This window comes from Halobaculum sp. EA56, from assembly GCF_051195075.1.
In the GTDB taxonomy this organism is placed as follows: domain Archaea; phylum Halobacteriota; class Halobacteria; order Halobacteriales; family Haloferacaceae; genus Halobaculum.
The window spans coordinates 1-54,941 of record NZ_JBNTJX010000001.1; the positions used below are offsets into that span (position 1 = coordinate 1).

Below are 54,941 nucleotides of genomic sequence, written 5' to 3' on the forward strand. Positions count from 1 at the left end.
CGGCGGGGTCGTCGCCGCCGGCGGACGCCGGCGGCACCTCGGCGTCGGGGGCGGTTCCCGCGCGGGGAGTGGTCACGCCGGTGGCTCGTGCGCGACCGACTTAGCGGACGCGGTCGCGGCGGATCCGTGGCGGCGGGACCGCCGCGGCGGGACGGCGGCTCCGGAGTGCCCCCGCGCCCCTCACCCGTGCCGCTCGATCACGCGCTTGGCCGCCTGCGCCTTCTCCTTCCAGCCGTAGCCGGCCTCGTACACGTGGCGCTTCTTGTCGACCAGCTCCTCGGGGCTGGACTCCTCGAAGCCGCCGCGGTCCCACGTCCCCGACGTGTGGAGCCACTCGACGACGTTCTGCCGGGTCTCCTCCCACGAGAGGCCCACCATCTCGTACCAGGCCACGAGCGCGAACACCGCGTTGTCGTGACAGCCCGGGTAGCTCCCCTCGCGGTAGATGGTCGCCATCGGCTCGCGCGTGGGCTCGGACACCTCCTCGCGGTAGCGCTCGGCCGTCAGCAGCCGGAGCGTCCCGTCGGCCTCCTCGACGCGCCCCTCCCGTTTCAGCAGGTCGAGCGCCGCGCGGTGGAGCCCCGACCACTCGTCGTGGACGGCGTGCTGGAGGGCGGACTCGGTGACGGCGCCGTCGACGAGCACGGCCAGCACGTCCGTATACGCCCGCTCGACGTGGTGCCACTCGGTCCCCTCGAAGTCGCAGTCGGCGTCGTGCAGGCTGTTCGTGGTGCGACAGCCCGGGCAGGGGTACGCGAACCGGGGCACGGTTGTGGTGTGTTGGGAGCGTCCCCGGCTTAGGTGTCGTGGTTCGACGCCGCCGCACCGTCCTCCCCCTCGCGGTCGACGAACGTCACGCCGGTCACCTCGAAGCGGGCGCCGCCCTCCTCGCTCTCGGTCGCCCGGACGTCCCACCCGTGGGACTCGGCCACCTGCCTGACGATCCGGAGCCCGAAGCCGGTCCCCCGGTCCCCCGTCGAGTAGCCCGCCTCGAACACCGCCTCGCGCTCGTCCGGCGGGATGCCGACGCCGTCGTCCTCGACGAAGAAGCCCTCGCGCTCGCCGTCGGCCAGTTCCCCGACCGTCACCGTCACGTCCTCGCCCCCGTGTTCGACCGCGTTGCCGACGAGGTTCTCGAACAGCTGTTTCAGGCGGCGCTCGTCGGCCAGGATCGGCCGGCCGACGTCGACGACCAGGGAGGCGTCGGCCGTGTCGACGTTCCCCCAGCAGGCGTCGACCGTCCCCGCGACGTCGACCGGTTCGAGGTCGGTGTCGGCCTCCCCCTCGCGGGCCAGCGTGAGGAGGTCCTCGATGAGCGTCTCCATTCGATCGAGCGCGCGCTCGACGGCCCCGAGGTGTTCGCTGTCGCACTCCCGCCGGGCCAGCTCCAGGTGTCCGTCGGCCACGTTCAGCGGGTTGCGGAGGTCGTGGGAGACGACGCTGGCGAACTCCTCCAGCCGGTCGTTCTGTCGCCTCAGCTCGTTCCGGCTCTCGCGGAGCGTCCGCTCGCCCGCCAGCTCGTCGAGGGCCGTCTCGGCCGCCGTCGCCAGGATCCGGGCGAGGAACTCGTCGGTCGCGTCGAACGCGCCGGCCTCGGTCTCGCCGACCGAGAGGGTCCCGTGGTCGCCCATCGGGAGCAGCATGAGGCTCCGGAGCCCGCTCCCGCCGTCGACCGACTCGGGGACCGTCTCGATGTCGTCGTACACGCGGACCTCGTCCGCCTCGAAGCTGTCCCAGTTGAGGCTCCCGGACTCGGGGGTGAACGGCTCGCGCGACGGGAGCACGTCCGAGACCGTGTCCGATTCGGCGACCGGGACGAGCCCGTTCACGTCCGGGTCGTAGAACCGGACTACGGTGGCGCTGAACCCGAGTATCTCCTCGGCGGCCTCGACGATCCGCTCGGCGATCGCGCCCGTCGAGTCGGCCCGGACCAGCTCCCTCGTCGCGTCGTGGAGCTGTTCGAGCCGGTGTTGTCGCTCCCGGAGCGTCTCCTCGCGGACCACCCGGTCGAGGGCCGCCTCGAGGTAGTTCGCCAGGATCTCCACCAGGAGCACGTCCGTCTCGGCGAACGCGTCGGGCTCCGGCGAGGAGATGACGAACAGCCCGTGCTCGCCCAGCGGCTGGAGGAGCACGCTCTCGGTCGGCGACGCCTCGGTCAGCCGGTCCGAGCCGGAGACGGACGGGATGTGGGTCGGCTCGCCCTCCCGGAACACCTCCCACGCGAGGTGGGCGCGGGTTCCCGGCGGCGCCGACCGGTCGTACGCCGGGAGGTCCTCGAAGAGGTCCGAGACGGCGTCCGCCACCGCGACCGGCTCCAGCCTGTCCCCGTCGTCGCTCACGAGGTGGACGCCGCTCAGCTCGGCGCCGATGATCTCGTCGGCGGCGTCGGTCGCCAGCTGCGCCGTCTCGGCGACCGTCTGCGTGTAGTTGAGGGCCCGCGAGCGCTCCCGGAGCTGCTCCAGCTTCCGGTCGCGCCGCCGCCGCTCGGAGACGTCCCGGCTGCTCGCGACGAACCGCTCGCCCTCGGCGAGGTCGAGGCGCCTGACGTGGATCTCGACCGGGAACGTCGACCCGTCTCGACGGCGGTACTCGCCCTCCAGCTCCCGGCGCTCGCCCGGACCCATCCCCGCCCACATCGCGCGCGCCTCGGCGGGATCGACCGTCCGGTCGACCTCCCACACCTTCATCGAGGTGAGCTCCTCCTCGGTGTACCCCGTCTCCTCACAGAGCCGGGGGTTCGCGTCGACGATGTTCCCCTCGGCGTCGTGGACGTCGATCATGTCCGGGGAGCGCTCGAACAGCGCCTCCAGACGGGCGGTCGTCCGTTCGAGCCGGGTCTCGTGCTCCTTGCGGTCGGTGACGTCCGTGATGAACCCCTCGAGCGCCTCCAACTCGCCGCCGTCCCCGGCCTCCGGGTCGCCGTCGTCGGCGTACACGCCGCGTCCGCGCTCCCACACCCACTTCGTCGTCCCGTCGCGTGCGACGATCCGGTAGGTGACCTCGAAGGTGCCGTCGTCCGCGAGCGCCTCCTGGACGGCCGCCCACGTTCGCTCCCGGTCGTCGGGGTGGATGACGTCCTCGCCCCACTCGACCTCGCCGTCCTCCAGGGCCGCCGCGGTGTAGCCCGTCAGCGCCTCGATCTCCCCGTCGACGGTCTCCATCGGCCAGGCCGGCTCGTTGCGGCACCGGTAGACGACGCCCGGGAGGTTGCCGATGAGCGTCTCCAGGCGCCGCGTCCGCTCGGTCAGCGTCCGACGGGACCGGTACGCCTCGACGGCGTTCGCGATCCGGTTGGCGAGCAGTTCGTACTGGTCGGACCCGACCTCCTTCTGGAGGTAGTCGGTGACGCCCGCGGAGATGGCCTCGCTCGCGACCTCCTCGCTCCCCTTCCCGGTGAACAGCACGAACGGGAGGTCCGGGTACTCCTCGCGGACCGCCCGCAGGAACTCGATCCCGTCCCGGCCGGGCATGTCGTGGTCGGAGACGACACAGTCCACGTCGCCGTCGGAGAGGGCGTCCAGCCCCTCCTCGGCGTTCGTCGCGGTGCGAACGCGGATCCGGTCGCGTTCGCGTTCGAGCACCGTCGCGACGAGGTCGCCGAACTCCGGGTCGTCGTCGACGTGGAGCACCCGTATCGTGTCGTCGGTGGCGGTCATGGGGTCCGGTCGTCCCGGCATTGCCGTGCGGGAACTTAAGCGATGGCCGCCCTCCGGCCCGTCCCGCGGCGGGAGACGGCGCCGACTTTTAAGCACGCGCCCGTCGAAGCCCCGCGCGATGCCCGACATCGACACCATCGTCGTCGCAACCGACGGCTCCGAGAGCGTGCGCCGGGCCGTAGACGCCGCGCTCGACCTGGCCGAGCGGTTCGACGCGGCGGTCCACGCGCTGTACGTCGTCGACAGCGGCGAGGTGGACTCCTCCCCCGAGACGGTCCGCGACCAGATGCGCCACGCGCTCCAGGAGCGCGGGGGCGAGGCCATCGTCCAGGTGCAGAAGCGCGCCGACCGCGACGTGACCGCCGTCGTCCGCGAGGGGCGCCCCGCCAACGAGATCGCCGACTACGCCCGCGAGATCGACGCGGACCTCGTCGCCACGGGCACCCGCGGCCGCCACGGCGAGAACCGCTTCCTCATCGGCTCGGTCGCGGAGCGGGTCGTCCGCACCTGCCCGGTCCCGGTGCTCACGGTCCGCCAGCTCGAGGGCGAGAACGGGGGCGGCCCGGGCGGCGCGCCGGCCTGACTGGCGTCGGGGACCACCGCTCGCTCCCCGCTCGCGTCCCCGTGGCCTCGCTACGCTCGGCCACGCACTGCTCGCGGGTCGCGTTGCTCACGGCGCCCTCCGGTCGCCGTTCGCCGTCGCGGTCTCGCTGGGCTCGACCGCGCTCGCTCCCCGCTCGCGTCCCCGTGGCCTCGCTACGCTCGGCCACGCACACCACCGCCGTTTTCACCGCGCGCCCCGAGCCGGGAGTATGGACGACGAACTCATCGAGACGGACGCCCTCCCTCTGGACCGGAAGTCGCGGCTCCCCGGGACGGGCTTCTTCTATCCGGACTCGCTGGACGAGGACCGCGCCGAGGAGCGCGCGCGGGAGGCCGTCGAGGGCGCGGAGGCAGTCGTGATCACCGACTCCGACGCCGACGGCCTCGGCTGCGTCGCGCTGATCCGCGAGGCGTACGGCGCCGCCCTCGACGTGGCGCCGTTCGAGGAGCGCCGCCGCGCGAAGCTCGACGGCACCGACGAGGAGGGCGAGGCGCGAAGCGCCTCGGGGAGTCGGACGCAGTCCGACGAACCGTTCGGCGGAGAGGAGGAGGACGACGGCCACGCGGAGTCGTCGGTCGCGCTGCTCCCCTCCGGCCCGCACTCCTTCGAGGAGGACCTGGAGTACGCCGCCGAGTTCCTGGAGGAGGGCACGGACGTGTTCGTCTGTGACATCTGCCCGGACGCGTTCGAGTACATCGCCGAGGACCTCCGCGCGGTCGTCCGGCGGGCCGAGTCCGTCCGCTGGTTCGACCACCACCAGTGGGACGAGGAGCTGGCGGCGTCGGTGCGCGAGCTGGGTATCGACCTGGTCGTCGGCGCCAGCGACGAGGAGTGCTCCACCGACGTGACGCTGCGCTCGCTGGACCACGACTTCGACGAGCGCTTCACGGAGCTTGCGGCGGTCACCCGCGACCACGACCTCTGGCTGAAGGAGGACCCTCGCTCGGACGACCTCGCCGACTTCGCCTACTGGACCGGCGCCGAGGAGTACGCCGCCGTCGTCGGCGCCTACGGCGTCGACCTCCCCGAGGTCGCCCGCGAGTACGTCGAGGAGCGCCGGGTGGAGAAGCGGCGACTGATCGACAAGGCGGTCGACCGCGCGGTCGAACACGAGATCGGGGACTGGCGCGTCGGCGTCACCTACGGCCGCTGCTCGCAGAACGAGGTCGCCGAGGCGCTGCGCGAGCAGGGGATGGACGCCGCCGTGATCGTCAAGCCGTCCGGCTCGGCGTCGATCCGCGGCTCCGAGGGGTTCGAGCGCTGCCACGAGGTCGCCGGGCAGGTCAACGGCGGCGGCCACCCGAAGGCCGCCGGCTGCATGCCCGACGTGTACGACGACATGCTCGACTACGCCCACCACTGGAGCACGGAGGGCGCGACCGCGAAGCGCGTGATCCTCCGGGCGTTCGAGACGCTTGCGGACGAAGAGGACGCCGAGAACGCCGCCGACGCGGCGGAGTAGCGGTCGCCGTCGGCGTTACCCCTCGACGGCCGGCTCCTCGGCGTACTCGCCCATGACCCACTTGTGCGAGTAGTCGGTGCCGCACGAGCAGTGGGCGTACGCGTGCATCACGTCGCCCTCGGCGTACAGCCCGCCGACCTCGGCGTTCCGTTCCTCGCCGAAGGCGAAGACGAACTCCGCGCGGTGCTCGTCCCCGGGCTTCTCCGCGGCGTCGGGGCACTCGCCGCCGCCCAGGTCCGGGTAGATCACGCCGTCGCGGGCCATCGCCTCCTTCGCGAACTGCATCGGGTCCATGCCCGTCCCGGAGGCGAACGCCTTGCGCCCGTCGTCGCCGGGGACGACGAGCACGACGCCGTCCTCGACGGCCTCGCCCATGTTCGCGATCCGGCCCTGCTCGTCGAGGAACTCGTGGGTGAGGAAGATGGCCACGTCGTCGAGCCGCTCGCCCGCGAGGAACTCCGCGAGCTTGCCGTCGTCGGGGGTGTCCGCGTCCGCGGCGTCGTCGGTCATGCCCACGGGTCGGCGCGCGAGTCGTAAAAGGTCGTCCGTCGCGGGGCGAACCGGGCCCGACCCGGGAGGCCGGCCGGGGCAACGGTGACAACGATCGACGCCGTAGATCGGACCGATGTACCGAGCACTCATCCAGAGCGGCAGCATCGAGTGCGACGCCTACGAGCGGGGCGATCACGGCGTCGACCTGTACGAGGACGACGAGTTCGTCGCGTTCGTCCCGTACGAGAACCTCCTGGCGGTCGTCGACGAGTCCGCGGAGGGGGACGAGGAGCGGTCGATCCTCTGACCCGAACGCGGCCGCGCTCCGGCGGCGGCCCGTCGGCCGCGCCGTCAGGACGCGTCCGTCCCGTCGCCGACGTCGGACCGGTCCGGCGGGTCGCGGGCGCGGTCGGTCACGCGCACGTCGAGGCCGTCCGCCTGCCCGACGTCGACCTCGACGCCGTCCACGCCGTGGCGGTACAGCGACGCGTTCCGGCCGCCCGTCGACACCTTCGTCCCCTCGGCGACGAGGCCGCTGGCGACGAGATCGTCCAGCTTCCGGTACAGCGTCGTCGACGGGATCTCACACCCCTCCGCGAGCTCCTCGGCGGTCTGGGGCCCGTCCGCGAGCTGTCGGAGGACCGCCCGGCAGTCGCCGTCGCCGAGCGTCGCGAGCAGGCGGTCGGCCTCCCGCTCGGACAGCGCGCGGGCGGTCCGGCGGTCGCTCGGCTCGTCCCGAACGCCCGTTCGGGGATCCATGCTCACCAAAAGTTACCTACTCTACTATAAATATCTATCGCCACTCCGGGGAACGGGTCGTCGCCGCTACGGGCGCTCTTCGGGGCCCAGCGCCGGCGTCGCGTCCGCGTCCGCGTCCGCGTCGCCGCCGGGGCTCTCCTCCGGGTCGACCTCCTCGAGCGCCCGCTCGAAGTGGTCCGCGTCGAGGACGATGTCCTCGACCGGCCCGTCGCCGTCGGCCGCGACGTACTCGCGGACGGCGAGCTGCGCGGCCTCCCGACACGCCGCCTCGATGTCGGCGCCGACGTAGCCGTCGGTCCGCGCCGCGAGGTCCGCCAGGTCGACGTCGTCGGCGAGCGGGCGGTCGCGGGTGTGGACGTCGAAGATCTCCCGGCGGGCGTCCTCGTCGGGCTCCTCGACGGCGACGTGGCGGTCGAGCCGTCCGGGGCGCAACAGCGCGTCGTCGATGAGGTCGGGCCGGTTCGTCGCCGCCACCACGACCACGTCCTCCAGTTCCTCCATGCCGTCGAGTTCCGTCAGGAGCTGGGAGACGACGCGCTCGCCGACGTTGGAGTCGCCGACGCCGCGACCCCGCTCGGCGGCGATGGCGTCGATCTCGTCGAAGAAGACGACGGTCGGGGCGTTCTCGCGGGCCTTGCTGAACACCTCGCGGACGCCCTTCTCGGACTCGCCGACGTACTTGTCGAACAGCTCCGGGCCCTTCACCGAGACGAAGTTGGAGTCGGCCTCGTTGGCGACCGCCTTCGCCAGCAGGGTCTTCCCGGTGCCGGGCGGGCCGTGCAGGAGCACGCCCTTCGCGGGGTCGAGCCCGACCCGCTCGTAGGCGGCCGCGTGGTCGAGCGGCCACTCGACGGTCTCGCGGAGGCGCTCCTTCGCCTCGTCGAGGCCGCCGACGTCGTCCCACGTCACGTCCGGCGTCTCGACGAAGACCTCGCGGAGCGCGGAGGGCTCGATGCCCTTCAGCGCCTCCCGGACGTCGCGGTCGGCCACCTCGACGGCGTCGAGCACCTCCGCGTCGATCTCGTCGGCCTCGAGGTCGAGCTCCGGCCGGATCCGCCTGAGCGCGGTCATCGCCGCCTCGCGCGCGAGGTTCTCCAGGTCGGCGCCGACGAAGCCGTGGGTGTTCTCGGCGTACCGCTCCAGGTCGACGTCGTCCCCGAGCGGCATCCCGCGGGTGTGGATCCGGAGGATCTCCTCGCGCCCGTCGCGGTCGGGGACGCCGATCTCGATCTCGCGGTCGAACCGGCCGGGCCGTCGGAGGGCGGGGTCGACGGCGTCGACGCGGTTCGTCGTCCCGATGACGGTGATCTCGCCGCGCTCCTCCAGGCCGTCCATCAGCGAGAGCAGCTGGGCCACGACGCGGCGCTCGACGTCGCCGGAGACCTCCTCGCGCTTGGGGGCGATGGAGTCCAGCTCGTCGATGAAGACGATCGCGGGCTCGTTCTCCTCGGCCTCCTCGAACACCTCGCGGAGCTGCTCCTCGCTCTCGCCGTAGTACTTCGACATGATCTCCGGCCCCGAGATGGTCTGGAAGTGGGCGTCGATCTCGGTTGCGACGGCCTTCGCGATGAGCGTCTTCCCGGTGCCGGGCGGGCCGTGCAGGAGCACGCCCTTCGGCGGGTCGATGCCGAGCGCGCCGAACAGCTCCGGGTGCCGCATCGGCAGCTCGATCATCTCGCGGACCCGGTCGAGCTCGTCGTCGAGGCCGCCGACGTCCTCGTAGGTGACGGTCGGTTCGGCCGTCCGGTCGGACGCGCCCGTCGCGGCGTCGGCGCTCTCGGCCGCCGAGCGGGCCGCCTCGCTCCCGCGGTCGACGACTTCGATCTCCGTCGAGTTCCGGATGACGACCGTGCCCGACGGCTCTGTGTCGACGACCTCCAGCGGGACGCGGCGGTCCGAGCGCCCGGAGAACAGGCCGAGCCCGACGGACAGGGGGATCTCCTGCCCGCCCGTGACCGGCGTGTCGACGAGCTTGTCGCGGAGGTACGAGCCGATGTCGCCCCGGATCCGGACGTTCCCCGGGAGGGCGACCGTGACCCGCTCTGCGGGGTCGACCTCGACCGGCTCGACCTCGACGGCGTCGTCGATCCGCGCGCCGACCGCCTGCCGGAGCTGTCCGTCGATCCGGACGATCCCCCGGCCGCTGTCCTCCGAGCGGCCGGGCCACACGCGGGCGATCGCGCGCCCCTCCGGCCCCTCGACGGCGACGAACTCGCCGCTCGTGACGCCAAGCTCTTCCATCGAGGTCCTGTCTATCGACGCCAGCCCGCTCCCCGTGTCCTTCCGCTTGCGTTGTTTGACTCGAAGTCGCATGGGAATCACCCCGGCGCGGCCGCGCCCCCCGCGACGGCGCCGCGGGGGCCGGCACGCCGGCGTCACCCGGGAGAAGTCGGTCGGGGCGTCTAAGGGCGCGGGGCAGACCCACGCGCCGGGCCTAGGCCCGCGGGCCGGGAAGAACGGGGGTCCGAGTCGGTCGCGGACGCGGGCCCGAGCGGCCCGCCGTCGCTACTCGTCGTACAGCGACTCCGCGATGTCCCGGAGCCCCTCGTCGGGCCGCCTCGTCACGGCGTAGGCGGCGCGCTCGCCGGGGACGCGCAGGCCGTAGAGGTAGCCGGGGTCGACCTCGTCGAGCTCCACCGCGTCGCCGGGACCGCGGCCGTGCCCGCGCGCCCACTCGACCAGCCGGTTCTCGGCGTCTGCGGCGCCCTCGGCGGCCTCGCGCATCCGCCGGCGGTCGTCGTAGGCGCCCCGGACGAGCAGGCCGCGCGAGTCGCCCGTCACCCGGGCGTGACGCTGGTCGCCGTCGAGGACGAGCCGGATCTCGTCGCCCGCCGAGAGGTCGGCCTCCTCGGGGATCCGCAGGCAGGGGAGCCGCGTCCCGCCCGAGCGGGCGAGGTGCGCGCGCAGGCTGGTCACGTCGTCGGCGTCGCTGGCGAGTCTATCGGTCATGTCATGTCCTGTGGCGGGGTGAACGAAGCGGGAGCGGGGCGTCCGGAGGTTACTCCTCGTCGTCCGCCTCGGCGTCGGCCTCCTCGTCCTCCTCCTCGCCGAGCGCCTCGGCGATGGAGCCCTCGACGCGGGCGTTGATCTGGACGGTCTCCTCGGAGACCTGCCGGCCGCGGACGGTGACGCGCTTGCGCTCGCCGTCGCGCGAGGGCTCGTAGCCGACGCCGCCCTCCAGCAGGAGCTCCTTCAGTTCGCTGCCGGGGACGTCCTCGCGCATCGGGCGCCCGGCCTTGTCGGAGCCGCCCGTCAGCGTCAGGTCGACGCCGTCGAGGCCGACGGCCGCGCCGTCGACCTCCTCGCCGAGTTCCCGGCCGAGGAATCGGTTCGCGTCCTGTCCGTCCACGTCGAACTGCCGCGTGTCGCCGGCGTCGTCGCCCACGACGATCTTGAATTCGGCCATTACGGGGTGATGCTCGGCGGTGAGAGAAAAGACCGTCGAAAGCGTGGCCGAGGAGTGCGAGGACGAGCGTAGCGAGTCCTCGAAGCGAACGGGGAGCGAAGCGACCCGTGAGCGAGCGTAGCGACCGAGGCCACGGCGGTGTGCGGCGAGGTCCTGTCGCCGAGCCGCAGATGAATAGAAAGCGTGGCCGAGGAAGCGTAGCGACCGAGGCCACGGCGGTGTGCGGCGAGGTCCTGTCGCCGAGCCGCCCAGGAATGGAAGCGTGGTCCGAGGCCGTGAGACCGAGGACCACGGGAAACGGCGGCACGCTCGCGGGTGCGCCGCCCGAAAGAACGGCGAGGTCGAACGAGCGAACCGGGGCACGACCCCCGGTCGGCCGATCCGCTACCGGGCGACCGCCACCGCGCCGGCGTCGACGACGGCGTTCGGGGCTCCCCGGTACGTCCCGACGCCGGTCGTCTCCTCGCCCTCAACGGCGACCCAGCCGGGGCCGTCGCCAGTCGCGACGACCCGGGTCGACTGCCGGAAGCTGTTGCCCGTCCAGCCGCCGGCGAACCACTCGTTGTACCCCTCGTAGGTGACGAGCACGTCGACGGTCGCGTTCTCGGGCGCCTCGTACGAGAGGTACATGCGGGTGCCGAACCGCCGACAGACGGCGTCCTCGCCGCTCAGCTCGTCGCACCGGACGTCGGTCGCGTTCAGCCGGGGCCGGAGCACCGGCTCCGAGTCGGCGGGCGTTCGCGTGTCGATCGGTTCCGCGAACGCCAGTCGGACGCCCACGAGGTAGTAGTCGAGCGTCCGGATCGGCGTCCGTCCCGGCGCCAGCGTCGGCGTTCCGGTCCCCGGGGCGGCGGTCGTGCCGCCGGGGGCGGGGTCGACCGTCCGCGGCGGCGGACGCTCGCGGTAGTTCGGCTCCAGCGTCGGGAACGACAGCGCGAGCATCGGGCCGTACGCGGTGTCCTCGACCGCGAACGACCACCCGGGCGGCGCGTCGACGACGCCCGGCGACCCGGCGACGAGCGCGTCGCCCGCGGGACTGCTCCCGTTCTCGACGGGAAGCGGGAGGTACAGCGTGACGTTCGTCAGCGTCGCGTCCGGCTGGACGTACGCCCGGTACTCCGCGGTGTGGGTGTACGACTCGGGGACCGGACGCGTGAACTGGTAGAGGGCGAAGCCGACGGCGCCGGCGGCGACCAGGAGGATGACGGCGACCACGACGAGCGCGACTCGGAGGCGACGGTCCATCACGAGAAGGTGTGTTCGAGCCAACACAAAACGACACCGACGAATCCCGCCCGCCCCTCCGATCGCGAGGTCGAGGTGCGGACCGGCGGTCCTCAGCCGAGCCGCACGGGATCGTCGCTCTCGACGATCCGCACCTCGACCCAGTCGCCGACGGCGAACGTCGGGTCGCCCGCCTCCGGCCGCGTCACCAACTTCGCGCCCGCGGCGGCGTCGGCGTCGGCGCGGGCGGCGAACAGCGACAGCCCCGTGATCCGCTCGCCGTTCGCGAGCACGTCCACGTCGGCCCAGTCGACGTGGCGGCCGGCGCGGGTCCCGACCTCGGTTCCGAGCAGGCGAACCGGGTCGCGGGCGGGTCCGCCGTCGTCGTCGCCTGTGCCGGTACCGCCGTGGGGGACGCGACCGCCGGCGTCGCCCCCCGTCCCGGGAATCCCGCCCCCGGAGTAGTGCGCCAGACCGCCGTCGAGCGGGCGGCCGTCGTCGTCGGCGACCGCCGAGAAGGCGGCGGCGTCCGCCCCCGCCACCGACCCTGTCGGCGCGTCCAGCACCGCGTGGCTCGGGCCCGTCTCAACGACCGTCCCGGTTCCGTCCCACGCGAGCGGCCGCACCCGGGCGTCGGCGACGAGCGGGAGCGACCCGGACGCGCGGTAGGGGTTCCTCCCGCGTTCGCGGAACTCTAGGTGGACGTGGTTGTCGACCCAGCGGCCGAAGAAGCCCGAGCGAACCATCTCCCCGAGGGAGTCGCCGACGGCGACCTCGTCGCCGGCCTCGACCGCGGGGTCGACGTGGAGCACGCGGGCGACGTACTCGCCGGCGTCGATCACGATCAGGTGGTCGCGCTCGACGGCGTACTCGCGGTCGGGACACCCCACGGTCCGGGTGTCGAGCACCTCGCCGGCGACGGGCGAGACGCCGGCGTTCGACTCGGGGTACAGGTCCACCGCGCACGCGCGGTCGTGGGCGGGATACGGCGAGTTGTACAGCGAGAACTTCCGGTACCGCGCGAGCAGCGACTCGGGGAGGACGACGGGGTCCCGTTCCGCCCCGGCGCTCCCGTCGTCGCCCGCCGACTCCTCCATACCCGCCGCAGGCGGCGCAAGCGCTTAGGCGCCCCGACTCCGAGCGACCGGCGTGACCTTCGACGACGGGGGCGGGCGACGCGTTCGCGTCTATCGGGGCTGCCGCGGCGACCACGAGGGCGAGGGGATCGAGTCCTCGGACGGCGAGCGGGGAGGAACGACCCGCGAGTCCCGCGAGACCGACCGCGCCGCGACGGCCGCGATGCTCGCCGAGGCGGGCGACGCGGGCGTCCCCGCCCTGCGGGTGTGGGCGCCGGGCCGCTCGCTGGCGTTCGGCCGCCGGGACGCCCACGCCGACGGCTACGACCGGGCGCGGGCGGCCGCCCGCGAGCACGGCTTCCCGCCGGTCGAGCGCTCCGTCGGCGGCCGGGCGGTCGCGTACGCCGAGTCGACGCTGGCGTTCGCGCACGCGGTCCCCCTCGACGACGCCCGGACCCGCCTGAACGACCGCTACGGGGCCGCCGTCGACACCCTCCTCGACGCGCTCGGCGGCGTCGGCGCGGACGTGACACGGGGAGAGCCGCCACGCTCGTACTGCCCGGGCGATTACTCGGTCCGCGTCGCCGGCGGCGGCAAGGTCGCCGGTGTCGCCCAGCGCGTCCGCGACGACGCCGCGCTCGTCTCGGGGTGCGTCACCGTCGCCGAGCGCGGGCCGATCCGTGCCGTCCTCTCGGCGGTGTACGACGCCCTCGGCGTCCCGTTCGACCCCGAGTCGGTCGGGTCGGTCGCACAGGCGGGCGGCCCCGACGACCCGGACGCCGTCCGCGACGCGATCGAGACGGCCCTCGTCGACGACCGCGAGGCCGAGGTCCGCGACGTGGCGGACCTGCCGGTCGACGGCGCGGGCGAGGGCTGATCCGTCGAACTTACCCCCCGCGCTCGCGCATCGCCGACGATGAACGCGCTCTTCGTGAACGCGACGCTCGCGGACGGCCGGGTCCGCGACGTGCTCGTCGAGGGTGAGCGGGTCGCCGCGGTCGAGCCTGCGGGGTCGGTGCCGACCGCGACCGCCGACGAGGTGATCGACTGCGAGGGGAAGCACCTCCTCCCGGGCGCCATCGACGCCCACGTCCACTTCCGACAGCCCGGCTTCGAGCACAAGGAGGACTGGCACACCGGGTCGCGCTCGGCGGCCGCCGGCGGCGTCACGACCGTCGTCGACCAGCCGAACACCGACCCGCCGACGGTCACGGGCGGGGCGTTCGACGCGAAGGCCGAGTTCGCCGGGCGCTCGCTCGTCGACTTCGGCGTCAACGGCGGCGTCACCGCCGACTGGGACCCCGACTCGCTGTTCGCGCGCCCGCTGTTCGCGCTCGGGGAGGTGTTCCTCGCCGACTCCACCGGCGACATGGGCATCGAGGCGGACCTGTTCGCCGACGCCGTCGCCCGCGCGGCCGACGAGGACGTGGTGGTCACCGTCCACGCGGAGGACGCCGAGCTGTTCGATCGGTCGGCCCGGGACCGCCCCGGCGACGACGCGGACGCCTGGAGCGCATACCGGACCGCCGAGGCCGAGGCCGCCGCCGTCGAGCGCGCGCTGGACGTGGGCGCCGACTCCGACGCGGACATCCACATCGCCCACACCTCCACCCCGGAGGGGATCGACGCCGCGAGCGACGCGGGCGCGACCTGCGAGGTGACGCCCCACCACCTGTTCCTCTCGCGCGAGGACCTCCCGGAACTGGGCACGTTCGGCCGGATGAACCCCCCGCTGCGGAGCGAGGCGCGCCGCGAGGCGGTGTTCGAGCGCGTCGCCGACGGCACCGTCGACGTCGTCGCCACCGATCACGCGCCACACACCCGCGCGGAGAAGGACGCGAGCATCTGGGAGGCCCCATCGGGCGTGCCCGGCGTCGAGACGATGCTCCCCCTGCTGTTGAACGAGGTGCGCGAGGGCACGCTCGCGCTGGAGCGCGTGCGCGACCTCGTCGCCGCCAACCCCGCCGCGGTGTTCGACGTGCCGGGGAAAGGACGGGTCGTCGAGGGCGCCGACGCGGACCTCGTGCTCGTCGACCTCGACTCGGCCCGGCCGATCAGCGGCGACGACCTCCACTCGAAGTGCGGGTGGACCCCCTTCGAGGGGCGGCCGGGCGTCTTCCCCGAGCTGACGCTCGTGCGCGGCCACGTCGCCTACGACGCCAGCGGCGACGGCGAACGCTTCGGCGACGCCGTCGGCGAGAACGTGCGGGCGTAGGCGCCGCCGTCGCCGGACCGGCGCCGGCCCCCGATCCGTCGGACCGGCGGTCTCGCCCGCCCCGGGCGCCGTCCCGGACCGCCGCGACACGACAACCGTTTTCACCCTCCCCCGCCCCGCGTGAGACATGGCCGGAAGCCACCCGCTCGCCGGGTACACCGAGTTCTGGGACGACGTGATGGCCGACATGGAGGCCACCGCCGAGGAGTACCGCGAGGCGGGGTGGGAGGTGACGGAACTCCACCCCGGCGACGTGACGCCGCTCCCGAACGTCGGCACCGTCGGCGCCGGCGTCGAGGTGGACCGCCTCGGCTTCGACGTGCTCCTCCCGGGCGACGAGTTCGAGACGGTCCGCGCGCTCGTCGAGGAGTCGGAGGCGGCCTTCGACGGGTACGACGCCTACCGCGCCCAGGAGTCCGACGTGGTGTTCCTCGTGGTCGCGATGAAGGCCGAGTCGGCCGGGCGGGCGGTCGTCTTCCCGCTGTACTACGCCGAGGGACAGGCGGACCCGATGCTGGAGGGCGCGGCCGAGGCGGGCGAACTCCGCACCTACCTCCGCCCGCTCGACGACTCCGAGCGCGTCGTCTTCACCCAGCGCGACCCGGACGCCCTCTTCCCGGAGGGGTGGGACGCGGAGGGCGGCGACGGGGTCGACGACGCGGACCCGGGCGACGACGCCACCGGCTCCGACGGCGACGACGCGGCCGAGTGAGGCGCCCGGCCGGGGACGCGGCCCCCGTCGCTACGCGAACGCCACGTTCTCCAGCGTCGTCGTCTCGCCGAACAGCCAGTCGGCGTGCTCGACGGCGTACTCGCGGTGCCCCTCGTCGATGAACCCCAGAGCGTCCTCCACGACCACCGGGCGGTAGTCACGCAGGCCGGCCGATCCGGCGGTGTGGAGCACGCAGACGTTCGCGAGCGTCCCGCAGATCACGAGGTCGTCGATCCCGTGGGTGTCGAGCCAGCCCTCCAGGTCGGTGCGGTAGAAGGCGTCGTAGGTGTGCTTCTCGACGACGTGGTCGGCGTCCTCGGTCGGGAGGTCGTCCACCAGTTCGGCGTCCCAACTGCCCTCGACGACGTGTTCGCCCCAGCGGTCGAACTCGTCGTAGTAGTGGGCGTCGTCGAACTGCTCGGGCGGGTGGACGTCGCGGGTGTAGACCACCGGCGCGCCCGCCTCGCCCGCGCGCTCGGCGAGCGTCCGGACGGGCTCGATGGCCGCCTCGCTGGGCGGGGCGTACAGGCTCCCGTCCGGGTGACAGAAGCCGTTCTGCATGTCCACGACGACGAGTGCGGTGCTGTCGGGGTCGAACGCGTCTCCGTCTGCGGGCATGTCCGACCGTTCGGCTCGCGACCCCAAAACCTCTCGGCGCTCCGGGGAACCGGCCGGCTCGGCGCGGTGTCGCGTCCACGGGCGGAACGGACGACGCGACCGTCGTCGGTTTCGAGAAACCGGACAAGGTACTTCTACCCCCGGTCCAATGCGGACGTATGCGACGATCGGCCCCGCACCCGCTGTCGCGACTCGCCGCGCTCGCGTTCGCGCTCGCGCTCGTGTGTACCGCCGCGGCGCCGGTGTTCGCCGCGGCGCCGGCGGCCCCCGCCGCGGACACGGGAGCGCAGACCTCCGGGAGCCCGTACGCGAACGCGGCCCGGGAGGACGCGCCCCCCGACCCCGACTCCGACGCGATCGGGTGGGAGGCCGGCTACTGGCACAACGAGAGCATCGAGGTGAACCAGTCCGACGGGCTGAGCGACGCGGAGATCGACGCGTACGTCGCCCGCGCGATGGCGCGCGTCGAGTACGTCCGCGAGGCGGAGTTCGACGGCCGCGTCCCCGTCTCGGTGATCACCCGCGAGGAGTACCGCAACCGGAGCGCCGGCGGCGGGAACGCGACCGAGTACAACCGCTGGAACGACCAGGTGTGGGAGGGGCTGTTCATCGTCGGGGAGTCGACCGGCTCGGGCGAGGCGATCGGCCAGACGACCGGCTCGTCGGTCCTCGGCTTCTACTCGCCGACGCGCGACGAGATCACGATCGTCACCGACTCGCCCGACTCGCCGACGATCGACAACGCGACGCTGGTCCACGAACTCGTCCACGCCCTCCAGGACCAGCGGTACGACCTCACGAACGCGACGTACCGCGGCGAGACCCAGGACGGCGACCTCGCGATCGACGGCGTCGTCGAGGGCGAGGCGAACTACGTCGAGGCGAAGTACTCCGAGCGCTGCGGCGACGAGTGGGAGTGCGTCGACACGCCGCGGGCCGGCGGTGGCGGCGGCGGGGGCGGGGGACCGAACCTCGGGATCCTCCTCACCCTGTTGAACCCCTACTCCGACGGGCCGGTGCTCGTCCACGAGATCGTCCAGGAGGAGGGCTGGGAGGGGTTCGCGGACGACTTCCGGAACCCGCCCGTCTCCACCGAGCAGGTGATCCACCGCACGAACGAGACGCCCCGGGAGCTGAACTTCACCGACAACGGGACCGAGGGCTGGAGCACGTTCCCCCGTGACAACCCGCAGCTCGGGCAGAACGGCTCCGACACGGTCGGCGAGGCGTCAATCTACGCGATGTTCTGGTATCAGGCGCGCGAGTACGGCGCGGACACGATCAACCCGAACAGCCTGTTCCAGACGAGCAGCGAGTACGACACGTACAACTACAGCTCCGAGCCGTCCGACGGCTGGGCCAACGACCGGCTGTTCCCGTACCGGAACGGCCAGGGCAACGACACCGAGTACGGCTACGTCTGGATCACCGCCTGGGACACCGAGGCGGACGCCAGGGAGTTCTACGACGCGTATCTCCGGATGCTGGAGGCCCACGACGTCGAGCGCACCGACGAGGGCTACTACGTCGTCCCCGACGGGCCCTTCGCGGACGCGTTCCTCGTGCGCCTCGACGGCGACCGTGTCACCGTGGTGAACGGTCCGACCGTCGAGGACGTGAAGCAGATCCGCCCGGGGCTGGAGCCGGCCTCGCCGGACACGTCGACGCCGACGGCGTCGCCGGGGAACGGGGACGGCGCGAACGGGGACGGCGCGAACGGGGACGGGAACGCCGGCGACGGCGACGCGAGCGGGAACGGCAACGCCGACGGAACGACCGCGACGGGCGGCGCCGGCTTCGGCTTCGCCGTCGCCGTCGTCGCGGTGGCCGTCGCCGGCCTGCTCGCGCGCCGGCGGCGTCGCTGACGCGTCGACGACCGTGCGCGCAGCGCTCCCCGTCCTGCTGGCGGCGACGCTCGTGCTCGCCGGCTGTAGCGCGCCCACCGCCGGCCCGGCCCCCGACGACGACTGGACGTACCCCGAGGACCCCCCGAGCGACCGCCTCGGCTGGGAGGCGGGCGTCTGGTGGAACGAGTCGATCGACGTGAACCAGAGCGACGGGCTCGACGCCGCCGAGCGCGAGGCGTTCGTCGCCCGCACCACGGCCCGGGTCGAGCGGGTCCGCGGGCTGGAGTTCCGCGAGCCGGTTCCAGTGGAGGTGATCTCTCGCGCCGAGTACCGAGAGCGCTCGGTGTTCTCCGGGGACCGCCCCGAGGGGTACGGCGCCTGGCACAACCAGGTGTGGGAGGCGGCGCTGATCGTCGGCGAGGACCGCGACGTCGCCCGCGAGTTCGACGCGCTGTACGGCGGGTCGGTCCTCGGCTACTACACGCCCTCGGAGGACCGGATCGTGATCGTCTCGGACGCCGACGAGCCGCGGATCGACCGCGGGACGCTCGCGCACGAGCTGGTCCACGCGCTCCAGGACCAGCACTTCGGCTTCGCGGGCGCCCGAACCCGGGACGCCGGCCTCGCGCACAACGGCCTCACCGAGGGGGACGCCCGCTACGTCGAGACGCTGTACCTCGACCGGTGCGCGGCCGGCCCGGGCAACGAGACCGCGACCGGCGCCGACGGCTGGGCGTGCGTCCCACGGCCCGAGCGGACCGGCGGGGGCGGCGGCGAGCCGATCGACCGCGGGCTGTTCGCGTACGTCTACCAGCCGTACGCCGACGGCCCGGCGTTCGTCCACCGCCTCCGCGAGCGCGGCGGGTGGGGCGCGGTGAACGCCGCCTACGAGGACCGCCCCGTCTCGACCGAGCAGACGATCCACCCCGAGCGATACCCCGAGGACCGCCCCGAGGAGGTCGCGCTCGCCGACCGCTCGGGCGACCGCTGGTCGCGGTTCGACCTCGACCGGCGAAGCGAGCGCCTCGGCGAGGCGGGACTGTTCGCCATGTTCTGGTCCAACGACTACGCCGGCGGGGGCTATCGCGCCGGCGACCTCCCGTACTCGACGCGAAACTACACCGCGGGCCCCTCCGACGGCTGGGCGGGCGACCGGCTCGTCCCGTACCGCCGCGGCGACGGGGAGGACGCCGCCTACGGCTACGTCTGGGCGATCCGGTTCGACAGCGCCGCGGAGGCCGCGGAGTTCCGTCGCGCCTACCGAACGATGCTCCAGCTCCGGCTCGGCGCCCGCGTCGTCGACCGCGACGCCGGCGTGTACCGGGTGCCGGACGGCCCGTTCGCGGACGCCTTCCGGATCGAGCGCGACGGTCGGACGGTCGTGATCACGAACGCGCCGACCGTCGCCGCCCTCGACGGCGTCCGCGACCCGCCCGGCTGACCGGTCCGCGCCGACCCCGTCCCGTCGGCCGATGGCGTGACTTTTTGCGTCGGCCGGGCGAACCCGCGGCCATGACCGCCACGTCCCGCGACTTCGACATCGTGGGGAGCGACGCGATCCGCGAGGCGCGCGCGACCGACGCGTACTTCGAGCGCACCGTGGAGACGCTCCGCCACGCCGGCCGGAACCCGCACGTCGTCGCCGAGGTGACCGCCGACCAGTTCCCGGACGGCGAGTTCGAACTGCTCGCGGGCGTGAAGGACGCCGCCGCCCTCCTCGCCGGCCACGACGTGGACGTCGACGCCCTCCCCGAGGGGACGGCCTTCGACGGCGGCCCCGTCCTCCGGATCGAGGGGACGTACCTGGAGTTCGCGGCCCTGGAGACGTCGCTTCTGGGCTTCCTCTCGCACGCCTCCGGCGTCGCCACCGCGGCCCTGGAGTGCCGCCGCGCGGCGCCCGACGCGAGCGTCCTCTCGTTCGGCGCCCGCCACGTCCACCCGAGCGTCGCCGCGATGGTCGAGCGGAGCGCGCTCGTCGGCGGCCTCGACGGCTTCTCGCACGTCGCCGCCGGCGAGGTGATCGGCCGGGAGGCCTCGGGGACGATGCCGCACGCGCTGGTGCTGTGTTTCGGCCGCGGCAACCAGGAGGCGGCCTGGCGCGCGTTCGACGAGGCCGTCCCCGAGGGGGTGCCCCGGATCGCGCTGTGTGACACCTTCTCGGACGAGAAGGACGAGGTGATCCGGGCCGTCGAGACGCTCGGCGACCGCCTCGACGGCGTCCGCCTCGACACGACCGGCTCGCGCCGCGGCGACTTCCGCCACATCGTCCGCGAGGTCCGGTGGGAACTGGACGCCCGCGGCGAGGGCGACGTGGACGTGTTCCTCTCGGGGGGCCTCGGCCCCGCGGACCTCCGGCGCCTCCGCGACGTGGCCGACGGCTTCGGCGTCGGGGGCTACGTCTCCAACGCCGACCCGGTCGACTTCGCGCTCGACATCGTGGAGGTCGACGGCGACCCCGTCGCCAAGCGCGGGAAGCTCTCGGGGGTCAAGGAGGTGTACCGGACGCCCGACGGCGGCCACCACGTCGGCCTCCGCGGACACGACGGCCCCGAGGACGGCGAGGCGCTGCTGGAGCCGCTGATCCGCGACGGCGAGGTGGTGCGGGAGTTCGACGTCGACGCGGCCGCCGAGCGGGCGCGGGCGGAGGCGGAGTCGGTCGGGTTCCGGGCGGAGTGAGCGGCGGGACGGGCGGACGCGTGGCTGTCGGGCGCGGGTTGTCGCGGGGAAGCCGGTTCCGCCGGGCTACAGTTGCTCGACGCTGCCGCCGTCGCGGCGCTCGCGGAACACCTGACCGTCGATGAGCGTCACCATCGTGTCCTCGTCCTGCCAGGCGGTCGGCGAGAGGCCGGCCTTGCGGCAGACGCGCGAGAGGTACCGCTCCTTGCTCCAGCCGTTCTCGACGGGGATCGTCGGGTAGAGCCAGCCGTGCTTGCCGTCGTGGTCGATGGCGACGCCGTGTCGCCCGAGCTCGATGTCCTCGACGGGGTCGTTCGTGAGCGTGACCTCCGAGACGACGTACGTCGAGACGAGCACGGAGTCCAGCTCCTTCGGTTCGAGTTCGGAGCCGCCGGTGTCGTCGGAGGCCGCCTTGATCGCCGCCTCGACGATGGCGTGGCCGAGCTGGTCCGTCCCGCGATACGACCCCGCACACCCTCGCATCCGTCCGCGTCCGCGGGTGGACTGGAGACGCACGAACGCGCCGGTTCGGGCGTAGAAGGCGTCGCGCATGCTCCCCGGCTGTTCGCGCTGGCCCTGGAGTACGAACGCCTCGACCGACTCCCGAGCGAGTTCGACCGCGCGTGCGCCGTCCTCGTAGGTGAGCCGCACGGTCTGCGCTTCGGACATGGACGTAGTGGGGCCCCCGCCGACTTGAACGCTTCCCTCGGGCGTGTGAACGGCTCACACACCAGTTCGCGGGGGACCGCTCCGGGGGGATCGATGCTCGGGTGGATCGATCCCGGCGGTCGGAAGTATCGACGTTCGGGGGGTCGAGTCCGCGGAGGCGGCAGGCTCCCGGGGGCGGGTCGGCGCCGCGCCCCCGAACGGTTTATCCGGGGCACCGGCGTAGCCCGGATCGGCAGAGGGAGCCCGACCCCCGTGCGCCCGAGGCGACGACGGCGCACGAGGAAAGTCCCCCCACCCCCGGACGGGCGACCGGGCGCAAGCCCGGAGTCGGAGACGGCTGGCTCTGGAACAGCAACGAGACCCCCCGCCCCGACCGATGAGGTGCGGCGGCCGCCGGTCCGCCGGCGCCGCCGCCGCCCGCGGTCCCGCCGCGGGCGGGCGAACCGACCCGAGAGGGGAGGGAGTTGACCCACCGAGGGCCGCGGCTCGCGCCGCGCGACGGGCGGGAACGGATGGAACGGCGAATCCTCGCCGGTGCAAGCCCGCGTCGACGGGCGGCGGCCGCGCGGTCGCCGCCCCGACGGTAGTCCGGGTCGCCGCACGGACCGCCGTGCGGCCCAGCGGGGCGCCGCGCCCCGCGAACGACGCGGGCGCTCAGCCGAATGTCGGGACGAACAGAAGGGGGCTTACTCCCCTCAGCCGCTCGCGCCCCGCAGCGACGGCGCCGCCCGCTCGCGGGGGCCCCGGTCCGTCGCGGCCGCGATCCGGGCGGGCGAGCCCCCTCCGGTCCCGCCGGTCGCGACGGTGAGGCACCGCCTAACCGTCGGACGCCGGTCGTGCGAACGGCTGACACACACCCGGCTAACTAAAAGGGATGGACCCCCTACGGTCGATGTGGACAGCAGAGAACTCACGGCGGCGCTCGAACGCGAGTTCGGGGGTACCGCGGAGGCTCGCCGCACCGTCGCCCGCCAGGCGCGGGACCTGGCCGACTCCGGCAAGGTCGAGGCCGACCGCGGCCACCAGCTCACGGTCGAGGACGTCATCGAGAACATGGCCGACGCGCCCGACGACCACGACCTGGTCGAACGGTGGAACTGGTGGCTCGGATCCCTGGAGACGGCCTACGGCGGCTACGAGCGGTTCACCGTCCGGTTCGTCGACGACGGCCCGGACGTGAACGCGTAGCCCCCGGCACGGCCCCGCCCGTCGCCGCCGCGCATCCGCCCGTTCCCCCGCGACCGCCGCCCTCAACCCGTCGACCCCGCCCTCCCCCGCCGGACCCGCCCTCCGCGCAGTCGTTCCGGGAGCCGACGGCTCGGCGGTCGCGCCGCCGCGAGCGACGACCGGCCCGCCGCGGAGCAGTCGTCCGGATCCGGGCTCCGCGCCCCCGCCGCCTCCCGAATCCTTTTGGTACAGACTGACGCGGGTTCCCCCATGGACATCGAGCCCGGCGAGTACGCCCCGGTCCCCGGCTGCACGGACCTCTACTGTCTCGACACCGGCATGTACGACACCGCCAACTACGGCTCCGTCTACCTGCTCGATGCCGAGCGCCCCGCGGTGATCGACACCGGCATCGGGACCAACCGCGAGTACCTGTTCGACGCGCTCGACGACCTCGGGATGACGCCCGCGTACGTCCTCCCCACGCACGTCCACCTCGACCACGCGGGCGGCGCGGGCTTCCTCGCGGAGCGCTACCCCGAGGCGACCGTGATGGTCCACGAGACGGGCGCCGAACACCTCGTCGACCCCGGGCGCCTCGTCGCCGGCACGAAGGCCGCCGTCGGCGACCAGTGGCGCTTCTACGTCGAGCCCGAACCGATCCCGGAGGACCGCATCGAGACGCTCTCGGGCGGGGAGACGCTCGACCTGGGGGACCGCGACCTCGACGTCCACCACGCCCCGGGCCACGCGCCCCACCAGGTGGTCTTCCACGACCGCGGCGACGACGTGGTGTTCACCGCCGACGCCGCCGGCATCTACGTCCCGCAGCTCGACCGGATCGAGCCGACCTCGCCGCCCTCGCGGTTCGACCTCCACGGCTGTCAGGAGGACGCCGACGCGATCCGCGAGCTCGACCCGCGGTACCTCTGTTTCGGCCACTTCGGTCCCCGCGAGTTCGAGGACGAGCTGCTCGCGGAATACAAGCGCACGCTCGCCGAGTGGGTGGAGGCCGTCCGGCGGAAGCGCGAGGAGCTGGGCGACGACGAGGCCGTCGTCGAGCACTTCGCCGAACACGCCCCGGAGGACCACATCGAGGTGTGGGGCGAGGAGAAGGCCCGCGAGGAGGAGCGGCTGAACGCTCGCGGCGTGCTCGGCTACCTCGACTACAAGGAGGAGCGGGGCGAAACGGTCTGAGTCGCGACCCCGTCGGGACCGTCGGACCGCCGCCGGCCGAACAAACCCTCGTCAACGTGTCCCGAGTAGGGACCCACTTATTACACGCCGCCTGCCACGGGCGGGCATGGATTGGCGGCAGGCCGAACGCGAGTACGACCCCGGGGTCACCCGGGACTCCCTCGCGGCGACGTTCGACGCCAGCGCCCGCGAGCACGCGGACCGCGTCGCTCAGCGCTACAAGGGCGGCGCCTACGACCGCTCGCTCGTCCGGGCGGGCGTCGTCGACGCCGCGCCCGACGGCGACTACGCGGACCTGACCTACCGCGACCTGCGCGACCTGGTCCGTCGGCTCTCGGCTGGCCTCCGGGAACTGGGCGTGACCGCCGGCGACCGCGTCGGGATCTTCGCGGACACGCGGATGGAGTGGGCCCACGCCGACTTCGCGCTGCTGGGCGCCGGCGCGGTCGTCACGACCGTCTACACCTCCTCCTCGCGCGATCAGGTCCGGCACCTCCTGTCGGACCCCGGCGCCTCGGGCGTCGTCGTGGAGAACCGCGACCTGCTCGACCGCGTGCTCGCCGTCGAGGACGACCTCTCGCTGGAGTTCGCCGTCCTGATCGACGGCGACGAGCACGAGCGCGAGGACGTGTACACGCTCGGGGAGGTCCACGACCTCGGCGCCGCCGTCGACCCCGGCGACGGCTGGGTGGTCGAGCGCGACCTCGACGACCTCGCGAGCCTCATCTACACCTCCGGGACCACCGGCACGCCGAAGGGCGTCGAGCTCACCCACCGCAACTTCCTCGCCAACGTCGACCAGTGCATGCGCCGGTTCGGCCCCCGCCCGGACAAGGCCGAGGACGTCCCCGTCGTCGACGAGACGACCGTCACGCTGTCGTTCCTCCCGCTCGCGCACGTGTTCGAGCGCCTCGCGGGCCACTTCATGATGGTCGCCGCGGGCGCCACCGTCGCGTACGCGGAGTCCCCCGACACCCTCCGGGAGGACTTCGGGCTGGTGCGCCCCTCGACGGCGACGAGCGTCCCCCGGGTGTACGAGAAGCTCTACGCGGCGATCCGCGAGCAGGCGTCCGAGTCGAGCGTGAAGCGACGGATCTTCGAGTGGGCGACCGGCGTCGGCCGCGAGTTCCACCGCGCCGACGACCCCGGCGTCGGCCTGCGGGCGCGCTACCGACTCGCGGACCGGCTGGTGTTCTCGACGGTAACGGAGGCGCTCGGCGGCAACGTCGACTTCTTCATCTCCGGCGGGGGGTCGCTGTCGGCGGACCTCTGTGAGCTGTACCACGGCATGGGCCTCCCGATCCTCGAGGGGTACGGCCTCACCGAGACGGCGCCGGTCGTCGCGGTCAACCCTCCCGAGGAGCCGAAGGTGGGGACGATCGGCCCGCCCGTCCACGGGGTGGACGTGCGCGTCGACGAGGACGTGAGCGGGGTCGGCGGCGGGGGCCGTTCCGGCGACGGCGGGGTCGGCGACGGCGGCGGCGAGGTCGGCGAACTGCTCGTCCGCGGGCCGAACGTCTTCCGCGGCTACCGCGGCCTCCCGGAGCGGACCGAGGCGGCCTTCACGGAGGTCGACGGCGAGCGCTGGTTCCGCACGGGCGACGTGGTCGAGATCCGTCCGGACGGGTACCTCTCCTTCCGCGAGCGGGCGAAACAGCTCCTGAAGCTCTCGACGGGCAAGTACGTCCCGCCGGGCGCGGTCGAGGACGCCTTCGCCGCCAGCGAGTACGTCGAGCAGGCGATGGTCGTCGGCGACGCCCGGAAGTTCGTCTCGGCGCTGCTCGTCCCGAACCTCGCGGCGGTCCGCGAGTGGGGCGAGGCGGAGGGGCACGACCTCCCCGACGACGCCGACGCGCTGTGTCGCGACGACCGCGTCCGCGACCTGATCGGGGCCGAGGTGGACCGCGTCAACCGGCGCTTCGAGTCCCACGAGACGGTCAAGCGGTTCCGGCTGGTGCCCGAGGAGTTCTCCGAGGAGAACGGCCTGCTCACGCCGACGATGAAGAAGAAGCGCCGGAACATCCTCGACCGGTACGCCGACGAGATCGAGGACATGTACGCGGGCGAGTGACGCACGGCGATCGCCGGTCCCCGTCGCCGCCGCAGTAGTGGCCTTTTTCACTCGCCTTCCCGAGCCACACCTATGGAGGTGAGGGGATGTCGGCGGGAGCCGGCCAACTGATCGCGGTCGTCGCCGTCATCATCGCCGTCGGCGTCGTCGCACAGCTGCTGTCGGATCGGTATCAGCTCCCGAGCATCATCTTCCTCATCGCCGCCGGTATCGCTCTCGGCCCGGAGGGGCTGGGCATCATCACCCAGCAGACGTTCGGGCTGACCGGGCTGTCGACCATCGTCGGCCTCTCGGTCGCCATCATCGTCTTCGAGGGGGCGTTCCACCTGAAGATCGACGAGCTCCGCCAGGCGCCGGCGGCGTCGATCCGACTGGTCACGGTCGGCGCCGCCATCGCGTTCCTCGGCACGACCGCCGTCGTTCGGTTCGCGCTGGGCGTCGAGTGGCTCGTCGCCGCGCTCGTCGGGGCGCTGCTCGTGGCGACCGGCCCGACGGTGATCGCGCCGATCCTCGACGTGGTGCCGGTGCGCGACCGGGTCGCCACCGCGCTCGACACCGAGGGGATCGTCAACGACGTGACCGCCGCGATCCTCGCGGTCGTCATCTTCGAGGCCATCGTCTCGGACACCACCGACCCCGTCGAGCTGATCGCGCTGTTCGCGGAGCGGCTCGGCGTCGGGGTCGTCGTCGGCGCGCTCGTCGCCGCCGTCGTCTACTACGCGCTCCGGTACGTCGATCTCTCGCCGGGCAACGCCCCGCGGAACGCCCGGCTGCTCGTGCTGGCGGGGGCGCTCGTCGCCTACGGCGAGGCGAACCTCGTGCGCACCGAGGCGGGGATCGCCGCCGTCGCCGTCGCGGGCATCCTGCTGGGCAACGCGGACATCCCGTACGAGGAGCAGATCACGGACTTCAAGGGGGACATCACCCTGCTGGTCCTCTCGTTCGTGTTCATCTCGCTGGCGGCGCTGCTGGAGTTCGAGAACCTGATCCGGCTCGGGGTCGGCGGCGTCGCGGTCGTCGTCGCGGTGATGTTCGTCATCCGGCCGGCGCTGGTCATGCTGTCGACGGTCGGGGACAGCTTCGAGCGCAACGAGCGCGTGTTCATGTCGCTGGTCGGCCCGCGCGGTATCATCCCGGCGTCCGTCGCGACCCTGTTCGCCGTCGAACTGGCGAACGCGGGAATGATGGCGGCGGCGAACGTCCTCGTCGGGACGGTCTTCCTCGTCATCATGGCGACGGTGGTGCTGGAGGGCGGGTTCGCCAGACAGATCGCGGAGAAGCTCGACGTGATTCCAATGAGAGTACTCATCATCGGCGGCGGGACGGTGGGCCGCACGCTCGCCGACCGCCTCGAGGACCGCGGCGAGGAGGTGGTCCTCATCGAGAACGACGAAGACGTGGTAGAGATCGCCAGAGACGGGGGACACAAGGTCCACATCGGCGACGGCACCGACACGGACGTGCTCCGGTCGGCGGGCGCGGAGAACGCCCGCATCGTCGTCGCCGCCACGGGGGACGACGACGTGAACCTGCTGGTGGCCCAGCTGGCCGAGTCGAAGTTCGACCCGGAGACCGTCCTCGCGCGGGTGAACAATCCCGACAACGTCGACGCGTTCGAGGAGCTGGGCGTGCGGACCGTCTCGTCGGTGTTCGCGACCGCGCAGGCCCTCGACAACTACATCGAGCGGCCGGCGCTGGCCAACTGGATGAACGAGATCGGTCGCTCGGGCGACGTCCAGGAGATCGAGATCACCTCGGACGACACGGACGGCAAGACCGTCGCCGACCTGGGCTCGGAGCTCCCCGGGAACAGCCTGATCGCGCTCGTCGCCCGCGACGGGGAGACGCTGGTGCCCGATCAGGGGTTCACCCTGCAGCGAGGGGACCGGGTCACCGTCATCGGCAACCGCGAGGACGTCCGGACCGCGATGCAGCGCCTCCATCCCGAGTAGCGACGCCGCCCCGGGCCGGCCGACCGCGTCGCCCTCGGGGGCCTCGCGGTCCGGCGGAGGTCGACCGGGACCGCCGATTCAGTTACCGCCGGCGTTTCCGTTGCCGCCGTTGCCGTTCCCTCCCCCGTTGCCGCCGCCTCCTCCGCCCGGCGGGTTCCGCAGGAACGGCTCGTAGGCGACGTTGCCGACCACGTCCGCCCGCTCGTCGTCGTCGGCGTCCTGGTTGAACGCGGCCTCCTCGGGACCGTCGCGGCTCCCCCACCAGTTGTTGCGCGCGTCGACCTCGGGATCGTTCGAGGGGTCGCGGTTGCCGCCGTCGGTGCCGTTTCGGTTGTTCACCCCGATCGCGACCTCGAAGCGGTTGGCCCGGAAGCGGACGCCGGCGCCGTCGCCGTCGATCTTCACCGCCTCGGGGAGGATCGTCTCCGCGCTGGTGATGTTCTCGAACACGTTGCGCACGACCGTCGTGTCCTCGGTCGACGGCGATGCGATGTTGAGTCCCTGCGCGAAGGTGAACCCGAAGTCGACGCCGTCCGATGGATCGGAGTCGGTGTCGTCGGCGGCGACGAGGTCGCGCACCTCGTTGTTGACGATAGCCAGTCCCTCAGTCTCGTGCTGGACGACGATCCCCAGCGGCGCGACGTCGCTCTCGATCCCCTCGATCGTGTTGTTGACGACCGAGCAGTCGGAGACCGTTCCGGGATCGCTGTTGTCGGCGTCGAAGAGGATCCCGTTCACCGTGGGGAAGCCGGAGTCATCCGTCGTCTCCTGGTCGAGGTTCCGGATCTCGTTGTTCGCGATCGCGATCCCGTCGTGGTCGCCCTGGCCGACGATCACTCCGGTGACACCCAGTCGGCCCGTGGGGCCGATATCCTCGATCGTGTTGCCCTCGATCGTCGCGTCGTCGATGTCTCGTTCCACCTTGACCCCGAGCAGGCCGTCCGGGTTCGTGACGGTGAAGCCCGACAGCGTGACGCCGTCGGCGTCGATGCTGACGGCGACGTTCGTGCCGCCGCCGTTGATCGTCGGGTCCGCGTCGGTCTCGACGGTGAGGTCGGACTTGTTGATCGTCACCGGGTCGTACGTCGCGTCGTCGGCGACGACGATCGTGTCGCCGTCGTCCGCGCCGTCGATCGCCGTCTGGAGCGCGTCGCCGCCGCCGGTGACGGTCGTCGTCGCCGCGGCGGCGCTCCCGGCCGCGCCCGCGAGCGCGACCCCGCCGACCGCCAGCGTTCCCGCCCGCAGCGCCCCCCGCCGCGACATCGTCCGCCGTTCGCGTCGCTCTCGTGTCATTCCACTACTCGCTTCGGCGGACGGATATATATAGCCACCTCGCCGCTCCAGCGGCTCAGGAGTCCCGCTCGGCCCACCGGACCCACGCGACCCAGTATCCGACCGCCAGCGACGGGAGGAGCCACCACGTGGGCTCGGTCGGCGAGAACGCCGGGACGAGCCCGCGGTCGACCGCGAGCATCACGGCCGGCATCGCGGCCGTGAGACACCCGACGGCGGCGAGGCGGCGGCGGTCGGTCGGCACGCACGGACCGAGGGAGCCGGCCGGCATGGGCGTTGCGGAAGGGGACGGACGCCGGTCGACGCGAGCGGTGCGGGAACGAGCGACGACCGACCGAACGCGGTCGCTCGTGGCGCCGTCCGTTCGCGTCCGCAATTCCTGCCAGTTTATCATCCCGGATCCGAAAGACACGGGCAATGGTCGTCGGAGACATCTCGACAGGCACGGACGTCGCGGTCATCGGGGCCGGCCCGGGCGGCTACGTCGCCGCCATCCGCGCGGCACAGCTGGGGCTCGACACGACGCTCATCGAGCGGGACGCGTACGGCGGCACCTGCCTCAACCACGGCTGCATCCCGTCGAAGGCGTTCATCCACGGCGCGAACGTCGCCCACGAGGCGGGCAACGCCGAGGAGATGGGGGTCTACGCCGACCCGGCCGTCGACGTGGAGCGCATGCAGCGCTGGAAGGGGGGCGTCGTCGACCGGCTCACCGGCGGCGTCGAGAAGCTCTGCAAGGCCAACGGCGTCAACCTCGTCGAGGGGACCGCCACGTTCGCCGACGAGAACAAGCTCCGCGTCGCCCACGGCGGCGCCGGGCAGGGCAGCGAGTCCATCGAGTTCGAGCACGCGATCGTCGCCACGGGGTCGCGGCCGATCCAGGTGCCCGGCTTCGAGTTCGACGGGGAGTACGTGCTCTCCTCGCGCGACCTGCTGGGGATGGAGACGCTCCCGGACAGCCTCGTCGTCGTCGGCGCCGGCTACATCGGCATGGAGCTGTCGACGATGCTCGCGAAGCTCGGCACGGACGTGACCGTGGTCGAGATGCTCGACGACGTGCTCCCCGGGTACGAGGAGGACGTCCGGCGCATCGTCCGCAAACGCGCCGAGGAGCTGGGGGTGGAGTTCCACTTCGGCGAGGGCGCCGCCGGCTGGGAGGAGACCGCCGACGGCGGCGTCGCCGTCGCCACCGAGACGGAGGACGGCGAGGAGTCGGAGTACCTCGCGGACAAGGTGCTCGTCGCCGTCGGCCGCTCGCCCGTCACCGACACGCTGGAGCTGGAGAACGTCGGCCTCGAACCGAACGAGGACGGTTTCATCGAGACGGACCACCAGGCCAGGACCGACGTGGACTCGATCTTCGCCGTCGGCGACGTGGCCGGCGAGCCGATGCTCGCGCACAAGGCCAGCAAGGAGGGCATCGTCGCCGCGGAGGTCGCCGCCGGCGAACCCGCCGCGCTCGACTACCAGGCGGTGCCCGCCGCGGTGTTCACCGACCCCGAGATCGCGACCGTCGGCCTCACCGAGGCCGAGGCCGAGGCGGAGGGCTTCACGCCCGTCGTCGGGCAGATGCCGTTCAACGCCTCCGGGCGCGCGCTCACGACGACCCACACCGAGGGGTTCGTCCGGATCGTCGCCGACGAGGAGACCGGCTTCGTGCTCGGCGGCCAGATCGTCGGTCCCGAGGCCTCCGAGCTGATCGCCGAACTCGCGCTCGCCGTCGAGATGGGCGCGTCGCTGGAGGACGTAGCCGCGACGATCCACACCCACCCCACGCTCGCGGAGGCGACGATGGAGGCCGCCGAGAACGCGATGGGGCAGGCGATCCACACGCTGAACCGGTAGGCGGGTCGCCGCCCCGTTCGCGTCACGCTTTTCACACGACGGCGAGTCCCCGCACCCATGGGCCTGTTCGACCGCGACACGGACATGAGCGACGACGACATCGAGGGCGACGGCGACGCGGCCGCCGCCGCCGACGGACCGACGTTCGAGCCGGTCCCCGGAACCGCCGAGCGCGACGACGGGAACGACGGCGAGGAGGGTGGCGGCCCCGACGAGGACCCGCTGTCGAAGCTCGTCGGCGCGCGGTTCCGCGACGACGACTTCAGCGGGACGCTCAAGCGCGCCGTCGACGTGGAGGCGGGCGTCGTGCTGTACGCGTACGGCAACGGGAACGCGGGCGGCCTCACGGCGGTCCCCATCGACCGGACGCGCCTGCTCGACGACGAGTAACGACCCCGGACCGCCGCGTCCGCCGCCCCGAACCCGACGATCCGAGTCCCGTGGGCCTTTGTATCGCCGGCGTGTTTCGAAACGTAATGAGCGACGCGGAGGACGACCACGGCGACTTCGCGGAGATCCGCGAGTCCGTCGACGGCAACCCGATGTCCGGGCTGCTCCGGTACTGCGTGCCCTACTGGCCCCGGCTGTCGGTGGGGTTGGCGGCGGCGATCACCACCCGGCTCGCCCGGCTGCTCCCCTCGCTGCTGGTCGCGGCGGCCATCGACCGCGTCATCCTCGGGAGCGGCGAGGCGGGGCTGCTCGCGCAGGCCGGCCTCCTCCCCTCCGGCACCATCGCGGGGGAGGCCGCGCGGCTGGCGTTCCTCCAGCGGCTCGTCGTCATCGCGGCGCTGGCGTACCTGATCCGCTCGGTGACGCGGTTCGCCTCGCGGTACCTGTTCCAGTCGACCGCCCAGAAGGTGCAACGCGACCTCCGCAACGACACGTACGACCACATGCAGCACCTCTCGCTGGGCTTCTTCGCGGACCACCAGACGGGGGCGATGATGTCCGTGCTGAACCAGGACGTGAACCGCCTGGAGCAGTTCCTCAACACCGAGATCCGGCAGGCGATCCGCGTCGTCGCCACCGTGGGGGGGATCGCGGCGATCATGTACACCTACTCGCCGAAGCTCGCGCTCGTCGCGCTGGCGCCGGTGCCGGTCATCGGGCTGGCGTCGGGGCGCTTCCTCACGTGGATCGAGCCGAAGTACCGCGGCATCCGCGAGACGGTCTCCCGGCTCAACTCCCGGCTGGAGAACAACATCGGCGGCGCCCGCGTGATCAAGGCGTTCAACCGCCACGACTTCGAGTTCGACCGCGTCGCCGCCCAGAGCGAGCGCTACCACGACGAGAAGGTCGAGGCGATCCGCGCGCGGCGGGCGTTCTTCTCCGGGCTCCGGCTGCTCACCGGCGTCGTCTTCGTCGCCATCCTCTGGATCGCCGGCAGCGATATCATCCGCTACGGCCTCGGCAACGCAGACCCCGCGACGCTCACCGCCGGGTCGGTCGCGCTGTTCTTCCTCCTCCTGCGCCGGCTCTACTCCCCGATGCGACGCGTCGGCAAGACCGCGAACAAGTACCAGCTCGCCAAATCGAGCGCCGAGCGGGTGTTCGGCCTGCTCGGCCACGACCCCCAGGTGACCTCCCCCGCGGACCCGCACGTCCCGGAGTCGGTCGACGGCCGCGTGACCTTCGACGGCGTCCGCTTCGGCTACACCGACGACGAGGAGGTCATCTCCGGGGTCGACCTGGACGTCGAGCCGGGGGAGACGGTCGGCCTCGCGGGCACGACCGGCGCCGGGAAGTCGACGCTGCTCAAGCTCATCCCGCGCTTCTACGACGTGGACGCCGGCGCCGTCGAGGTCGACGGGGTCGACGTGCGCGCGTACGACCTCGCCGCGCTCCGCGAGCACGTCGGCATCGTCGAGCAGAACCCGTACATGTTCTCGGGCACCGCCGCCGAGAACATCGGCTACGGCGACCTCTCGGCGCTGGAGGAGGGCGACTCGGACGACGACGGCGACGGGACCGGGGACGGCGCCGGCCCGGGCGAGCGCATCGTCGAGGCCGCGAAGGCGGCGGAGGCCCACGAGTTCATCACCGACCTCCCGGACGGCTACGACACCCAGATCGGCGAGCGCGGCGTGAAGCTCTCGGGCGGCCAGCGCCAGCGCATCGCCATCGCGCGCGCCCTCCTGAACGACCCCGAGATCATCGTCCTCGACGAGGCGACCTCCGACGTGGACACCGAGACCGAGGAGCTGATCCAGCGGAGCCTCCGCCGGCTCATCGCCGACCGGACGGCGTTCGTCATCGCCCACCGGCTGTCGACCATCCGCGACGCCGACCGCGTGGTCGTCATGGAGGAGGGCCGGATCGCAGAGCAGGGCACCCACGACGAACTGGTCGCCGCGGACGGCGACTACGCGGCCCTGTGGGCGCGGCAGGCGGGCGAGGACGGGGAGCGACCGGAGCCGGCCGTCGCGCCCACGGACGACGACTAGCTCCGGCGGGCGCCGCCCCCTCCCGCCCCGGTCGCGCTCACGCGCGCCCGCGCCCGCCCGAGGGTATTTCCGCCTCCCGCCCCTGTGTTCCCCCCATGAGCACACGACCGCCCGGTCCCCGCGGCGAGCCGGTGTTCGGCAACGGCCGGCGCTACTCCCGGGACCCCTTCTCGTTCATGAGCGACGTGGCGGACGCCTACGGCGACGTGATCCGCCTCGACCTCGGCCCCCGCGAGACGTACATGTTCACGAACCCCCGGGACGTCGAGCGCGTGCTCGTCTCCGAGTGGGCCGCCTACGGCAAGCCGAACCTCGACGACGCCGTCGACGACCTGCTCGGCGAGGGGCTCCTCATGAGCGAGGGCGACCGCTGGCGCCGCCAGCGCGACCTCGCGAACCCGGCGTTCCACGCCCGCCGCATCGCCGGCCTCGACGACGCCATCGTCGGCCACACCCGCGAGGCGATGGCCGACTGGAGCGACGGCGACCGGATCGACGTGCAACTGGAGCTCGCCCGACTCACCGTCCGCGTCATCGTCACCGCGATGTTCGGCACCGACATCACCGAGGAACGGGTGAAGACGGTGCAGGAGAACCTCGAACCGCTGGGCCGGCGGTTCGAGCCGAACGCGATCCGCGCGGTGATCCCCTCGTGGGCGCCGACGCGGGAGAACCGACAGTTCCACGACGCCGTCGCGACGCTGGAGGGCGTCATCGACGACCTCGTGGCGCGCCGCCGCGGCACCGAGGAGACCGCGCCCGACCCCGCCGGCGACGCCGTCGACTCGCCGATGCCGATGGACCTCCTGTCGATCCTGCTCCGGGCCCACGAGCGCGGCGAGCAGACGGAGGGGGACCTCCGCGACGAGCTGATGACGATGCTGCTGGCGGGCCACGACACGACCGCCCTCGCGCTCACCTACACCTTCTACCTCCTCTCTCAGCATCCCGAGGCGAAGGAGCGCTTCCAGCGCGAGGTGGACGCGCTCGACGGCGACCCGACCGCCGCGGACGTGCGCGACCTGACGTTCACCGACCGCGTGCTCTCGGAGGCGATGCGGCTGTACCCGCCCGTCTACACCCTGTTCCGCGAGACGAAGGTGGACACCCGCGTCGCCGGCTACCGCGTCCCCGAGGGCTCGCTGGTGATGCTCCCGCAGTGGGTGATCCACCGCTCGGACCGGTGGTACGACGACCCCCTGACGTTCGACCCCGACCGGTGGGCGCCCGAGCGCGCCGCCGAGCGCCCCCGCTTCGCGTACTTCCCGTTCGGGGCCGGCCCGCGCCACTGCATCGGCAAGCAGTTCTCGCTGCTGGAGGCGAAGCTCATCCTCGCGACGGTCGGGCGCGCGTTCGACTTCGCGTACGAGGGCCCCGACCTCGACCTCCGCGGGTCGCTGACGATGCACCCGGACCACCCGGTGCCGATGCGGCTCACCTCGCGGTAGCCGGGTCCGTCCCCCCTTCCCCCGCACCCGCCCCGGCCCGTGCGGATCCGCCCGCCGCCTCACTCCCGGAGCGGCACCCGCGCGGCGATCTCCTTGTACTCGCGCGTCCAGATCCCGAGTTCGTCGACCGTCCAGCGCACCGCCTCCAGGTCGCGCTCGCGGAGGCGCTCGACCCCCTCCGCGGGGTCGCCCCGGCCGTCCCACCCGCGCGCGAGCGTGACGTGCGGGACGTACTCCGCCCCCTCCAGCCCGTCGACGGCGCCGAACTCCCGGACGAGGCGGTCGTGGACCGTCCGGAGGGGGTCGCGGTCGGCCCCCTCGCCGGCGGTCCCTGCCACGGCCTCCACCGCGAGGAACGCGACCGGTCCGTCGCCCAGCGGCGGGTCCTCGAAGGCGTCGATCCCGCTCACGCGGAGGTCGAACGGGGCGACGCCGCGCAGGGCGGGGCGGAGCCGCTCGCGGATCCGGTGGAGGTCGTCTAGGTCGCGGCCGTCGAGGCGCTTGACGACGAGCGTGTGTCGGTCGCGGACCGACGCGAACCCGGTCAGGTCGGGCTCCAGCGAGGCGGCCAGCCGCCGGACCGCCCACGGGACGGGGACGTTGACGCTGTACACGCCGCGATCAGAGGTTGTCCGTCAGCCACAGCACGATCAGGACGACGATGACGACGCCGATGACTCCCTTCAGGGGGCCGGCGATCAGGCCGAGCGCGAAGCCGAGGATCCCGGTGAGGATCTCGACGACCAGCCAGACGATCACGAGCACCAACACGATCTTCAGCAGGTCCTCCACGTCGAGCGGCATACCCCCCGGTAGGCTCGCCGCCGACGAAAACCGTTTTGGGCGGGCCGGGGGTGAGGGAGTGTATGCGACGTCCCGCCGCCGCGGCGCTGCTCGCCCTCCTCGTCGCGCTCGCCGCGCTCGCGCCGGCGCTCGCGACCGCGACGGGACCCGCGGCCGCGGCCCCCGCCGATCGATCACGGCCGGCCGGGGCGGCCGTCGATCCCGCCGCACCCGAGACGGGCGACTCCGCGGCCCTCGGCGGCGCCCTCGCCCAGACGGGCGACGTGGCCGCCGACACGGTCGTCCTCCGGGCGACGGTCCAACCCGACGGCGACGCCGCGTGGCGGATCGCCTACCGGATCGAGCTGACCGACGAGAACACGACGGCGGCCTTCGAGAGCCTGCGGGCGGACATCCGCGAGAACTCCTCCGCGTACGTCGACCGGTTCGCGGCGCGGATCGAGTCCACCGTGGCGGTCGCGGAGAACGCGACCGGCCGCGAGATGGCCGCGACGAACTTCTCGGTGACGGCCCGCCGCGACGCCTTCCCCACGAGCACCGACTACGGCGTCGTCGTCTACACGTTCACCTGGAAGAACTTCGCGGCCACCCCGGAGGAGCGCATCGTCGCCGGCGACGCGCTCGCTGGGCTGTTCCTCGACTCCGGGACCGTCCTGACGGTCGCGTGGCCCGAGCGGTACGAGGTGCGCACGGTCGTGCCCGAGCCCGACGAGCGCACGGACACCTCCGTCACCTGGCGCGGCGAGCGGAACTTCGGGCCCGACCAGCCGCGCGTGACGGTCGCGCCCGCCTCCGTGCTCCCGGTCGGCCCGGCGTCCCTCGCGGCCGCCGCGGTCGTCCTCCTCGGCGTCGTCGGCGCGCTCCTCCTCCGGCGGCGGGGGACGTTCCCGCTCGTCGACGAGCGCGACGGGGGCGGAGGGCTCGCCGCGGACGACGGCGCGACCGTGCCCCCGTCGGGCCCGGACGACGCCGGGACCGGAGCGGAGGCCGGGGCGACGGGGGACGCGAGCGGCGCGGGCGCCGCCGCGGACGCCGACGGCGCGACCGCGGCCGCCGATGCGTCCGACCCGAGCGGCGCGGGCGCGGACGCCGACTCGGGCGACGGGGAGTCGGACGCCGACGCGACGCCGCCGGAGGAACTGCTCAGCCCCCACGAGCGCGTGGTTCGGCTCGTCGAGGACAACGGCGGGCGGATGAAGCAGGCGGACGTGACCGAGGAACTCGGCTGGAGCGCCGCCCGGACCAGCCAGGTCGTCGGCGACCTCCGCGACGACGGAACGATCGAGAGCTTCCGGCTCGGCCGCGAGAACGTCCTGCGGCTGCCGGACGCCGACGACGAACCGCACCCGGGGAAGCCGGACCGGCCGGGTGACGACGAGTGACCCGCCGTCCGCGCCGCGCGGAACCCGGCCACGTGGCCGGCTTAACGTCGCTTAAGCGGGGTGAATCCGACGGAAGCGAGTGGACGGTATATGTGAGTGGGGGCGCTTGACCGAACTATGAGTCGGACGACCGTGCTCCTGGCCGTCGCGATGCTCGTCGTCGCGGGGATCCCCGCGACGGCGGCCTTCGCTCAGGAGTCGGAGGGGAGCCAGCCCGGGGCGACGTTCGCGGGCGTCGTCGGCGTTCAGGGCGCCGAGGTGGAGGGCGAGGTGGCGAGCCGGGCGCTCGACCGGCGACTGGCGGCCGCCGAGTCGAACGAGTCGAAGGCGGCCGTCGTCGCGAGCCAGACCGCCGCGATCCGCGACCGACTCGCCGAGCTACGCGAGCGCAAGGAGACGGTCAGCGAGCGCTACCAGTCGGGGGAGATCACCCGCGGCGAGTACCGCGCGAAGCTCGCGCGCATCGCCGTCGAGACGATGACGCTCCAACGTCGCCTCAACACGACCGGCGAGGTCGCCGAGGAGCTCCCCCGGGAGACGCTCAGGGAGCACGGCGTGAACGTCTCGGCGCTCGCCGAGCTCAGGCGGAACGCCTCCGAACTGTCCGCCGGCGAGGCCGCCGAGGCGGCCCGCGCGATCGGCGGGAACGGGACCGGCAACGGGCTCGTCGGCGTTCCCAGTCCGCCGGAGGACGCCGGCCCGCCGGAGAACCCCGGCAACGGGGACGGCGGTCCCCCCGACGACGCGGGACCGGGCGACGGTGACGGCGACGAGAACGGGAACGAGACCGACGACCGCGGCGAGGGCGCCGCCGGCCCGCCCGGCGGCGACGACCGCGGGAACGCGAACCGGAGCGAGGGAGCGGGCCGGAACGGCGAGGACGCCGACGACCGCGGGAACGCGACCCGAACGGCCGGCGCCGGCGAGGGCGACGGGAACGCGACCGGCGACGGGGGACCGCCGGGTACGCCGGGAACCACGAACGGCTCCGACGACGACCGCGGGGACGCGAACCGTACCGACGCCGGCGCGGACGGCTCGGGGGGCGCCGCCGACGGGAACGGCTCCGACGACGGCTCGACCGGGACCGGCGCCGGCGGCGGATCTGACAGCGACGCCGGCGACGCGAACGGCGACGACAACGAGAGCCGTGGGAACGGCAACGGTTCCCCCGGCGACGGCACCCCGACCCCGGCCCCGACCGACACCCCCGAGGACGACGGCGACCGTCGCGTCGACGACGGCCCGTACCTCGCGCCCCGCTGAGGTCGCGCGCCCCCGCGCCGACTCCCCTCCGACCGCCGGCGTCGACCCGTCGCCGCTCGATCCCGCGAAACGTGTAAGTAGCGTGTCGTCCAACCCGAATGCATGAACGACGCCGGCGGACGGTTCTTTCGGACGCTGGGTCGAACGAGCGCCGGCGAGGTCGGTCTCCCGGACCTCCTCCCCGACGACGGCCGGGTCCAGCTCGGCGTCGGCGTCGCGCTCGCCCTCCTCGCGTGGGTGCTCCTCCCGACGATGTACGCCCTCGGGGGGATGCTGCTCGTCCTCGCGCTGGTCACGCTGCTCTCGACCGTCGAGATCGTACAGGCCTACGAGCAGCGTGCGCTCACCGTGCTCGGCTCCTTCCGCGGGCTCCTCGACCCGGGGATCCACCTGATCCCCCCGTTCGTCTCCCGGACCTACCGGTTCGACAGGCGCGTCCAGACGATCGACGTGCCGACCCAGGAGGCGATCACCCGCGACAACTCCCCGGTCACCGCCGACGCGGTCGTGTACATCCGCGTCGTCGACGCCGAGCGGTCGTTCCTCAACGTGGAGGACTACCGCCGGGCGACCGCGCTGCTCGCGCAGACCTCCCTCCGGGCGGTCATCGGCGACATGGAACTCGACGAGACGCTCTCGCGGCGCGACGAGATCAACCGCCGCATCCGCGAGGGCCTGCAGGGGCCGACCGACGAGTGGGGCGTCGAGGTCGAGATGGTCGAGGTGAAGGAGGTGCTGCCCACCCGGGGGGTCCTCGACGCGATGGAGGAGCAGACCTCCGCCGAGCGCCGTCGCCGCGCCATGATCCTGGAGGCGCAGGGGGAGCGCCGCGCCGCCGTCGAGACCGCCGAGGGCGAGCGGACGGCGGACGTCCTCTCCGCACAGGGCGAGAAGGTCGCCTCCGTGCTGGAGGCGCAGGGGGACGCCATCTCCACCGTCCTGCGCGCCCGCGCGGCCGAGTCGATGGGCGAGCGCGCCATCGTCGACAGGGGGCTGGAGACGCTGGCGTCGATCGGGCAGGGCGACTCCACCACCTTCGTGATCCCGCAGGAGCTGACGAGCCTGCTCGGCCGCTACGGCGAACAGCTCTCGGGGTCGGACGTGCAGGACTCGGCGGCGCTGGACTCCCTCGAGTTCGACGACGACGACCGGGAGCTGCTCGGCCTGGACTCCGTCGCCGAGATGCTCGAACCGGAGGCGCGGAACGGCGCCGAGGCGAACCCGGAGTGGGAGTCGACCTACGAGGCGGAGTGACGGCGTCGGGGGCGCCGGCGAGCCGGGCGGGTCGCGTCCGCGGACGCGAGCGGGCGGCCAGTCGCGCCGTTTAACCGGCTCTGCCGTGTACCGAGAGTCCAATGAGCGACACGCGCGAGCGGCGGGAGTTCTGTCCCCGCTGCGGCGACCCGGTTCCCGAGCGGGAGGAGCCGCTCCCGGGGGAGCCGCGCGAGCGGGACCGCGTGCTCTGTGACGCCTGCTACCTCGAGGACTTCGAGCTGGTCGACGCGCCCGACCGCGTCGAGGTAACCGTCTGTTCCGGCTGCGGCGCGGTCCACCGCGGCAACCGCTGGGTCGACGTCGGCGCCCGCGACTACACCGACGTCGCCGTCGACGAGGTGTCGGAGGCGCTGGCGGTCCACCTGAAGGCCGAAGGGGTGCAGTGGGGCGTCGAGCCCGAGCAGGTCGATCAGAACACGATCCGGATGCACTGCACGTTCGCGGGCGTCGTCCGCGGCGTCCACGTCGAGGAGGAGGTCGTCGTCCCGGTGAAGATCAGCCGCGGCACCTGCGACCGCTGCGGACGCATCTCCGGGGGGAGCTACGCGGCGGAGGTGCAGATCCGCGGGCGCGAGCGGATACCGGATCCCGCCGAGCAGTCGAGGGCCGTCGAGATCGCCGAGTCGCTCGTCGCCGAGCGCGAGGCCGACGGCGACCGCGAGTCGTTCGTCACCGAGGTGATCGAGCGCGAGGAGGGCACCGACGTGAAGCTCTCGACCAACAAGCTCGGCAAGGCCGTCGCCACCCAGATCACCGAGGAACTGGGCGGGAGCTACTCGGAGGCGCCGACGCTCGTCACCGAGGACGGCGACGGCAACGAGGTGTACCGGGTCACCTTCGCGGTCCGCCTGCCGAAGTTCCGCCCCGGCGACGTGATCGACCCCGACGACGGGGACGGCCCGGTGCTCGTGCGCTCGGTGCGGGGGAACCTCAAGGGCGTCCGCCTCGCCACCGGCGAGCCGTACGAGGCCCGCTTCGAGGAGGGCGAGACGCCCGACGCCGAGAAGGTGGGGGAGGCGGACGACGCCGTCGAGACGACCGTCGTCGCCGTCGAGGACGAGAACGCGGTGCAGGTGCTCGACCCCGAGACGTACGAGGCCGTGACGGTCGCGCGGCCCGCGGGCGTCGCCGACGACGCCGCGACCGCCGACGTGGTGAAGACCGACGCGGGGCTGTTCGTCCTGCCGCCGGCGGTCGACGCCGGCGGCGAGGACGACGGGGGCGCAGCGGACGCCGCGGTCGACCCCGCTGACCCGGCCGAGTAAGCGTCGCGTACCCGTCGCGTCTCCGTCGCTCCCGCGGCACGCGCGGCTCGCGGGCGACGCTTCCTCCGCGGAGAACGGAGCCGGAGCGGCGGGGCCGCTCAGTCGGCGTTGATCCCGGCGGGGCCGCTCGGGTCGACCGCGGCCGTGACGCGCTCGATGCCGCGCCGGCGACACAGCTCGTCGAAGCGGTCGAGGTCGACGCCGGCCTTCCGGGCGGCCTGCGTCCGTGTGAGCGTTCCCGCGGCGAACAGCGTCAGCGCCGTGTCGACGCCGTGGACGGTCATACTCGACGTATCTCCAAGGGAATACATAATCCTTCGTGAGATAATATGTCATGATATGCGGCGCGGATCGCCGCTCTCGACTCAGGTGATACTAGGACGTACCCGGAAACCGCCGGCTCTCGAAGGGGCTACTCCCCCCACACGTCCGACAGCGGGTGGTCCGCCATCGGGTCGTCCTCGTCGTCCGCCCCCCGTGAGCCCTCCGTGGCGTCACCTCCCGACGACGCCCCGGTCGACCCGGACGACGCGGAGCCCGAGGCGGAGGAGGACGACCGGCCGGTGCCGCCGGAGAAGCCACGGCCCGCGCCGCTTCCGCCGTCCCCGCGGCCCGCCCGTCCGCGACCGATCCCGTGGCCGGCGCCGGAACTCGGCCCCGGCTCGGCGCCGATTCCCGCCAGCGCCGCCGCCGGGTCGAACTCGGGGAGGTCGGGCTCGCTCATCCGGTCGATCTGGTCGCGGAACCACGGCGGCGTGTCGGCCTCGGCCCGCTCGAACAGGTCGAGCAGGCTCGTGTCCGCGAGGTACGTCGCCCCGTAGTCGTCGGGCGCCCGGACGACCCGCCCGCACGCCTGGATGACGGTGCGGAGGGCGGCGCGGTGGTACCACCCCCACTGGCCGTTCTCCAAGCGCGCGGCGACCCGGGAGTCGCCCGTGTTGAGGTACGGCGCCTTGCACAGCACCTGCCACCGGCACAGGTCCCCCTTCAGGTCCAGCGCCTCCTCCATCTTCACGGAGACGAACACCTCCGGGTCGTCGCTGGCCTTCCACGCCTCCAGTTGCGCGTCGCGGTCGTCGCTGTCGTGGCTGCGCACCCGCGCGCCGACGCCGAACTGTTCGAGGCGCTCGGTGAGCCGGTTCGCGATGGCGTAGCTGTGGGCGTGGATCAGCCCCTTCTCGTCGGGGTGCTTCGCCATCAGGCGCAGACAGAGGCGCGCGACCCTCGGGAGCGTCTCGTCGCGGCGCTCGTAGGTCATCTTCCCCCGCGTCACGTCGTACAGGGGACGGTTCTCGACGGGGAAGGTGTGTTCCACGTCCACCAGCGCCACCTCGTCGGGGTCGAGGCCGACGCCCCGGCAGAACGACTCCTTGCTCAGGATGGTTGCCGACAGGAGCGCGAAGCGGTTTCCGCGGTCCCACACCGTGTGCTTCAGGTACTTCTCGGGGTCAAGCGGCTTGATCGTCAGCGCGCCGCCCTCCCCGTCGGGCTGGTCGACGACCCACGTCGTCGCCGACTCCGCGTCGCGGTAGTCCTCCAGGAACCACTTCAGCTCGGAGATCAGCTCCTGGAGGCGGTCCCGTTTCGCCGCCTCCTCGGGGGTGAGGTCGCCCTTCGCGAGCAGGTCGTCCTTCGCGCGCTCGCAGACGCCGAGCAGCGCCTTCGCGAACCGCGCGGTTCGCTCGACGGGACCGACCTCGTCGTTGTGGACGTCCGGCACTCCCACCTCGTCCCACACGGGGACCGTCTGCGGCGACAGTTCGATCGTCGCGTACATCTCCGCCCACTCCGCGAGGCCGTGCGCCTCGTCGACGACGACCACGTCCCGCTTGCGGAACACGTCCGAGCCCGCCGTCTGCATGAAGTACGCCAGCGTCATCGCGGCGATGGGCCGGTTCGAGGCGATGGCGCGGTCGGAGTAGTACGGGCACCGGTGTTGCACCGAGCAGTCGTAGCCCCGCTGGCGGGCACAGGGCGCCCGGTTCACCGGGGTGTCCTCCTCGCCGGGGAGGATGCAGGTGTAGTTGGACTTCCCGCGGATCACGTTCAGGTCGTCGAGCAGGTCGTCCGCGGCCACGTCGTCGAGCTGCGACACCTGCGGCGTGGTGTAGTAGGCCCCCGTCGCCTCTGAGGGGCTGGCCTCGCCGGCGGTCCGCGCGGCGCCGGCGACCGCCCGCGCCAGCAGCGACTTCCCGCTGCCGGTCGGCGCGCGCACGAGGACGACCCGGTTGCCGTCGGCGAAGGCGTCGCGGACGTCCGAGAGCGCCCGCTCCTGGGCGCCGCGGAAGGAGGGCGCGGGGAACGCCTCGGGGATCCGGTCGGGGTCCACGGTTCTCGTCCGTCCGAACCGCCGGCCGGCGGGTAAGGGTATCGGATACCGGGACCGCGACGGGGACGCCCCGCCCGCCCGTGTCGCCGGCGGTCCTACGCGTCGGGGTCGCTCGGGAGCGCCTCGACGTGCTCGCGGCGGACCTCCTCGTCGTCGGGGAGCGCCTCGATGCAGTCGTAACAGAGGAAGTGGTCGGAGCCGTCGGCGAGTTCGAGCGTGAGGCCGTCGGTGCTGCCCGTCTCGAACGACCAGAGGTCGCCGATGCCCCCGCCCAGGCGGACGCGCCGATCGCAGCCGTCACAGCGCTGCGTGCTCATGGGCTCTCTCGGGGGTGCCGGGTGATAAGCCCGCGGCTCGTCCCGTGCGGCCGCCGGGACCGGTTCGTCCCGCCCCGCGGCGCCGCCCGGGGACACCTTCTTCGCGGCCGGCCGTGTATTCTCGTGACACGCATGGAGGTGAACTGCGAGGGGTGCGCCGGCTGTTGCATCGACTGGCGGCCGCTGGGCGCCCCCGACGACCGCGAGCGCGAGGGGCGCTACCGCGCGCTCGACGACGCCTACCACCTCGTCCCGCTCTCGCGCGATGAGGTCCGCGGGTTCGTCGCCGACGGCCTCGGCGACGCGCTCGTCCCCCGGCTGTTCGAGACCGACGGCGGGTCCAGCGTCCGGATCGACGGTCACGCGGTCGCCGCCGTCGGCGGCCGCCCCGCCTTCCTGGTCGGCCTCCGCAAGACGCCGAAGCCGGTCGCCCCGTTCGGCGGCGACCGCGTCTGGCTCGACGCCTGCGCGTTCCTCGACCCCGAGACGCTCCGGTGTCGCATCCACGGCACCGACCGCTACCCGGAGCGGTGCCGGGTCTACCCCGGCCACAACCTCGAACTCGACGCCGAGACCGAGTGCGAGCGCGTCGAGCGGGTCCACGGCGAGGCCGGCGAGCGCCTCGTCGACGACGCGGTGCCCGCCGACCTCCCGCCCCCGCCGCTGGGCCGGGGGGCGCTCGGCTCGACCGTGTTCCTCCACCCCGACCCCGACGCCCTCGACGGCGCCGTCGGCCGCCTCGTCGCCGGCGAGGCGACACCCGAGGACCGCGCGGAGTTCGTCGCCTGCGCCGCGGCGTCCGCGCCCGGCACCGGCGCCGTGAACGACGACCGGCGCGAGCGAGAGCGCGAGCGGGTGCTCGCGGCCGACTCCTGGGCCGGCCGCGCGGACGCCGACTGGCGCGCGGCGGCCGCCGACCCCGGCGACCCCGCGACCGACGCGCCCGACCCCGCGGCCGTCGAGGTCGACCGCGGCGCGCCCGAGACGGACGACTGGGGGGAGTAGGGGCCGCCTACCGGGACCGACGGGGACGGAGAGGGTCGGACCGACGGGGTCGCGCCGGCGGAGTCCGCCGGGACCAACTGTTATCGGTGCCGGCGGGGATGGGTACGGTATGCGTGTTCTCGTCACCGGCGCGACCGGCTTCGTCGGCGGTCGGCTCGTGCCGGCGCTGCTCGCGGCGGGCCACGAGGTCGTGGCGCTCGTCCGCGACGCCGACGGCTACGACGCCCCCGAGGGCGTGCGCGTCCTCGAGGGCGACCTCCTCGCGCCCGACGACGTCCGCCTCGCCTCCGGCCCCGGGGAGACGGCGTCACAGCCGCTCGGCCGGTGGCTCGCCGCTCTCGACTGCGAGGCGGCGTACTACCTCGTCCACTCGATGGGCGAGGGCACCGACTTCGCCGAGGCGGACCGCCGCGCGGCGGAGGGGTTCGCCGACGCCGCGAGCGCGGCCGGGCTGGAGCGCGTGGTGTACCTCGGCGGCCTCGGGGAGGAGAGCGAGGAGCTGTCGGACCACCTCCGCTCGCGCCGCGAGGTCGGCCGCATCCTCGGGGAGGGTGCGTACGACCTCACGACGCTGCGGGCGGCGATCGTCGTCGGCGCCGGCTCGGCGGGCTTCGAGATCGTCCGACAGCTGGCCGCCCGACTGCCCGTGATGATCACGCCGCGGTGGGTGCGCACGGAGTGTCAGCCGATCTTCGTCGACGACGTGATCGCCTACCTCGTCGGCGTGCTCGACGCCCCGGAGACCGCCGGCGGAACCTACGAGATCGGCGGCCCCGACGTGCTCACCTACGAGGAGATGCTCCGGCGCACCCGGCGGGCGATGGGCGGCCGCCTGCTGGTGATCCCGGCGCCGGTGCTCACGCCGCGGCTCTCCTCGGGCTGGGTCCGGCTCGTCACCGACGTCCCCGACGGCGTAGTCGACCCGCTCGTCGAGGGGCTGCGCACGCCCGTCGTCGTCCGCGACGACGCGATCCGCGAGCACGTCCCCGTCGAGCTGACGCCGTTCGACGAGGCCCTCCGGGTCACGCTCGACCGGCTGGAGGCGGACGACGGGGAGCCCGTCCCGGCGGAGCGGGAGACGGGGACGGACGGGGACACCGAGGCCGACGGCGACGCCGGGTCGGACCCCGAGGTGTCCGCGTGAGCGGGCCGGCCGCCGAACGCGACGACGCCGCGAGCGCCGCCGGCTCCGACCCCGGAGGCGGCGACGACCCCGCCGCCGGTTCCGAGCCCGTCTCCCGTCGCGGGTCGCCGCCGGCGTTCGGCGAGGCGTGGGTGTACGAGAGCATCGTCGGCGCGCTCCCGGGGGCGAGCCTCTCGGGGGCGGCGGCCATCGGCCTCCAGCTCGTCGTCTTCGAGGCGGGGGTGCTCCTGTTCGCGCACCTGTACGGGCTGTGGTCGGCCGTCCCCGCCGGCACCGTCGCGGTGGGCGTCGCCGCCGTCGGGAGCTACCTCATGCTCAAGTTGGGCGAGTCGAACCGGACGCTCGACGTGTCGCCGACGTACTACCGGCTGCTGTTTGGCTCCAGCATCGAGGTGGTGCTGGCGGTGCTGGCGTTCGTCGCGGTCGTCACGCACCTGTTCGTCACCGACCCGGCGACGGTCGGCGAGCCCTCGGCGGCCGCCCGGCTCCTCCCGTTCCCGGTGCCCGTCGCCGAGGAACCGCTCGTGTCCGACCTGTTCGGCGCGGAGCCGCCGACGCCGGTCGTCTACCTCGCGCTGCTGGTGCTGTGGGACCTGTGCTACCGGATCGGCACGTCCTGGTGGACGGCCGTCGTCTCGCTGTACCGCGAGCTCCGGCTGTCGACGGGGCCGGGGACCGCGCTCCGCTTCCGCCGGCTCGACGCGCTCAACGTCGCGTTCGCGGTCGCACAGCTCGCGCTGGTCCCGTTCATCGCCGACCGGCCGGTGCTGCTGCTGGCGATGCTCGGGCACGTCGTCGCCGTCACCGTCGTCTCGGCGACGGCGATGGGGCTGTCGCTCCTCGGCGAGTGACCGCCGGACCGGTCCGTCGAGGCGTCAGTCCTCCTTCATCGACCGGAACTGGTCCAGCAGCGCCTCGGCGGACTCGCCGGAGTCGTACGTGATCCGGCCGCGGTACTCGCTGCGGGCCTCGGAGAAGTCGCCGTCGACACGCGTCTTCGCCTCACGGCGCTCGTGCTCGTCCTCGTCGAAGTTTCCCATGCCCATAGGTACCACATTCGGGTACTGCACTATAAATAGTGGGGCAAGTTCACACGCGACGCAGCTATCCGTCGGCGGACGGACGACAAGACGAAGCCACACGGCGTGGGGGCCGTCCCCCCCACGCGGACTCCGTTCGCCGGCCGAGCGGGTCAGTCCCCGGCGACGCGGTTCACGACGGTGTTCGGGAGCAGTTCCCCGAGGTGGCCCCGAAGGCGGTGGACGGGCCCCCCGGGGAGGTTGGCCCGGTACCACAGCGGGCCCTCGAGGTCGGCGATCCGGTCCATCTCGCGGTCCGAGAGGGAGAAGTCGAACACGTCGAGGTTCTCCCGCATGCGTTCGGGAGTGACGGTCTTCGGGATCGTGACAACCCCGTCCTGCTGGGTCAGCCACCGGATCGCCACCTGCGCGGGCGACTTCCCGTACCGCGCGCCGATGGCCGCGAGCGTCTCGTCGTTCACGACCCGGCCCTCCGCCAGCGGGCTGTAGGCGGTGAGCGTCACGTCGTTCGCGCGGCAGAACGACAGCAGCTCCTCGTCGGCCCAGTACGGGTGGTACTCGACCTGGTTCGTCAGGATCGGTTCGTCGGCGGCCGCCATCGCGCGGCGGAGCTGGTCGGCCGAGAAGTTGCTCACGCCGACGTGGTCGACCGCCCCCTCGGCCACGAGCCGGTCCATGGCGGCGAAGACCTCCTCCATGTCCGACACGGGGTTCCACCAGTGGACGAGGAGGAGGTCAACGCGGTCGACCCCCAGCCTGTCGAGACACCCCTCGGCGGCCTCGATCAGCCGGTCGTACTCGAGCAGCTCCGGGTATCCCTTCACCTTCGTCGTCAGGAAGACGTCGTCCCGGTCGACGTCCGAGGCCTCGAGCGCGCGACCCACGACGGCCTCGTTCTCGTACGCCATCGCGGTGTCGATGTGCCTGTACCCGGCGTCGAGTGCGCGCCGAACGGCGTTGTAGCACTCGTACCCGCCCATCCGATACGTCCCGAACCCGACCGGGGGCAGCGGCGTGTCGTCGCGTTCCGTCCGCTCGTGAATGACGTCCGTACTCATCGTCGATACGTGTGAGATAGCTGATTAGTTGATTGTTATGGCCCGTATATCACCGGGCTCTACCCCTCTACGGCCACGTTCCGCGTCCAGCCGCCTCCCCCCGCGCGGGGAGCGGTGGGTTGAAACGCGGCCGCCGACCATATCGACCGTGGCACGCCCGCTTCGCTTCAGGTACGCCCCCGGGAACTGGTCGGAGGGCCGCGTCCGCGACGACCTCCTCGGGCCGCTGGACGACAACCTCGGGGCGACCGCCGGCGCCCCCTGGTTCGCCCCGCCCGCCGGCTACGAGGCCCGCCGGTTCGACATGGATGACGGCAGCCTCGCGCTGTTCTGCTGGACCGACGACGGCGAGGGACCGGACGGCGTCGCCGGCGGCGCCGGCGGCTACTGGCTCGGCAACACCGAGACGCCCTCCGCGCTGTGGAAGACCGAGAAGTACGGGTTCGACCGGGTCCCGTTCGGGGTCACCCGGTGGGCCGAGCGCGAACTGCTGGCGGTCCTCTACGAGGACGAGCCGTGGCTCGAGGACTTCCCGCACCTCGCGTGGTACTTCCTCCCCGTCCTCTGCTCGAAGGACGGCGCGGAGACGACCCGCGAGTTCTTCCGCGAGCACGCCGCCGGCTTCCCCGACGCCGACCGCTTCGAGGCGCTGGGCTTCTACGAGCAGTTCCTCGCGACCGGCGTCATGGACGACGAGCGCGAGGAGATGGCGAGCAAGCTCGGCACCTCGGAGTACATGGACCTCACCCGCATGACCGCGACGATGGGCGAGTTCGACGTGGCGCGCCTGCTGGTGCACGCCGGCTACGACATCCAGCCGGAGATCGAGGTGACGACCGACCACGTCATCGACTTCCGCGCGACCGACGACGACGGCACCTCGACGCTCGTCGAGGTGACCCGCCCGGTCGCGCCGAACCGGCGCTCGGCGGGGACCCCGTCGGCGGCCGTGCGCGACACCGTCGAGACGAAGACGCGGGGGCAGTTGGAGGCCCACGGCGGCGGCGTCACGCTGTTCGTCGACTGCTCGTCGTTCCCCGACGACGACTGGTTCGCCGTGCGCGGCGAGCGCCCCGACGTGGGGCACCGCCCGGCGGTCGTGTTCCGATCGCGCCCCGACGGCCGGACGGAGGCCTACCGGAAGGGGAGCGTGCCCCTGGAACTGGACGCGGCGCTGGAATGGGTTTGAGTCCCGACGGGCGGACTCCCCGGGCGGTGACTGCGCCGGCGTCCCGGGGCGGACACGTCGGCGGCCGCGGGCGACGGGGGCGACCCGTCGCGGCGCGCCGGGCTCAGAACGAGACGGGGTCGGGGCCGTCCTCGCCGACGGCCGGCGCGTCGCGGTCGCTGTAGAAGCGCCGGCCGACCGCCTCGTGGCCGACGCCGCCGCGGAGGGTCATCCAGACGTCGTCGGCGGAGTGGAACGTCTCCGACCCGAGGCGGCCGAGTACCGCGCCGAGCGTCTCGCTCCCGTCCTGCAGTTCGATACGGGTGTCGCCGTACGCGTCGATGAGTTCGCCGCTCGTGGCGGGGTACTCGTGGGCGGATAGCTCGTCTTCCGTGCCGTTCAGGCGCATCGACCGATCCGTCGCCGCCCGGGTATGTAACGATTGTCCATGTACGACCTTGGTCGGTCGGGTAGTCCTTAACGCACCTTAATGACATTCGATCCCGGGCGGGACCGCGACCCGTGGCCGGGGGCGACCCCCTGGACCGCCCGCGGCGACCGCCGGCCGACCGGAACCGCCTTGGCCCCGGCGAGTCCCCGATCCGGCAATGGTAGTCGCGGACCTCCACGCGCACACGACCGTCTCGGACGGGACGTTCACGCTCGACTCGCTGGTCGCGACGGCGCGGCGGGCCGGCATCGAGGCGGTCGCCGTCACCGACCACGACCGGATCCACCCCGATCTGGACGCGCCGGTGGCCGACCGCGACGGCGTGAGGGTCGTCCGCGGCATCGAGCTCCGCGTGGAGACCGGGGGCGAGCGCGTCGACCTCCTCGGCTACGGCGTCGGCGACGACCCCGCCCTCCGCGACGAGTGCGAGCGCCTGCAGGAGAACCGCATCGAGCGCGGCCGCCGCATCGTCGAGAACGTCGAGGCGGAGCTCGGCGTCGACCTGGGAGTCGAACCGCGCGAGGGGCTCGGGCGCCCGCACGTCGCCCGCGCGATCGACGAGAGCGACGCCGACTACGACTACGAGGGCGCCTTCGCGCACCTGATCGGCGACGACGGCCCCTGCTACGTGCCGCGGGACGTGACCCCCGTCGAGCGCGGGGTGGCCCTCCTGCGCGACGCCTGCGCGCTCGTCGGCCTGGCGCACCCGTTCCGCTACGGCGACCCCGAGGCCGCGCTGGCGCTGTGTGTCGATCACGACCTCGACGCGGTCGAGCGCTTCTACCCGTACGCGGCGTCGGTCGCCGACGACCCCGGGCGGGTGGAGTCGCTGGCGGCCGAACACGACCTGCTACTCACCGGCGGGAGCGACGCCCACGGCGAGGAGCTGGGGCTCGCCGGCCTCGACGCCGAGCGGTGGGCGGCGGTCCGCGCGCGGTTGCCGGAGGCGCGGGCTTAAGTACGGCCGAGCGCCACCTTCGGGTATGCAGTGCCACTACTGCGACCGCGAGGCGGCCTTCGCCGCCGAGCGCGACGCCGTCACGGTCGGCCTCTGCGAGTCGCACTTCCGCGACCGCGTCGAGGAGCTCGCCGAGAGCGAGGGGCTCGAGGCGCTCCGGGAGAAGGTCGACGTGACCCAGACCGACCGCGAGTCGTAACCCGGCCGGCCCCGGTCCCCGCCCGCCCGCGGACTCGCTCCCCGCGGTTCCCGCTCACCCGCCCTCGCCGTCCCCGTCCCGCTCGCGCGCCAGCAGCCCGTAGCGGAGCGTGTCGCGGCGGTCGCCGTCGCGGACCGCGTCCTCGCGGAGCCGACCCTCCTCGACGAAGCCGAGGCGGCCGAGCACCGCGCTCGACGCGTCGTTCCCCTCGTACACCCGCGCGGTGAGTCGGTGGAGCCCCCGCTCGTCGAAGGCGTAGTCGCACAGGAGGCCGGCAGCCTCAGTCGCGTAGCCGTTCCCCTCGGCGTCGGGGACGAGCCAGTAGCCGACCTCGGCGACGCCGCGGCGGGCGTCCTCGCGGAACAGGAAACACAGCCCGACCGGGTCGCCGTCGACGCAGATCAGGAGGGTGACGCCCTCGTCGCCGCGGACGACCTCCTCGCGGTACTCGGCGACGTCCTCCGCCGTCAGCGGCTCGAACTCCCCGAGCGGGTCGCGGTAGGACGCGCGGTTGCGGTGCTCGTGGAGGAACGGCTCGTCCTCGGCCTCGACGGTCCGGAGCGCGACGCGCTCGCCGGCGAGGAAGACGGGACCGGGCATACCCGGCCGTCTCGGGGGCGGCTCAAAAGTCCCGCGTCGGCGTGCGAACCGTCGGCACGGAGGTCCGGTCGCGACGGCGGTCACCACAGCAGGTCGACGCCGAACACGTACAGGCCGGCCAGCGCCGACTCGAATATCAGGGTACCCAATGCCGACAGCACGACGAACCGCCGGCGGTCCATGCCGGCCAGCCCCGCCGGGACGGTGAGCATCCCGCGGGTGAACAGCAGGGCGTTCGAGACGGGGACGACGACCGGTCCCCAGCGCTCGAACCAGCCGTCGAAGCGGTCGAGGCTCTCCTCGCTCACGCGGAACCACCGCTTGCGAAGCAGCCACTCGCGGCCGCCGCGCTGGGCGACGGTGAACAGCGCGACCTGGCCGACGGTGGCGCCCAGCACCGCGATGCCGACCACGAGGAGGACGGTGTCGGGCGAATGGCCGAACAGGATCAGCGACCCGGGGACGATCAGCTCGCTCGGCATGAAGTACATCAGCATCGCCCCCTCCAGCACGAAGACGACGAACAGCGCGAGGTAGGCGTACTCCGAGGTCAGCATCGACTCCAGCCACGGGGGCATCGCGCCGACCTGGAGGGGCGGGGGCGTCACGGGAGCGGATTGCCCGGCTCCCGATATATGGCTTGTGTCATCCCGCCCCCGGGGGGAGCGTCGGTGTCGCCGCCGGCGCCTCCCGTCGCAGCCTCTCGCCGCGAGCGCGGGCTTTACCTCCCGTCCGGGCCGAGACACGCGCATGAACCCCACCGACCGACCGCGGGGCGCGCGCCGCGGATCGCGCCGCCCGCGGCGCCTCCGCACGGACGGCGTCCGACCGCTCGTCTCCGAGACGGACGTCTCGGCCGCGGACCTGATCGCGCCGGTGTTCGTCGACGCGACGACCGACGAGCGCGTCGCCATCGAGTCGATGCCCGGCCACGAGCGCGTCCCCGTCGCGGAGGCGGTCGACCGCGTCGAGGAGGTGCTGGCGACTGGCGTGGGGGCGGTGATGGTGTTCGGCATCCCCGAGTCGAAAGACGAGGTCGGCTCCCGCGCGTACGCCGAGGACGGCGTCGTCCAGCGCGCGGTCCGCCGGATCGCCGCCGAGACGGACGCCTACGTCGTCACCGACGTGTGCCTCTGTGAGTACACCGACCACGGCCACTGCGGCGTCATCGAGGAAGACGCCGCCGAGGACCCCACGCTGACGGTGAGGAACGACGAGACGCTGGACCTCCTCGAACGGACGGCGGTCTCGCACGCCGAGGCCGGCGCGGACATGGTCGCGCCCTCCTCGATGACCGACGGGATGGTCGGCGCCATCCGCGAGGGGTTGGACGGGGCGGGCTTCGAGTCGGTGCCCGTCATGAGCTACGCGGTCAAGTACGAGTCCGCCTTCTACGGGCCGTTCCGCGACGCCGCCGACGGCGCGCCCGCCTTCGGCGACCGCCGCCACTACCAGATGGACCCGGCGAACCGCCGGGAGGCGCTGCAGGAGGCCCGCCTCGACGTCGAGGAGGGCGCGGACGTGCTGATGGTCAAGCCCGGCCTGCCGTACCTCGATATCGTCCGCGACGTGCGCGAGGGGTTCGACCTCCCGGTCGCCGCGTACAACGTCTCCGGCGAGTACGCGATGCTGCACGCGGCCGCCGACCGCGGGTGGCTCGACCTGGAGGAGACGGCCTACGAGTCCCTGCTGTCGATGAAGCGCGCCGGCGCGGACCTGATCCTCACGTACTTCGCCGAGGACATCGCCGACCGCCTCTGAAGGACTTCCGGCGGCCCGCAACGCCCGACACCCCGCGGCGGCACGCGCGGGTGTCCGTGACGGGAAGACTCCGAAAAACCGCCGTCGCGACGACGCCCGTCCGACCGTCAGGTGGGACTGAAAGGGGCCGGCGCTCTCGTGCGACGAGACGACGCAAGCACCGCAGGGAGCCGAGCGAAGCGAGGCGACCGAGGAGCGCAGCGAGTCGCAGTCCACGAGAGCGCCGGGGGCTTTCGCGATAGTCGACAGCGTCGGCCCAGTGGTGCTGTTCACAACGACAGAGCGAACTGATCGCGAGAACACGAACCGTTTTACCTCCCACCGAACACCCACCTCCCATGCACCGCCCGGCGGTTCCCGACGCCTACATCGAGGAGGTCGCCGAGCGCACGGACTTCTCGGCCGAGGACGTCCGCATCGGCCTGCGCGTCCTCCACGACGCGGTCCGGGACCGCGTCGTCGAGCAGTACCGCCGCGCCCGCGAGGACGACAGCCCGAACCACCTGCTGACCGACGACGCCTCCTCGGCGTGGTTCGCGTTCGCCTTCGCCGACCTGCGCTCGGAACTGGAGGCCGCCGGCTACGAGATGGACCCCGACCTGCTCGCGGCGGTCGCCGCCGTCAACATGACCGTCTTCCAGGAGGTTCACGACCGGACCGTCTCGTTCCCCCGCGACCTGGCGGACGCGAGCGACACGCCGTTCTTCTACCCGGTCTACGTCGAGAAGCCCGGGTGGTGGCGCGAGGCCGAGACGCGCGCCCTGCGCTCGCTGGTCGGCCTGCTGGAGTCCGGGTCGTCGCCGGCGGCCGCGCTGGACGCGTGGGCGGTCACGCTCGCGGGCGCCGACCCCGACGAGTGGGCCCGCGTCCGGGGCGTCAGCGCCGACCGGGTCCGCCGGAACGCCGAGCAGGCGCCCGACCCGGCGCCGGAGGCGGCCGACGGCCTCCGCGCGGAGGCGCGCGGGGAGGTGCCCGACGGGCCGTACGACCCCGAGACCGACCGCCTGTTCGTGCCGACGACCGACCAGCTGGCGGCCGCGCGGGAGGCGGAGGCCGAAGCGGAGGCGGAGGCGAACGCCGTGGCGGAGCAGGAGGCCGGGACCCGGTCCGGGGGCGGCGAGGAGGCCGAACCGGACGCGGATCCGGACGACCCCGACGACCCGAACTCGGATCCCGACCCGGACCCGGACGGCCTCGCGGACATCGGCCCCGACGACCTGCTCGCCGGCGACGTCGAGGCCGCGGACCTCCAGGAGTACGCCGTGCAGGGCGGCGACGGCCCGGGCGACGCGGGTCCCGAGGGCACGGCCGACGACGCGGACGGCGACGCGGATCCCGACGACGGCGAGCGGGAGGACGGCGAGGACGGACGCGGCGGGCGGTTCGTCGATGGCGCCGAGGCGTTCGAGCGCGACGGCGACGGCGACGACGACGCCACAAAGTAGATATCCGGCTCCGTCCACCACCCGGGCGTGACTGACTGGCGCGCGGTCGCGTGGGGAGCGGCGGTCTTCCTCGTCGTCGCGGCGTTCGGGACGGCGATCCCGGTCGTCGGCCAGGTCGGCGCGGGGCTGCTCGGGGGCGCCGTCGCGGGGTACCTCGCCGGGGGCGGCCTCGCGAGCGGCGCGTACCACGGCCTGCTCGCGGGGTCGGTGACGGGCGTCGCCTACACCCTGCTGTTCGCGCTGTTGGGCGGCGTGTTCGGCCTGATCGGGGGTGGCCCGCTCGGCGGCCTCCTCGGGGGCGCGGGGGTGCTCGTCCTCGGGGTCGTACTCACCGTGCTGTTCGCCCTGGAGTCGGCCGTCGCCGGCGCGGTCGGCGCGCTGCTCGCCGAGGACTGACCCGAGCGGGCGCGCTCCGCTCCTACCGGTCGAGGTACTCCCGCTGGATCGCGACGACCTCCGAGGAGTCGGCGCACTCGCTGTAGCGACGGAGGGGTTCCTCGTTGAGTTCGAGGAACGTCTCCCCCCACGTGAACTTCGCCAGGACCGCCTCGGCCTGCTCGGGGTCGCCGAGGATGCGGAGGGCGGCGGCGAACGCCTCGACGGTCGTCAGCTGCATCGGCCGGCCGAAGTTCACGGGGTTG

The 54,941-nt window shown here is 73.2% G+C and carries 54 protein-coding genes (1 of these 54 running past the window's edge); 30 read left to right on the plus strand and 24 right to left on the minus strand.

What is annotated here, in order from left to right:
- Positions 1 to 180 precede the first annotated feature (180 nt).
- Together ACQUQ1_RS00005 and ACQUQ1_RS00010 are read right to left on the minus strand one after the other, a co-directional pair.
- On the minus strand, positions 181 to 768 hold the full coding sequence (locus ACQUQ1_RS00005; protein WP_435061969.1) for a DUF7474 family protein: 588 nt from the start codon (positions 766 to 768) through the stop codon (positions 181 to 183).
- A 29-nt stretch (positions 769 to 797) separates the two neighbouring features.
- The gene (locus ACQUQ1_RS00010) at positions 798 to 3,656 is read right to left on the minus strand and encodes a PAS domain S-box protein (RefSeq protein WP_435061971.1); all 2,859 of its coding nucleotides are present in this window, start codon (positions 3,654 to 3,656) and stop codon (positions 798 to 800) included.
- A gap of 118 nt (positions 3,657 to 3,774) precedes the next feature.
- Between ACQUQ1_RS00010 and ACQUQ1_RS00015 the strand changes: the two genes are divergently transcribed.
- Together ACQUQ1_RS00015 and ACQUQ1_RS00020 are read left to right on the plus strand one after the other, a co-directional pair.
- Entirely contained in the window at positions 3,775 to 4,239 is a 465-nt protein-coding gene (locus ACQUQ1_RS00015; protein WP_435061973.1) for a universal stress protein, read from the plus strand.
- 229 nt (positions 4,240 to 4,468) lie between these two features.
- Entirely contained in the window at positions 4,469 to 5,722 is a 1,254-nt protein-coding gene (locus ACQUQ1_RS00020) for a DHH family phosphoesterase (RefSeq protein ID WP_435061975.1), read from the plus strand.
- 15 nt (positions 5,723 to 5,737) lie between these two features.
- Here the strand turns inward: ACQUQ1_RS00020 and ACQUQ1_RS00025 are convergent, their stop codons facing one another.
- Complete coding sequence (locus tag ACQUQ1_RS00025) at positions 5,738 to 6,232, minus strand: DUF5807 family protein (protein ID WP_435061977.1); 495 nt, start codon at positions 6,230 to 6,232, stop codon at positions 5,738 to 5,740.
- Between the two features lie 115 nt (positions 6,233 to 6,347).
- On the opposite strand from ACQUQ1_RS00025, the gene ACQUQ1_RS00030 reads away from it, so the two are divergent.
- Positions 6,348 to 6,521, plus strand: a complete 174-nt coding sequence (locus ACQUQ1_RS00030) for a hypothetical protein (protein ID WP_435061979.1) — start codon at positions 6,348 to 6,350, stop codon at positions 6,519 to 6,521.
- 44 nt (positions 6,522 to 6,565) lie between these two features.
- On the opposite strand, the gene ACQUQ1_RS00035 is transcribed toward ACQUQ1_RS00030, so the two are convergent.
- From ACQUQ1_RS00035 to ACQUQ1_RS00060, 6 genes are all read right to left on the minus strand, one after another.
- Positions 6,566 to 6,973 carry an ArsR/SmtB family transcription factor gene (locus tag ACQUQ1_RS00035; protein ID WP_435061981.1) on the minus strand — a complete coding sequence of 136 codons (408 nt, stop codon included), beginning with the start codon at positions 6,971 to 6,973 and terminating at the stop codon, positions 6,566 to 6,568.
- Positions 6,974 to 7,039: 66 nt separating this feature from the next.
- The gene (locus ACQUQ1_RS00040) at positions 7,040 to 9,286 is read right to left on the minus strand and encodes a CDC48 family AAA ATPase (protein WP_435061983.1); all 2,247 of its coding nucleotides are present in this window, start codon (positions 9,284 to 9,286) and stop codon (positions 7,040 to 7,042) included.
- A 192-nt stretch (positions 9,287 to 9,478) separates the two neighbouring features.
- The gene (locus ACQUQ1_RS00045; RefSeq protein WP_435061985.1) at positions 9,479 to 9,922 is read right to left on the minus strand and encodes a DUF7112 family protein; all 444 of its coding nucleotides are present in this window, start codon (positions 9,920 to 9,922) and stop codon (positions 9,479 to 9,481) included.
- Between the two features lie 49 nt (positions 9,923 to 9,971).
- Entirely contained in the window at positions 9,972 to 10,379 is a 408-nt protein-coding gene (locus tag ACQUQ1_RS00050) for a 30S ribosomal protein S6e (RefSeq protein WP_435061987.1), read from the minus strand.
- Between the two features lie 384 nt (positions 10,380 to 10,763).
- Positions 10,764 to 11,624, minus strand: a complete 861-nt coding sequence (locus ACQUQ1_RS00055; RefSeq protein ID WP_435061989.1) for a hypothetical protein — start codon at positions 11,622 to 11,624, stop codon at positions 10,764 to 10,766.
- A gap of 92 nt (positions 11,625 to 11,716) precedes the next feature.
- Entirely contained in the window at positions 11,717 to 12,700 is a 984-nt protein-coding gene (locus ACQUQ1_RS00060; protein ID WP_435061991.1) for a hypothetical protein, read from the minus strand.
- 202 nt (positions 12,701 to 12,902) lie between these two features.
- Here ACQUQ1_RS00060 and ACQUQ1_RS00065 point away from each other — a divergent pair, with 202 nt between their 5' ends.
- The 3 genes from ACQUQ1_RS00065 to ACQUQ1_RS00075 all read left to right on the plus strand — a co-directional run bounded on the left by ACQUQ1_RS00065 (position 12,903) and on the right by ACQUQ1_RS00075 (position 15,606).
- On the plus strand, positions 12,903 to 13,556 hold the full coding sequence (locus ACQUQ1_RS00065) for a lipoate--protein ligase family protein (protein ID WP_435062796.1): 654 nt from the start codon (positions 12,903 to 12,905) through the stop codon (positions 13,554 to 13,556).
- A gap of 39 nt (positions 13,557 to 13,595) precedes the next feature.
- Complete coding sequence (locus ACQUQ1_RS00070) at positions 13,596 to 14,894, plus strand: dihydroorotase (protein WP_435061993.1); 1,299 nt, start codon at positions 13,596 to 13,598, stop codon at positions 14,892 to 14,894.
- A 127-nt stretch (positions 14,895 to 15,021) separates the two neighbouring features.
- Entirely contained in the window at positions 15,022 to 15,606 is a 585-nt protein-coding gene (locus tag ACQUQ1_RS00075; protein WP_435061995.1) for a DUF7529 family protein, read from the plus strand.
- A gap of 30 nt (positions 15,607 to 15,636) precedes the next feature.
- Here the strand turns inward: ACQUQ1_RS00075 and ACQUQ1_RS00080 are convergent, their stop codons facing one another.
- Positions 15,637 to 16,224: a cysteine hydrolase family protein gene (locus ACQUQ1_RS00080; RefSeq protein WP_435061997.1), complete on the minus strand. Its 588-nt coding sequence runs from the start codon at positions 16,222 to 16,224 to the stop codon at positions 15,637 to 15,639.
- Between the two features lie 158 nt (positions 16,225 to 16,382).
- On the opposite strand from ACQUQ1_RS00080, the gene ACQUQ1_RS00085 reads away from it, so the two are divergent.
- The 3 genes from ACQUQ1_RS00085 (at position 16,383) to ACQUQ1_RS00095 (ending at position 20,747) form a co-directional block, all read left to right on the plus strand.
- The gene (locus ACQUQ1_RS00085; protein WP_435061999.1) at positions 16,383 to 18,089 is read left to right on the plus strand and encodes an Hvo_1808 family surface protein; all 1,707 of its coding nucleotides are present in this window, start codon (positions 16,383 to 16,385) and stop codon (positions 18,087 to 18,089) included.
- 13 nt (positions 18,090 to 18,102) lie between these two features.
- Positions 18,103 to 19,512, plus strand: coding sequence for an Hvo_1808 family surface protein (locus ACQUQ1_RS00090; protein ID WP_435062001.1), 1,410 nt, complete (start codon positions 18,103 to 18,105; stop codon positions 19,510 to 19,512).
- A gap of 71 nt (positions 19,513 to 19,583) precedes the next feature.
- Positions 19,584 to 20,747, plus strand: coding sequence for a nicotinate phosphoribosyltransferase (locus ACQUQ1_RS00095; RefSeq protein ID WP_435062003.1), 1,164 nt, complete (start codon positions 19,584 to 19,586; stop codon positions 20,745 to 20,747).
- A 66-nt stretch (positions 20,748 to 20,813) separates the two neighbouring features.
- Here ACQUQ1_RS00095 and ACQUQ1_RS00100 read toward each other — a convergent pair whose 3' ends face one another.
- Entirely contained in the window at positions 20,814 to 21,416 is a 603-nt protein-coding gene (locus ACQUQ1_RS00100) for a TIGR00296 family protein (protein ID WP_435062005.1), read from the minus strand.
- Positions 21,417 to 22,310: 894 nt separating this feature from the next.
- On the opposite strand from ACQUQ1_RS00100, the gene ACQUQ1_RS00105 reads away from it, so the two are divergent.
- The 4 genes from ACQUQ1_RS00105 to ACQUQ1_RS00120 all read left to right on the plus strand — a co-directional run bounded on the left by ACQUQ1_RS00105 (position 22,311) and on the right by ACQUQ1_RS00120 (position 27,803).
- Positions 22,311 to 22,604, plus strand: a complete 294-nt coding sequence (locus ACQUQ1_RS00105; RefSeq protein WP_435062007.1) for a hypothetical protein — start codon at positions 22,311 to 22,313, stop codon at positions 22,602 to 22,604.
- Positions 22,605 to 22,859: 255 nt separating this feature from the next.
- Positions 22,860 to 23,780 carry an MBL fold metallo-hydrolase gene (locus ACQUQ1_RS00110; protein WP_435062797.1) on the plus strand — a complete coding sequence of 307 codons (921 nt, stop codon included), beginning with the start codon at positions 22,860 to 22,862 and terminating at the stop codon, positions 23,778 to 23,780.
- Positions 23,781 to 23,886: 106 nt separating this feature from the next.
- Positions 23,887 to 25,851 carry an AMP-dependent synthetase/ligase gene (locus ACQUQ1_RS00115; protein WP_435062009.1) on the plus strand — a complete coding sequence of 655 codons (1,965 nt, stop codon included), beginning with the start codon at positions 23,887 to 23,889 and terminating at the stop codon, positions 25,849 to 25,851.
- Positions 25,852 to 25,937: 86 nt separating this feature from the next.
- Positions 25,938 to 27,803 carry a cation:proton antiporter domain-containing protein gene (locus ACQUQ1_RS00120; RefSeq protein WP_435062011.1) on the plus strand — a complete coding sequence of 622 codons (1,866 nt, stop codon included), beginning with the start codon at positions 25,938 to 25,940 and terminating at the stop codon, positions 27,801 to 27,803.
- Positions 27,804 to 27,881: 78 nt separating this feature from the next.
- On the opposite strand, the gene ACQUQ1_RS00125 is transcribed toward ACQUQ1_RS00120, so the two are convergent.
- Entirely contained in the window at positions 27,882 to 29,096 is a 1,215-nt protein-coding gene (locus ACQUQ1_RS00125) for a hypothetical protein (RefSeq protein WP_435062013.1), read from the minus strand.
- 55 nt (positions 29,097 to 29,151) lie between these two features.
- Positions 29,152 to 29,340, minus strand: coding sequence for a hypothetical protein (locus ACQUQ1_RS00130; protein ID WP_435062015.1), 189 nt, complete (start codon positions 29,338 to 29,340; stop codon positions 29,152 to 29,154).
- Positions 29,341 to 29,513: 173 nt separating this feature from the next.
- Here ACQUQ1_RS00130 and lpdA point away from each other — a divergent pair, with 173 nt between their 5' ends.
- The 4 genes from lpdA to ACQUQ1_RS00150 all read left to right on the plus strand — a co-directional run bounded on the left by lpdA (position 29,514) and on the right by ACQUQ1_RS00150 (position 34,833).
- Positions 29,514 to 30,941: a dihydrolipoyl dehydrogenase gene (gene lpdA, locus ACQUQ1_RS00135; RefSeq protein ID WP_435062017.1), complete on the plus strand. Its 1,428-nt coding sequence runs from the start codon at positions 29,514 to 29,516 to the stop codon at positions 30,939 to 30,941.
- A gap of 57 nt (positions 30,942 to 30,998) precedes the next feature.
- The gene (locus tag ACQUQ1_RS00140) at positions 30,999 to 31,331 is read left to right on the plus strand and encodes a hypothetical protein (RefSeq protein ID WP_435062019.1); all 333 of its coding nucleotides are present in this window, start codon (positions 30,999 to 31,001) and stop codon (positions 31,329 to 31,331) included.
- A gap of 86 nt (positions 31,332 to 31,417) precedes the next feature.
- Positions 31,418 to 33,385: an ABC transporter ATP-binding protein gene (locus ACQUQ1_RS00145; RefSeq protein ID WP_435062021.1), complete on the plus strand. Its 1,968-nt coding sequence runs from the start codon at positions 31,418 to 31,420 to the stop codon at positions 33,383 to 33,385.
- A gap of 95 nt (positions 33,386 to 33,480) precedes the next feature.
- Positions 33,481 to 34,833 carry a cytochrome P450 gene (locus ACQUQ1_RS00150; protein WP_435062023.1) on the plus strand — a complete coding sequence of 451 codons (1,353 nt, stop codon included), beginning with the start codon at positions 33,481 to 33,483 and terminating at the stop codon, positions 34,831 to 34,833.
- A 59-nt stretch (positions 34,834 to 34,892) separates the two neighbouring features.
- Here the strand turns inward: ACQUQ1_RS00150 and ACQUQ1_RS00155 are convergent, their stop codons facing one another.
- The gene (locus tag ACQUQ1_RS00155) at positions 34,893 to 35,447 is read right to left on the minus strand and encodes a 2'-5' RNA ligase family protein (protein ID WP_435062025.1); all 555 of its coding nucleotides are present in this window, start codon (positions 35,445 to 35,447) and stop codon (positions 34,893 to 34,895) included.
- Positions 35,448 to 35,454: 7 nt separating this feature from the next.
- The gene (locus ACQUQ1_RS00160; RefSeq protein WP_435062027.1) at positions 35,455 to 35,637 is read right to left on the minus strand and encodes a DUF7554 family protein; all 183 of its coding nucleotides are present in this window, start codon (positions 35,635 to 35,637) and stop codon (positions 35,455 to 35,457) included.
- Between the two features lie 62 nt (positions 35,638 to 35,699).
- On the opposite strand from ACQUQ1_RS00160, the gene ACQUQ1_RS00165 reads away from it, so the two are divergent.
- The 4 genes from ACQUQ1_RS00165 (at position 35,700) to ACQUQ1_RS00180 (ending at position 40,825) form a co-directional block, all read left to right on the plus strand.
- A complete protein-coding gene (locus ACQUQ1_RS00165) occupies positions 35,700 to 37,019 on the plus strand; it encodes a helix-turn-helix transcriptional regulator (RefSeq protein ID WP_435062029.1) in 1,320 nt (439 codons plus the stop codon).
- Between the two features lie 117 nt (positions 37,020 to 37,136).
- Positions 37,137 to 38,285, plus strand: coding sequence for a hypothetical protein (locus ACQUQ1_RS00170; protein ID WP_435062031.1), 1,149 nt, complete (start codon positions 37,137 to 37,139; stop codon positions 38,283 to 38,285).
- 252 nt (positions 38,286 to 38,537) lie between these two features.
- On the plus strand, positions 38,538 to 39,539 hold the full coding sequence (locus ACQUQ1_RS00175) for an SPFH domain-containing protein (protein WP_435062798.1): 1,002 nt from the start codon (positions 38,538 to 38,540) through the stop codon (positions 39,537 to 39,539).
- A gap of 101 nt (positions 39,540 to 39,640) precedes the next feature.
- Complete coding sequence (locus ACQUQ1_RS00180) at positions 39,641 to 40,825, plus strand: 60S ribosomal export protein NMD3 (RefSeq protein WP_435062033.1); 1,185 nt, start codon at positions 39,641 to 39,643, stop codon at positions 40,823 to 40,825.
- Between the two features lie 98 nt (positions 40,826 to 40,923).
- Here ACQUQ1_RS00180 and ACQUQ1_RS00185 read toward each other — a convergent pair whose 3' ends face one another.
- From ACQUQ1_RS00185 to ACQUQ1_RS00195, 3 genes are all read right to left on the minus strand, one after another.
- Positions 40,924 to 41,109 carry a hypothetical protein gene (locus ACQUQ1_RS00185; RefSeq protein WP_435062035.1) on the minus strand — a complete coding sequence of 62 codons (186 nt, stop codon included), beginning with the start codon at positions 41,107 to 41,109 and terminating at the stop codon, positions 40,924 to 40,926.
- 128 nt (positions 41,110 to 41,237) lie between these two features.
- Positions 41,238 to 43,154, minus strand: a complete 1,917-nt coding sequence (locus ACQUQ1_RS00190) for a helicase C-terminal domain-containing protein (protein WP_435062037.1) — start codon at positions 43,152 to 43,154, stop codon at positions 41,238 to 41,240.
- 95 nt (positions 43,155 to 43,249) lie between these two features.
- Complete coding sequence (locus ACQUQ1_RS00195) at positions 43,250 to 43,471, minus strand: DUF7561 family protein (protein ID WP_435062039.1); 222 nt, start codon at positions 43,469 to 43,471, stop codon at positions 43,250 to 43,252.
- A 132-nt stretch (positions 43,472 to 43,603) separates the two neighbouring features.
- On the opposite strand from ACQUQ1_RS00195, the gene ACQUQ1_RS00200 reads away from it, so the two are divergent.
- The 3 genes from ACQUQ1_RS00200 (at position 43,604) to ACQUQ1_RS00210 (ending at position 46,471) form a co-directional block, all read left to right on the plus strand.
- Positions 43,604 to 44,476, plus strand: coding sequence for a YkgJ family cysteine cluster protein (locus ACQUQ1_RS00200; protein WP_435062041.1), 873 nt, complete (start codon positions 43,604 to 43,606; stop codon positions 44,474 to 44,476).
- 109 nt (positions 44,477 to 44,585) lie between these two features.
- Entirely contained in the window at positions 44,586 to 45,620 is a 1,035-nt protein-coding gene (locus tag ACQUQ1_RS00205; RefSeq protein WP_435062043.1) for an NAD(P)H-binding protein, read from the plus strand.
- Positions 45,617 to 46,471, plus strand: a complete 855-nt coding sequence (locus ACQUQ1_RS00210; RefSeq protein WP_435062045.1) for a DUF7530 family protein — start codon at positions 45,617 to 45,619, stop codon at positions 46,469 to 46,471. The genes ACQUQ1_RS00205 and ACQUQ1_RS00210 overlap by 4 nt, the downstream gene beginning before the upstream one ends.
- A 24-nt stretch (positions 46,472 to 46,495) precedes the next feature.
- Here ACQUQ1_RS00210 and ACQUQ1_RS00215 read toward each other — a convergent pair whose 3' ends face one another.
- Positions 46,496 to 46,666, minus strand: a complete 171-nt coding sequence (locus ACQUQ1_RS00215; protein ID WP_435062047.1) for a DUF5786 family protein — start codon at positions 46,664 to 46,666, stop codon at positions 46,496 to 46,498.
- Between the two features lie 146 nt (positions 46,667 to 46,812).
- A complete protein-coding gene (locus ACQUQ1_RS00220; protein ID WP_435062049.1) occupies positions 46,813 to 47,718 on the minus strand; it encodes an aldo/keto reductase in 906 nt (301 codons plus the stop codon).
- Between the two features lie 148 nt (positions 47,719 to 47,866).
- Here ACQUQ1_RS00220 and ACQUQ1_RS00225 point away from each other — a divergent pair, with 148 nt between their 5' ends.
- A complete protein-coding gene (locus tag ACQUQ1_RS00225) occupies positions 47,867 to 48,907 on the plus strand; it encodes a DUF5784 family protein (RefSeq protein ID WP_435062051.1) in 1,041 nt (346 codons plus the stop codon).
- A 103-nt stretch (positions 48,908 to 49,010) separates the two neighbouring features.
- Here the strand turns inward: ACQUQ1_RS00225 and ACQUQ1_RS00230 are convergent, their stop codons facing one another.
- Positions 49,011 to 49,295 (minus strand): DUF5789 family protein, encoded by a 285-nt coding sequence (locus tag ACQUQ1_RS00230; protein WP_435062053.1) that lies wholly within the window; start codon positions 49,293 to 49,295, stop codon positions 49,011 to 49,013.
- Between the two features lie 199 nt (positions 49,296 to 49,494).
- Here ACQUQ1_RS00230 and ACQUQ1_RS00235 point away from each other — a divergent pair, with 199 nt between their 5' ends.
- Together ACQUQ1_RS00235 and ACQUQ1_RS00240 are read left to right on the plus strand one after the other, a co-directional pair.
- Entirely contained in the window at positions 49,495 to 50,295 is an 801-nt protein-coding gene (locus ACQUQ1_RS00235; protein ID WP_435062055.1) for a PHP domain-containing protein, read from the plus strand.
- Positions 50,296 to 50,320: 25 nt separating this feature from the next.
- Positions 50,321 to 50,494, plus strand: a complete 174-nt coding sequence (locus ACQUQ1_RS00240) for a DUF6757 family protein (RefSeq protein ID WP_435062057.1) — start codon at positions 50,321 to 50,323, stop codon at positions 50,492 to 50,494.
- 54 nt (positions 50,495 to 50,548) lie between these two features.
- On the opposite strand, the gene ACQUQ1_RS00245 is transcribed toward ACQUQ1_RS00240, so the two are convergent.
- Entirely contained in the window at positions 50,549 to 51,094 is a 546-nt protein-coding gene (locus ACQUQ1_RS00245; RefSeq protein WP_435062059.1) for a GNAT family N-acetyltransferase, read from the minus strand.
- Positions 51,095 to 51,174: 80 nt separating this feature from the next.
- Positions 51,175 to 51,672, minus strand: coding sequence for a DedA family protein (locus ACQUQ1_RS00250; protein WP_435062799.1), 498 nt, complete (start codon positions 51,670 to 51,672; stop codon positions 51,175 to 51,177).
- A 172-nt stretch (positions 51,673 to 51,844) separates the two neighbouring features.
- Here ACQUQ1_RS00250 and hemB point away from each other — a divergent pair, with 172 nt between their 5' ends.
- The 3 genes from hemB (at position 51,845) to ACQUQ1_RS00265 (ending at position 54,696) form a co-directional block, all read left to right on the plus strand.
- Positions 51,845 to 52,855, plus strand: a complete 1,011-nt coding sequence (hemB, locus tag ACQUQ1_RS00255; RefSeq protein ID WP_435062061.1) for a porphobilinogen synthase — start codon at positions 51,845 to 51,847, stop codon at positions 52,853 to 52,855.
- Positions 52,856 to 53,193: 338 nt separating this feature from the next.
- Positions 53,194 to 54,300 (plus strand): hypothetical protein, encoded by a 1,107-nt coding sequence (locus ACQUQ1_RS00260; protein WP_435062063.1) that lies wholly within the window; start codon positions 53,194 to 53,196, stop codon positions 54,298 to 54,300.
- 27 nt (positions 54,301 to 54,327) lie between these two features.
- Positions 54,328 to 54,696 (plus strand): DUF5518 domain-containing protein, encoded by a 369-nt coding sequence (locus ACQUQ1_RS00265; protein ID WP_435062065.1) that lies wholly within the window; start codon positions 54,328 to 54,330, stop codon positions 54,694 to 54,696.
- 22 nt (positions 54,697 to 54,718) lie between these two features.
- On the opposite strand, the gene ACQUQ1_RS00270 is transcribed toward ACQUQ1_RS00265, so the two are convergent.
- On the minus strand, positions 54,719 to 54,941 hold the end of the coding sequence (locus tag ACQUQ1_RS00270) for a DUF367 family protein (protein ID WP_435062067.1). Its footprint extends 272 nt past the window's final position; 223 of the gene's 495 nt are visible here — the last part of the coding sequence; its start codon lies off the right edge, out of view; it ends in the stop codon at positions 54,719 to 54,721.

Excerpts from the sequence above, each read along its gene's own strand:
- ACQUQ1_RS00010 (WP_435061971.1), bottom strand. The coding sequence starts at position 3,656 with ATGACCGCCACCGACGACACGATACGGGTGCTCCACGTCGACGACGAC.
- ACQUQ1_RS00015 (WP_435061973.1), top strand. The coding sequence starts at position 3,775 with ATGCCCGACATCGACACCATCGTCGTCGCAACCGACGGCTCCGAGAGC.
- ACQUQ1_RS00020 (WP_435061975.1), top strand. The coding sequence starts at position 4,469 with ATGGACGACGAACTCATCGAGACGGACGCCCTCCCTCTGGACCGGAAG.
- ACQUQ1_RS00025 (WP_435061977.1), bottom strand. The coding sequence starts at position 6,232 with ATGACCGACGACGCCGCGGACGCGGACACCCCCGACGACGGCAAGCTC.
- ACQUQ1_RS00030 (WP_435061979.1), top strand. The coding sequence starts at position 6,348 with ATGTACCGAGCACTCATCCAGAGCGGCAGCATCGAGTGCGACGCCTAC.
- ACQUQ1_RS00035 (WP_435061981.1), bottom strand. The coding sequence starts at position 6,973 with ATGGATCCCCGAACGGGCGTTCGGGACGAGCCGAGCGACCGCCGGACC.
- ACQUQ1_RS00040 (WP_435061983.1), bottom strand. The coding sequence starts at position 9,286 with ATGCGACTTCGAGTCAAACAACGCAAGCGGAAGGACACGGGGAGCGGG.
- ACQUQ1_RS00045 (WP_435061985.1), bottom strand. The coding sequence starts at position 9,922 with ATGACCGATAGACTCGCCAGCGACGCCGACGACGTGACCAGCCTGCGC.
- ACQUQ1_RS00050 (WP_435061987.1), bottom strand. The coding sequence starts at position 10,379 with ATGGCCGAATTCAAGATCGTCGTGGGCGACGACGCCGGCGACACGCGG.
- ACQUQ1_RS00055 (WP_435061989.1), bottom strand. The coding sequence starts at position 11,624 with ATGGACCGTCGCCTCCGAGTCGCGCTCGTCGTGGTCGCCGTCATCCTC.
- ACQUQ1_RS00060 (WP_435061991.1), bottom strand. The coding sequence starts at position 12,700 with ATGGAGGAGTCGGCGGGCGACGACGGGAGCGCCGGGGCGGAACGGGAC.
- ACQUQ1_RS00065 (WP_435062796.1), top strand. The coding sequence starts at position 12,903 with ATGCTCGCCGAGGCGGGCGACGCGGGCGTCCCCGCCCTGCGGGTGTGG.
- ACQUQ1_RS00070 (WP_435061993.1), top strand. The coding sequence starts at position 13,596 with ATGAACGCGCTCTTCGTGAACGCGACGCTCGCGGACGGCCGGGTCCGC.
- ACQUQ1_RS00075 (WP_435061995.1), top strand. The coding sequence starts at position 15,022 with ATGGCCGGAAGCCACCCGCTCGCCGGGTACACCGAGTTCTGGGACGAC.
- ACQUQ1_RS00080 (WP_435061997.1), bottom strand. The coding sequence starts at position 16,224 with ATGCCCGCAGACGGAGACGCGTTCGACCCCGACAGCACCGCACTCGTC.
- ACQUQ1_RS00085 (WP_435061999.1), top strand. The coding sequence starts at position 16,383 with ATGCGACGATCGGCCCCGCACCCGCTGTCGCGACTCGCCGCGCTCGCG.
- ACQUQ1_RS00095 (WP_435062003.1), top strand. The coding sequence starts at position 19,584 with ATGACCGCCACGTCCCGCGACTTCGACATCGTGGGGAGCGACGCGATC.
- ACQUQ1_RS00100 (WP_435062005.1), bottom strand. The coding sequence starts at position 21,416 with ATGTCCGAAGCGCAGACCGTGCGGCTCACCTACGAGGACGGCGCACGC.
- ACQUQ1_RS00115 (WP_435062009.1), top strand. The coding sequence starts at position 23,887 with ATGGATTGGCGGCAGGCCGAACGCGAGTACGACCCCGGGGTCACCCGG.
- ACQUQ1_RS00120 (WP_435062011.1), top strand. The coding sequence starts at position 25,938 with ATGTCGGCGGGAGCCGGCCAACTGATCGCGGTCGTCGCCGTCATCATC.
- ACQUQ1_RS00125 (WP_435062013.1), bottom strand. The coding sequence starts at position 29,096 with ATGACACGAGAGCGACGCGAACGGCGGACGATGTCGCGGCGGGGGGCG.
- lpdA (WP_435062017.1), top strand. The coding sequence starts at position 29,514 with ATGGTCGTCGGAGACATCTCGACAGGCACGGACGTCGCGGTCATCGGG.
- ACQUQ1_RS00140 (WP_435062019.1), top strand. The coding sequence starts at position 30,999 with ATGGGCCTGTTCGACCGCGACACGGACATGAGCGACGACGACATCGAG.
- ACQUQ1_RS00145 (WP_435062021.1), top strand. The coding sequence starts at position 31,418 with ATGAGCGACGCGGAGGACGACCACGGCGACTTCGCGGAGATCCGCGAG.
- ACQUQ1_RS00150 (WP_435062023.1), top strand. The coding sequence starts at position 33,481 with ATGAGCACACGACCGCCCGGTCCCCGCGGCGAGCCGGTGTTCGGCAAC.
- ACQUQ1_RS00160 (WP_435062027.1), bottom strand. The coding sequence starts at position 35,637 with ATGCCGCTCGACGTGGAGGACCTGCTGAAGATCGTGTTGGTGCTCGTG.
- ACQUQ1_RS00165 (WP_435062029.1), top strand. The coding sequence starts at position 35,700 with ATGCGACGTCCCGCCGCCGCGGCGCTGCTCGCCCTCCTCGTCGCGCTC.
- ACQUQ1_RS00170 (WP_435062031.1), top strand. The coding sequence starts at position 37,137 with ATGAGTCGGACGACCGTGCTCCTGGCCGTCGCGATGCTCGTCGTCGCG.
- ACQUQ1_RS00175 (WP_435062798.1), top strand. The coding sequence starts at position 38,538 with ATGTACGCCCTCGGGGGGATGCTGCTCGTCCTCGCGCTGGTCACGCTG.
- ACQUQ1_RS00180 (WP_435062033.1), top strand. The coding sequence starts at position 39,641 with ATGAGCGACACGCGCGAGCGGCGGGAGTTCTGTCCCCGCTGCGGCGAC.
- ACQUQ1_RS00185 (WP_435062035.1), bottom strand. The coding sequence starts at position 41,109 with ATGACCGTCCACGGCGTCGACACGGCGCTGACGCTGTTCGCCGCGGGA.
- ACQUQ1_RS00195 (WP_435062039.1), bottom strand. The coding sequence starts at position 43,471 with ATGAGCACGCAGCGCTGTGACGGCTGCGATCGGCGCGTCCGCCTGGGC.
- ACQUQ1_RS00200 (WP_435062041.1), top strand. The coding sequence starts at position 43,604 with ATGGAGGTGAACTGCGAGGGGTGCGCCGGCTGTTGCATCGACTGGCGG.
- ACQUQ1_RS00205 (WP_435062043.1), top strand. The coding sequence starts at position 44,586 with ATGCGTGTTCTCGTCACCGGCGCGACCGGCTTCGTCGGCGGTCGGCTC.
- ACQUQ1_RS00215 (WP_435062047.1), bottom strand. The coding sequence starts at position 46,666 with ATGGGCATGGGAAACTTCGACGAGGACGAGCACGAGCGCCGTGAGGCG.
- ACQUQ1_RS00220 (WP_435062049.1), bottom strand. The coding sequence starts at position 47,718 with ATGAGTACGGACGTCATTCACGAGCGGACGGAACGCGACGACACGCCG.
- ACQUQ1_RS00230 (WP_435062053.1), bottom strand. The coding sequence starts at position 49,295 with ATGCGCCTGAACGGCACGGAAGACGAGCTATCCGCCCACGAGTACCCC.
- ACQUQ1_RS00235 (WP_435062055.1), top strand. The coding sequence starts at position 49,495 with ATGGTAGTCGCGGACCTCCACGCGCACACGACCGTCTCGGACGGGACG.
- ACQUQ1_RS00240 (WP_435062057.1), top strand. The coding sequence starts at position 50,321 with ATGCAGTGCCACTACTGCGACCGCGAGGCGGCCTTCGCCGCCGAGCGC.
- ACQUQ1_RS00245 (WP_435062059.1), bottom strand. The coding sequence starts at position 51,094 with ATGCCCGGTCCCGTCTTCCTCGCCGGCGAGCGCGTCGCGCTCCGGACC.
- ACQUQ1_RS00250 (WP_435062799.1), bottom strand. The coding sequence starts at position 51,672 with ATGCCCCCGTGGCTGGAGTCGATGCTGACCTCGGAGTACGCCTACCTC.
- hemB (WP_435062061.1), top strand. The coding sequence starts at position 51,845 with ATGAACCCCACCGACCGACCGCGGGGCGCGCGCCGCGGATCGCGCCGC.
- ACQUQ1_RS00260 (WP_435062063.1), top strand. The coding sequence starts at position 53,194 with ATGCACCGCCCGGCGGTTCCCGACGCCTACATCGAGGAGGTCGCCGAG.